At 34.1% G+C, this 57671-nt stretch carries 59 protein-coding genes and 1 pseudogene; 25 read left to right on the top strand and 35 right to left on the bottom strand.

The window, feature by feature from the left end; translation table 11 throughout:
* Window positions 1–43: 43 nt before the first annotated feature.
* The 3 genes from ACJJV4_RS00790 to rsfS form a co-directional block, all read right to left on the bottom strand.
* Window positions 44–652 carry an LUD domain-containing protein gene (locus ACJJV4_RS00790; RefSeq protein WP_405291136.1) on the bottom strand — a complete coding sequence of 203 codons (609 nt, stop codon included), beginning with the start codon at window positions 650–652 and terminating at the stop codon, window positions 44–46.
* A gap of 107 nt (window positions 653–759) precedes the next feature.
* Window positions 760–2709: an ATP-dependent zinc metalloprotease FtsH gene (gene ftsH, locus ACJJV4_RS00785; protein WP_405291134.1), complete on the bottom strand. Its 1950-nt coding sequence runs from the start codon at window positions 2707–2709 to the stop codon at window positions 760–762.
* A 9-nt stretch (window positions 2710–2718) separates the two neighbouring features.
* Window positions 2719–3090 carry a ribosome silencing factor gene (gene rsfS, locus ACJJV4_RS00780; protein ID WP_405291132.1) on the bottom strand — a complete coding sequence of 124 codons (372 nt, stop codon included), beginning with the start codon at window positions 3088–3090 and terminating at the stop codon, window positions 2719–2721.
* Between the two features lie 93 nt (window positions 3091–3183).
* Between rsfS and ACJJV4_RS00775 the strand changes: the two genes are divergently transcribed.
* Complete coding sequence (locus ACJJV4_RS00775) at window positions 3184–3915, top strand: biotin--[acetyl-CoA-carboxylase] ligase (RefSeq protein ID WP_405291130.1); 732 nt, start codon at window positions 3184–3186, stop codon at window positions 3913–3915.
* Here the strand turns inward: ACJJV4_RS00775 and ACJJV4_RS00770 are convergent.
* Both ACJJV4_RS00770 and pyrE read right to left on the bottom strand, forming a co-directional pair.
* Complete coding sequence (locus ACJJV4_RS00770) at window positions 3912–4307, bottom strand: SRPBCC family protein (protein ID WP_405291128.1); 396 nt, start codon at window positions 4305–4307, stop codon at window positions 3912–3914. The genes ACJJV4_RS00775 and ACJJV4_RS00770 overlap by 4 nt on opposite strands.
* Window positions 4308–4389: 82 nt before the next feature.
* Window positions 4390–5034, bottom strand: a complete 645-nt coding sequence (pyrE, locus tag ACJJV4_RS00765; RefSeq protein ID WP_405291126.1) for an orotate phosphoribosyltransferase — start codon at window positions 5032–5034, stop codon at window positions 4390–4392.
* A gap of 128 nt (window positions 5035–5162) precedes the next feature.
* On the opposite strand from pyrE, the gene ACJJV4_RS00760 reads away from it, so the two are divergent.
* The gene (locus tag ACJJV4_RS00760) at window positions 5163–5744 is read left to right on the top strand and encodes an NUDIX hydrolase (protein ID WP_405291268.1); all 582 of its coding nucleotides are present in this window, start codon (window positions 5163–5165) and stop codon (window positions 5742–5744) included.
* Between the two features lie 96 nt (window positions 5745–5840).
* Here ACJJV4_RS00760 and ACJJV4_RS00755 read toward each other — a convergent pair whose 3' ends face one another.
* The 5 genes from ACJJV4_RS00755 to ACJJV4_RS00735 form a co-directional block, all read right to left on the bottom strand.
* The gene (locus ACJJV4_RS00755; RefSeq protein WP_405291124.1) at window positions 5841–6326 is read right to left on the bottom strand and encodes a DUF192 domain-containing protein; all 486 of its coding nucleotides are present in this window, start codon (window positions 6324–6326) and stop codon (window positions 5841–5843) included.
* A gap of 1 nt (window position 6327) precedes the next feature.
* A complete protein-coding gene (lgt, locus tag ACJJV4_RS00750; protein ID WP_405291122.1) occupies window positions 6328–7254 on the bottom strand; it encodes a prolipoprotein diacylglyceryl transferase in 927 nt (308 codons plus the stop codon).
* Window positions 7255–7409: 155 nt separating this feature from the next.
* Entirely contained in the window at window positions 7410–8537 is a 1128-nt protein-coding gene (locus ACJJV4_RS00745) for a peptidylprolyl isomerase (protein WP_405291120.1), read from the bottom strand.
* A gap of 1 nt (window position 8538) precedes the next feature.
* The gene (gene gldI / locus ACJJV4_RS00740; RefSeq protein WP_405291118.1) at window positions 8539–9084 is read right to left on the bottom strand and encodes a gliding motility-associated peptidyl-prolyl isomerase GldI; all 546 of its coding nucleotides are present in this window, start codon (window positions 9082–9084) and stop codon (window positions 8539–8541) included.
* Entirely contained in the window at window positions 9077–10096 is a 1020-nt protein-coding gene (locus ACJJV4_RS00735) for a bifunctional oligoribonuclease/PAP phosphatase NrnA (RefSeq protein ID WP_405291116.1), read from the bottom strand. The genes gldI and ACJJV4_RS00735 overlap by 8 nt, the downstream gene beginning before the upstream one ends.
* Before the next feature lie 79 nt (window positions 10097–10175).
* On the opposite strand from ACJJV4_RS00735, the gene ACJJV4_RS00730 reads away from it, so the two are divergent.
* Together ACJJV4_RS00730 and ACJJV4_RS00725 are read left to right on the top strand one after the other, a co-directional pair.
* Complete coding sequence (locus ACJJV4_RS00730; RefSeq protein WP_405291114.1) at window positions 10176–11213, top strand: alkaline phosphatase D family protein; 1038 nt, start codon at window positions 10176–10178, stop codon at window positions 11211–11213.
* A gap of 52 nt (window positions 11214–11265) precedes the next feature.
* Window positions 11266–11685: a nucleoside-diphosphate kinase gene (locus ACJJV4_RS00725; RefSeq protein WP_405291112.1), complete on the top strand. Its 420-nt coding sequence runs from the start codon at window positions 11266–11268 to the stop codon at window positions 11683–11685.
* 120 nt (window positions 11686–11805) lie between these two features.
* On the opposite strand, the gene ACJJV4_RS00720 is transcribed toward ACJJV4_RS00725, so the two are convergent.
* The 4 genes from ACJJV4_RS00720 to recF all read right to left on the bottom strand — a co-directional run bounded on the left by ACJJV4_RS00720 (window position 11806) and on the right by recF (window position 14185).
* Window positions 11806–11997 (bottom strand): cold-shock protein, encoded by a 192-nt coding sequence (locus ACJJV4_RS00720; RefSeq protein WP_042499758.1) that lies wholly within the window; start codon window positions 11995–11997, stop codon window positions 11806–11808.
* Window positions 11998–12148: 151 nt separating this feature from the next.
* Entirely contained in the window at window positions 12149–12340 is a 192-nt protein-coding gene (locus ACJJV4_RS00715) for a cold-shock protein (RefSeq protein ID WP_034044451.1), read from the bottom strand.
* Window positions 12341–12439: 99 nt separating this feature from the next.
* Window positions 12440–12736, bottom strand: a complete 297-nt coding sequence (locus ACJJV4_RS00710; RefSeq protein WP_405291108.1) for a DUF721 domain-containing protein — start codon at window positions 12734–12736, stop codon at window positions 12440–12442.
* Window positions 12737–13102: 366 nt separating this feature from the next.
* Entirely contained in the window at window positions 13103–14185 is a 1083-nt protein-coding gene (recF, locus tag ACJJV4_RS00705) for a DNA replication/repair protein RecF (RefSeq protein ID WP_405291106.1), read from the bottom strand.
* Window positions 14186–14320: 135 nt separating this feature from the next.
* Here recF and ACJJV4_RS00700 point away from each other — a divergent pair, with 135 nt between their 5' ends.
* The 8 genes from ACJJV4_RS00700 to ACJJV4_RS00665 all read left to right on the top strand — a co-directional run bounded on the left by ACJJV4_RS00700 (window position 14321) and on the right by ACJJV4_RS00665 (window position 21001).
* A complete protein-coding gene (locus tag ACJJV4_RS00700) occupies window positions 14321–15091 on the top strand; it encodes a tetratricopeptide repeat protein (protein WP_405291104.1) in 771 nt (256 codons plus the stop codon).
* Window positions 15092–15105: 14 nt separating this feature from the next.
* A complete protein-coding gene (gene ribH / locus ACJJV4_RS00695) occupies window positions 15106–15591 on the top strand; it encodes a 6,7-dimethyl-8-ribityllumazine synthase (protein WP_405291102.1) in 486 nt (161 codons plus the stop codon).
* A 178-nt stretch (window positions 15592–15769) separates the two neighbouring features.
* Complete coding sequence (locus ACJJV4_RS00690; RefSeq protein ID WP_405291100.1) at window positions 15770–16003, top strand: hypothetical protein; 234 nt, start codon at window positions 15770–15772, stop codon at window positions 16001–16003.
* A 27-nt stretch (window positions 16004–16030) separates the two neighbouring features.
* Window positions 16031–16318, top strand: a complete 288-nt coding sequence (locus tag ACJJV4_RS00685) for a riboflavin synthase subunit beta (protein WP_405291098.1) — start codon at window positions 16031–16033, stop codon at window positions 16316–16318.
* Between the two features lie 4 nt (window positions 16319–16322).
* Entirely contained in the window at window positions 16323–18173 is a 1851-nt protein-coding gene (gene mutL, locus ACJJV4_RS00680; RefSeq protein WP_405291096.1) for a DNA mismatch repair endonuclease MutL, read from the top strand.
* A gap of 3 nt (window positions 18174–18176) precedes the next feature.
* A complete protein-coding gene (locus ACJJV4_RS00675; RefSeq protein WP_405291094.1) occupies window positions 18177–18944 on the top strand; it encodes a rhomboid family intramembrane serine protease in 768 nt (255 codons plus the stop codon).
* Entirely contained in the window at window positions 18944–19789 is an 846-nt protein-coding gene (locus tag ACJJV4_RS00670; RefSeq protein WP_405291092.1) for a rhomboid family intramembrane serine protease, read from the top strand. Before ACJJV4_RS00675 ends, ACJJV4_RS00670 begins: the two co-directional genes overlap by 1 nt.
* 189 nt (window positions 19790–19978) lie before the next feature.
* Window positions 19979–21001 (top strand): endonuclease/exonuclease/phosphatase family protein, encoded by a 1023-nt coding sequence (locus ACJJV4_RS00665; protein ID WP_405291090.1) that lies wholly within the window; start codon window positions 19979–19981, stop codon window positions 20999–21001.
* Window positions 21002–21061: 60 nt separating this feature from the next.
* On the opposite strand, the gene ACJJV4_RS00660 is transcribed toward ACJJV4_RS00665, so the two are convergent.
* From ACJJV4_RS00660 to ACJJV4_RS00565, 20 genes and pseudogenes are all read right to left on the bottom strand, one after another.
* Complete coding sequence (locus ACJJV4_RS00660) at window positions 21062–21370, bottom strand: DUF6122 family protein (protein WP_405291088.1); 309 nt, start codon at window positions 21368–21370, stop codon at window positions 21062–21064.
* Window positions 21370–21993, bottom strand: coding sequence for a WbqC family protein (locus ACJJV4_RS00655; RefSeq protein ID WP_405291086.1), 624 nt, complete (start codon window positions 21991–21993; stop codon window positions 21370–21372). Before ACJJV4_RS00655 ends, ACJJV4_RS00660 begins: the two co-directional genes overlap by 1 nt.
* Window positions 21993–23222, bottom strand: a complete 1230-nt coding sequence (locus tag ACJJV4_RS00650; protein WP_405291084.1) for a tetratricopeptide repeat protein — start codon at window positions 23220–23222, stop codon at window positions 21993–21995. Before ACJJV4_RS00650 ends, ACJJV4_RS00655 begins: the two co-directional genes overlap by 1 nt.
* Window positions 23223–24527: an AAA family ATPase gene (locus ACJJV4_RS00645; RefSeq protein WP_405291082.1), complete on the bottom strand. Its 1305-nt coding sequence runs from the start codon at window positions 24525–24527 to the stop codon at window positions 23223–23225.
* Window positions 24528–24544: 17 nt separating this feature from the next.
* On the bottom strand, window positions 24545–26125 hold the full coding sequence (lepB, locus tag ACJJV4_RS00640; protein WP_405291079.1) for a signal peptidase I: 1581 nt from the start codon (window positions 26123–26125) through the stop codon (window positions 24545–24547).
* A gap of 68 nt (window positions 26126–26193) precedes the next feature.
* The gene (dapB, locus tag ACJJV4_RS00635; protein ID WP_405291077.1) at window positions 26194–26898 is read right to left on the bottom strand and encodes a 4-hydroxy-tetrahydrodipicolinate reductase; all 705 of its coding nucleotides are present in this window, start codon (window positions 26896–26898) and stop codon (window positions 26194–26196) included.
* A 1-nt stretch (window position 26899) separates the two neighbouring features.
* Window positions 26900–27538, bottom strand: coding sequence for a DUF5683 domain-containing protein (locus ACJJV4_RS00630; protein WP_405291266.1), 639 nt, complete (start codon window positions 27536–27538; stop codon window positions 26900–26902).
* Complete coding sequence (locus ACJJV4_RS00625; protein WP_405291076.1) at window positions 27528–28442, bottom strand: ParB/RepB/Spo0J family partition protein; 915 nt, start codon at window positions 28440–28442, stop codon at window positions 27528–27530. The genes ACJJV4_RS00630 and ACJJV4_RS00625 overlap by 11 nt, the downstream gene beginning before the upstream one ends.
* 4 nt (window positions 28443–28446) lie before the next feature.
* A complete protein-coding gene (locus tag ACJJV4_RS00620; RefSeq protein ID WP_405291074.1) occupies window positions 28447–29211 on the bottom strand; it encodes a ParA family protein in 765 nt (254 codons plus the stop codon).
* 132 nt (window positions 29212–29343) lie between these two features.
* Entirely contained in the window at window positions 29344–29661 is a 318-nt protein-coding gene (locus ACJJV4_RS00615) for an EF-hand domain-containing protein (RefSeq protein ID WP_405291072.1), read from the bottom strand.
* 88 nt (window positions 29662–29749) lie between these two features.
* Complete coding sequence (locus ACJJV4_RS00610; RefSeq protein ID WP_405291070.1) at window positions 29750–30208, bottom strand: tRNA (cytidine(34)-2'-O)-methyltransferase; 459 nt, start codon at window positions 30206–30208, stop codon at window positions 29750–29752.
* Window positions 30208–31488: an NAD(P)/FAD-dependent oxidoreductase gene (locus ACJJV4_RS00605; RefSeq protein WP_405291068.1), complete on the bottom strand. Its 1281-nt coding sequence runs from the start codon at window positions 31486–31488 to the stop codon at window positions 30208–30210. Before ACJJV4_RS00605 ends, ACJJV4_RS00610 begins: the two co-directional genes overlap by 1 nt.
* A 1-nt stretch (window position 31489) precedes the next feature.
* Window positions 31490–31720: a hypothetical protein gene (locus ACJJV4_RS00600; protein WP_405291066.1), complete on the bottom strand. Its 231-nt coding sequence runs from the start codon at window positions 31718–31720 to the stop codon at window positions 31490–31492.
* A 1-nt stretch (window position 31721) separates the two neighbouring features.
* Window positions 31722–32486 (bottom strand): tryptophan synthase subunit alpha, encoded by a 765-nt coding sequence (gene trpA / locus ACJJV4_RS00595; protein ID WP_405291064.1) that lies wholly within the window; start codon window positions 32484–32486, stop codon window positions 31722–31724.
* 110 nt (window positions 32487–32596) lie between these two features.
* A complete protein-coding gene (gene trpB, locus ACJJV4_RS00590; RefSeq protein ID WP_405291264.1) occupies window positions 32597–33781 on the bottom strand; it encodes a tryptophan synthase subunit beta in 1185 nt (394 codons plus the stop codon).
* 69 nt (window positions 33782–33850) lie between these two features.
* Window positions 33851–34417 (bottom strand): annotated as a pseudogene (locus ACJJV4_RS00585) (phosphoribosylanthranilate isomerase); the annotation flags it as partial.
* Window positions 34418–34480: 63 nt separating this feature from the next.
* Window positions 34481–35266, bottom strand: coding sequence for an indole-3-glycerol phosphate synthase TrpC (gene trpC / locus ACJJV4_RS00580; RefSeq protein WP_405291062.1), 786 nt, complete (start codon window positions 35264–35266; stop codon window positions 34481–34483).
* Window positions 35267–35343: 77 nt separating this feature from the next.
* Entirely contained in the window at window positions 35344–36336 is a 993-nt protein-coding gene (trpD, locus tag ACJJV4_RS00575) for an anthranilate phosphoribosyltransferase (protein ID WP_405291060.1), read from the bottom strand.
* A gap of 104 nt (window positions 36337–36440) precedes the next feature.
* Window positions 36441–37004 (bottom strand): anthranilate synthase component II, encoded by a 564-nt coding sequence (locus tag ACJJV4_RS00570; protein ID WP_405291058.1) that lies wholly within the window; start codon window positions 37002–37004, stop codon window positions 36441–36443.
* Between the two features lie 199 nt (window positions 37005–37203).
* Complete coding sequence (locus tag ACJJV4_RS00565; protein ID WP_405291056.1) at window positions 37204–38610, bottom strand: anthranilate synthase component I family protein; 1407 nt, start codon at window positions 38608–38610, stop codon at window positions 37204–37206.
* A 653-nt stretch (window positions 38611–39263) separates the two neighbouring features.
* Here ACJJV4_RS00565 and ACJJV4_RS00560 point away from each other — a divergent pair.
* The 8 genes from ACJJV4_RS00560 (at window position 39264) to xylA (ending at window position 45792) form a co-directional block, all read left to right on the top strand.
* Entirely contained in the window at window positions 39264–39809 is a 546-nt protein-coding gene (locus tag ACJJV4_RS00560; protein WP_405291054.1) for a TlpA family protein disulfide reductase, read from the top strand.
* 6 nt (window positions 39810–39815) lie between these two features.
* Window positions 39816–40439 carry a thioredoxin family protein gene (locus tag ACJJV4_RS00555; RefSeq protein ID WP_405291052.1) on the top strand — a complete coding sequence of 208 codons (624 nt, stop codon included), beginning with the start codon at window positions 39816–39818 and terminating at the stop codon, window positions 40437–40439.
* 122 nt (window positions 40440–40561) lie between these two features.
* Window positions 40562–40879: a rhodanese-like domain-containing protein gene (locus tag ACJJV4_RS00550; RefSeq protein WP_405291050.1), complete on the top strand. Its 318-nt coding sequence runs from the start codon at window positions 40562–40564 to the stop codon at window positions 40877–40879.
* A gap of 4 nt (window positions 40880–40883) precedes the next feature.
* On the top strand, window positions 40884–41282 hold the full coding sequence (locus tag ACJJV4_RS00545; RefSeq protein ID WP_405291048.1) for a rhodanese-like domain-containing protein: 399 nt from the start codon (window positions 40884–40886) through the stop codon (window positions 41280–41282).
* Between the two features lie 153 nt (window positions 41283–41435).
* Entirely contained in the window at window positions 41436–41705 is a 270-nt protein-coding gene (locus tag ACJJV4_RS00540) for a hypothetical protein (RefSeq protein WP_405291046.1), read from the top strand.
* A 159-nt stretch (window positions 41706–41864) separates the two neighbouring features.
* On the top strand, window positions 41865–42851 hold the full coding sequence (locus ACJJV4_RS00535; protein ID WP_405291044.1) for a GntR family transcriptional regulator: 987 nt from the start codon (window positions 41865–41867) through the stop codon (window positions 42849–42851).
* Window positions 42851–44338 (top strand): xylulokinase, encoded by a 1488-nt coding sequence (locus ACJJV4_RS00530; RefSeq protein ID WP_405291042.1) that lies wholly within the window; start codon window positions 42851–42853, stop codon window positions 44336–44338. Before ACJJV4_RS00535 ends, ACJJV4_RS00530 begins: the two co-directional genes overlap by 1 nt.
* A 137-nt stretch (window positions 44339–44475) precedes the next feature.
* Window positions 44476–45792 (top strand): xylose isomerase, encoded by a 1317-nt coding sequence (gene xylA, locus ACJJV4_RS00525; RefSeq protein WP_405291040.1) that lies wholly within the window; start codon window positions 44476–44478, stop codon window positions 45790–45792.
* 69 nt (window positions 45793–45861) lie between these two features.
* Here the strand turns inward: xylA and ACJJV4_RS00520 are convergent, their stop codons facing one another.
* Entirely contained in the window at window positions 45862–46221 is a 360-nt protein-coding gene (locus tag ACJJV4_RS00520; protein WP_405291038.1) for a hypothetical protein, read from the bottom strand.
* 133 nt (window positions 46222–46354) lie between these two features.
* On the opposite strand from ACJJV4_RS00520, the gene ACJJV4_RS00515 reads away from it, so the two are divergent.
* The 5 genes from ACJJV4_RS00515 to ACJJV4_RS00495 all read left to right on the top strand — a co-directional run.
* Window positions 46355–48850, top strand: a complete 2496-nt coding sequence (locus ACJJV4_RS00515; RefSeq protein WP_405291036.1) for a hypothetical protein — start codon at window positions 46355–46357, stop codon at window positions 48848–48850.
* Window positions 48851–48946: 96 nt separating this feature from the next.
* The gene (locus tag ACJJV4_RS00510) at window positions 48947–49663 is read left to right on the top strand and encodes a hypothetical protein (RefSeq protein ID WP_405291034.1); all 717 of its coding nucleotides are present in this window, start codon (window positions 48947–48949) and stop codon (window positions 49661–49663) included.
* Between the two features lie 659 nt (window positions 49664–50322).
* The gene (locus ACJJV4_RS00505; RefSeq protein WP_405291032.1) at window positions 50323–51072 is read left to right on the top strand and encodes a sensor histidine kinase; all 750 of its coding nucleotides are present in this window, start codon (window positions 50323–50325) and stop codon (window positions 51070–51072) included.
* Window positions 51069–51710, top strand: coding sequence for a response regulator (locus tag ACJJV4_RS00500; RefSeq protein WP_405291030.1), 642 nt, complete (start codon window positions 51069–51071; stop codon window positions 51708–51710). Before ACJJV4_RS00505 ends, ACJJV4_RS00500 begins: the two co-directional genes overlap by 4 nt.
* A gap of 299 nt (window positions 51711–52009) precedes the next feature.
* Window positions 52010–57671 (top strand): PKD-like domain-containing protein (locus tag ACJJV4_RS00495; protein WP_405291028.1); only part of this gene is annotated, 5662 nt, incomplete at its 3' end.

The raw sequence follows: 57671 nt of genomic DNA, 5'->3' as shown, positions 1-57671 counted from the left end.
TTCGCTTTTGTGCAATTATGGGTTCGATCATAAACAATTAAGTTTATAGATCTTCTAAAAGTAAAAGGTATAGGTTTTTTGCACTGCTACCATAGCTTAAAAAGTCTTTATCGTCTTGAGCTTTAAACTGCTTTATAGTAGTAATATTGGTCGGTATTTTTTGTCGATTTTTAGATTTAATACCTCTTAACCCTTCGCCAATATTCTCCACCATTTGGCTAGTAGTACCAAATACAACAAAATTTAGAGGTAGCTCGTTAAGTTTTTTCTCAAATATTTGGTTTGAAGATATAAGTAGCGATCCATCGTTAGCAATAAGATTTTCACAAGTTGTTAAAAAGTATGTGGATTCGCTTATTACTTTAGTAGATTTTAAGTCGGAATTTTTAAACTTATCTTTTAAGTTGGAATCTAGAAGCAATACTTTTTTTGAGTCCCAATCGTTTTCTTCTATAATATTTTGAAAGTTTTGAAAAACTTCAGATAAATTTTCACAATACAAGAATTTTCCGCCATTAGCTTTAAAGTTTATTGTAAACCTTTCATCTATTGGTAGCTTAACTTCCGGCATATATCTGCCACGGTCTGCGGATTTCAGTTCATCGTCTGATTTATCAGCTTTTAAACCAAAAATTTTTCTGAAAAGACTCATTTAGCTGGGTGCAATTAACTGTTTTTTTTGAGAGATTCCTCAAATATAAAAAATCTTAAATTAACCATACGATTAATTTAAGATTTTTGTTTAAGCTTAACAGTTTTTTAGGAAATAATATCTGGCTTGCTTATTGGTTCTTCTTTAATAAAAGTACGCTCACCAAATATTTTTTCTAAATTATCTTTAAAAATAACTTCTTTTTCAAGCAATACTTCTGCAAGTTCTGTAAGTTTATCTTTGTTTTCTTCTAGTAATGCAATGGCACGTTGATATTGTTTTTCAATAATGGCTGAAATTTCATTATCTATTAATTCTGCCGTTTGCTCACTATAAGGTTTTGTGAAACCATACTCGCTTTGGCCAGAATCATAATACGTTAAGTTTCCTACTTTGTCACTTAAACCATAGATAGTAACCATAGCTCTTGCTTGTTTGGTTACTTTTTCTAAATCACTTAAAGCACCAGTAGAAATTTTATCGAAAATCACTTTTTCTGCAGCACGACCACCAAGAGCAGCACACATTTCGTCTAGCATTTGTTCTGGACGAACAATTAAGCGCTCTTCTGGTAAATACCATGCAGCTCCTAAAGAGCGACCACGAGGTACAATAGTTACCTTAACAAGCGGTGCGGCATGCTCTAGCATCCAACTTACGGTAGCATGACCAGCTTCATGGAATGCTACTGCCCGTTTTTCACTAGGTGTTATTATTTTGTTTTTCTTCTCTAAACCACCAATAATTCTATCTACGGCGTCTAAGAAGTCTTGTTTATCAACAGCTTTTTTTCCATTTCTAGCTGCGATTAAAGCGGCTTCGTTACAAACATTGGCTATGTCAGCTCCAGAAAATCCTGGTGTTTGTTTCGATAAGAAATCTAAATCTAATCCTGGTTCTTTTTTTAAAGGACGTAAGTGCACTTCAAAAATCTCTTTACGTTCACGAACATCTGGTAAATCAACAAAAATTTGTCTATCAAAACGTCCTGCACGCATTAAAGCTTTATCTAAAATATCCGCTCTGTTGGTTGCAGCAATAACAATTACATTTGTATTGGTTCCAAAACCATCCATTTCAGTTAATAACTGGTTTAGCGTGTTTTCACGTTCATCATTACTTCCAGACATAGCATTTTTACCTCTAGCACGGCCAATGGCATCAATTTCATCTATAAAAATAATTGAAGGTGATTTCTCCTTGGCTTGTTTAAATAAATCACGAACACGAGAAGCACCAACACCAACAAACATTTCAACAAAATCGGAACCCGATAATGAGAAAAACGGCACTTTAGCTTCACCTGCAACTGCTTTTGCTAATAAGGTTTTACCTGTTCCTGGAGGGCCTACTAATAAGGCTCCTTTAGGTATTTTACCACCTAAGGTTGTGTATTTTTCAGGAAATTTAAGGAAGTCCACAATTTCTTGTACTTCTTCTTTAGCCCCTTCTAAACCAGCAACATCTTTAAAGGTTGTTTTAACTTCGGTATTTTCGTCAAAAAGTTTTGCTTTAGATTTTCCTATGTTGAAAATTTGTCCGCCTGCTCCGCCACCGGCACCTCCAGACATTCTACGCATTATAAATACCCAAACACCAATAAGTAAAATAAAAGGTAAAATACCCATTAATAAGTTACTCCAATCATTGGTTTCGGTATCAAACTTTACAACAGGTTTAGTCGCTAAACTTTCGGTTGCTGTGTTTAATTCGTTTTCAAAATTCTGTAAATCACCAAATTCAAATTTGTAATTTGGCAGTTTAGTTGCCGATGGTATAAATGTTTGAGGTGTAGAATTTTTGTGAATCTCTTTTTCTTGAGCGTCTTTTGTTAGGTAAACCTTTGCAACGCGTGTGTTTTTTATAATATCAACACGAGCTACATCACCATCTTTTAAGTATTTAAAAAAATCGGATGGCGTAGTAATATTACCTTCTTGATAATTAGCACCACTAAATAACTGAAACCCTAAAAATAGAGCGATTATAATTCCGTAAATCCAATACGGACTGAATTTAGGCTTATTTTCCTTTGCGTTTTTCTTATCTTTTGCCATGTCTTTTTTTTAGTAACTCGTTTCTATAGCTGTCATTTTTGCATCGCCCCAAAGACTTTCAATGTCGTAGTATTCTCTAATTTGTTTTTGAAAAACATGTACTACAACATTAACATAATCCATTAATACCCATTCGGCATTATCTAAGCCTTCGGTGTGCCATGGATGATCTTTAAGTTCTTTGCTTACTTTTTTCTGAACAGAATTAACTATAGCGCTTACTTGTGTATTGGAACTCCCTTCGCAAACTATAAAGTAGTCACAAACCGTATTTTCAATCTCTCGTAAATCTAGTATATTTATTTCTTTTCCTTTAACGTCTTCAATTCCACTGAGTATTACAGATATTAATTGGTCTGAGTTTATATTTTGTTTCGCCATTAATTTTATTTAATTTGTGCAAAGTTATTATTTTTTTAGTTCTTTATGGTTTAAAATAATCATAAGATTTTAGACTTCTGCAATAACTTCCATATGCGAATAATCAAACTTGATGCCACCAATTCCACAAACAGCTATTTACGTGAGCTAATTAGCAAGGGTAATGTGGATGATTTTACTATTGTTTCTACGCAAAAACAAACTAAAGGACGCGGACAAATGGGCACAGTTTGGGAGTCTAAAACGGCAAAAAACCTAACGTTTAGTGTGTTTAAGGATGTTTCTGGTTTGGAAATCGAGCGGGCATTTTACATTAGTGTGGCTACGGCTTTAGGAATTGTAAAAACCTTAAAAGAGTCTGGCATTCCTAGATTAAGCGTAAAATGGCCTAACGACATTTTGTCAGAAAATAAAAAAGTTTGTGGTGTTTTAATAGAAAATGTCATAAAACAAAGTCAGTTAAAAGCTTCAATAATAGGAATTGGGCTTAATGTAAACCAAACAGAATTTGAGAATTTACCCCAAGCATCATCTTTAAAATCTATATCGGGTAAAGTTTTTGTTTTAGATGAAGTATTGGTTGCTCTAGTTTTAAATTTAAAATATTACTTCGGAATTATAGCTACTGGAGGTTTTAACGCTTTGAAAAAAGAATATGAAGCTAATCTATTTCGAAAAAATAAACCTTCAACATTTAAAGATGCTGAAGGTTTTATGTTCTCTGGTTTTATAAAAGGAATTTCTCCTGAAGGCAAGCTAAAAGTGCTGCTAGAAGATGAGATTATAAAAACATTCGATTTAAAAGAAATTTCACTGTTGTACTAAATAGCTTTTGGCATGTTTGTAGCTAGTGTCTCAATAAATTTGGTTATTGGGCCTTTTATCATCATGGCCATCATTGGGTTAAAGTCACCAGCAAATTCTAATTGTACTTCACTGTTGCCATCGGCAGTTTCAACAATATTCCCAATTAAAGAAAAATCGAGTTTTCCGCCTGCGGCTCCTAAAACAATTTTATTTGGAGGGATAACCTCTTTCTTTTTTAAAACAATTTCCGGCATACCTTTTAAAGCAAAAAGAAATTTGTCGTTGTCTAAGACTTCAAATTTGCTAATGTTTTCAGGCATTAGAGTTTTAAAGTTTTTTATATCTTCTAAAAAGTTAAAAACCTCTTGAGGCGATTTACTAACGTTAACTTTTGGGGATTCTAAATTCATTATTATGTAATTTTATTTTCGTTAAGCTATAAAAATGTTTACCTCTAAATAAGTTTCGTTTTTACAGTGTACGTGTTTTATATCAAATAGCGTTCCATTCACTCGGGTTAGAATTCCATTCCGATAAGGTTTTTAATTCTTTTTCAGAAATATAATTAGTGTCTAGCGCTTGCTCTAATAGATTTTCGTAATTACTTAATGTGTTAAGAGTAATTCCTTCTTCTTTAAAGTTTTTTTCAGCCACATCAAAACCGTAAGTAAAAATGGCAACCATACCCTTTACATTTACTTTTGCTTCTTTTAAAGCCTTTACGGCGTTTAAACTGCTTTTTCCAGTGCTTATTAAATCTTCTACTACAACAACACTTTGGCCGCCTTCAATAAAGCCTTCAATTTGATTTTTACGGCCGTGCCCTTTAGCATCTGGTCTTACATAAATGAAAGGAAGTCCTAAATATTCGGCAACTAGCATACCAATACCAATAGCTCCTGTAGCTACTCCTGCAATAGCATCAGGTTTTCCATATTGGTTTTCAATATGTTTAGCCATAGTTTCGCGCACGTAATTACGTATTGGCGGATATGATAAAATAATACGGTTGTCACAATAAATAGGTGATTTCCAGCCAGAAGCCCAAGTAAAAGGTTCTTTAGGACTTAGTTTTATAGCATGTACTTGCAATAAAACTTCGGCAGTTTTTTTAGCGGTGTCTTTGTTGAATATCATGCCGTAAAATTACGCATAAATTTGCTTTTATTTTAAAGTTGTAAATGGAATAAAAATATTTTTTTTCAACAATAAGCAGATTGTGAGTAAAAATGATATTTTTACCATATCATTTAATTGAACCAACCATGCATAAAATTTTTGTAAATAATAAACCAATTACATTAACAACCAACACTGAAAAAGGGGAAGGTTATAAAACGTACAAGCTTAAACGCGTAGGTTTGTATCGTGCTATACGTAAGTTGAACAGAACAAATTTGCAAGAAGTAAGGCTTACGCATAAAACTGAAAGTAAATTGCTTTCTAAGTTTTTAAAGAAGCTGCCAAATGTTATTGCCGGTGGCGGAAAGGTGTATAATGACGAAGGGAAAGTGTTGTTTATTTATAGAAATGATAAATGGGATTTACCAAAGGGAAAGGCTGAAGGCAATGAAACTATTGAGGAAACAGCTATTCGTGAAGTTGAAGAAGAAACAATGGTTGAAGGTTTAGAAATTGTTAAACCGTTAGAAACTACTTATCATATTTTTAAACGAAATGGACGATATAAAATAAAAATAACCTATTGGTTTGAGATGAAAACGAGCTTTACAGGTGAACTTAAACCTCAAAAAAAGGAAGGTATTACCAAAGTAAAATGGTTAAGTGAAAAGAAAATAACGAAAGCTTTAGAGAATTCTTATGCCAATATAAAGCTGTTGTTTTAAGTTGGAAATAGAATTATAATGGCATAGAAAAAGCATAAGATTTTTAATTTTATGCTTTTTTTATGGAGTTTAATATTTTATTTAAGCTGTTTACATTTAAATTTCACTATAATCTATAGAATCACCTACGGAAAGTTTCCAAAGATTTACTAATCCCGCATTCACTTCTAAAACGTATTTTGCAGGAGCATTTGATGGTAATGAGGTTTCATCAAATGGTTTTGCGTTTTTTTGAAAACTCACGATGGTTTTGTTTTCATTAATATAAATTAGATCTAACGGTATTTTTGTGTTCTTCATGTAAAAATACCGCTCGGAAACGTCATCAAAAACAAATAGCATACCTTGTTTTTTTTCCATTGAATTCCGATACATTAAACCTGTTTGAATATCAAAATCGGTATCTGCAATTTCAATGTCCAAAACCACTTTAGAGTCGTCTGCTTTGGTAATAGTTAGCTCTCCTTCTCTTTTAAAAAGTATTTCGGTTTGCTTTATGGGCTTCGTCTCGTCTTTACAATTTGAAAGCGACAGAACTGTAACGCTTATAGCTAAAATGAAACCAAATTGTTTTAAAGTCATTTTATTTTACTGCATTTTTAGGTTTGTACATAAACATAAAGTAAAGTCCTAAAAGTACAAAAGGTACACTTAACCATTGCCCTGTGTTTAATGCCCAAGTAGCGCGCTCATCAACTTGCGCTTCTTTTACAAACTCCACAAAGAATCTCACAGTCCATAATAACACTAAAAACAAGCCGAATAAAAAGCCTGTCTGGTTTCTTTTATCTGTTTTTACGTAGAAATATAAAAGAATTAAAAACACAAAAATGTAACAAAACGATTCGTATAACTGCGCTGGATGTCTGTATGGCACAGCTTCTAATAAGCTACTGAATTTTGGGTTATTGGTTACAGCATTATAAGCAGCTTGAACATCGTTTATGCCTGTACGTTGCATAATTTCATTTTTGTAATATTCGTCTTGAATAAAACGAACACCAAAACTAGAATCGGTAACTTTCCCTATAATTTCAGAATTTATAAAATTTCCAATTCTAATAAAAATAGCACCAGAAGCGACAGGGATTACAATGCGATCTAAAATCCATAAAATCGATTTGTAATTATATTTTCGTCTATATAAATACATACCAATTATAATTCCGATAGCCGCACCATGACTAGCTAAACCTTGGAAGCCAGTAAACTCAAAGCCACCTTTAAATTTTACGGGAAGAAAAATACTTAGGAAATCTTGAGATATTAATTCCGATTGGTAAAAAATAACGTGCCCTAAGCGTGCGCCAATCATAGTCGATAGTACCGTGTAAATAAACAATGGATCTAAATAATCTAAAGATATTTTCTCTTTAGTAAAAATCCGTTTCATTATGTACCAACCAATAACGAAGGCGGTAACCCACATAAGGCTGTAAAAATGGATTTTAAAATTCCCAATAATATCAATTCCTGTAATGGGGTTCCAATCAAATTTTAATAGTTGCATAGGCTTTGTTTTTCAGTGCGAAATTAAGTGTTTCAGACTGGTTTTATGTTATGTTTTATTTAAAAAAGAATTAACGAGCTTTTTGGTTATCCTTTTCTTTGTCGTTGTACTTCTTACTAAAACTTAGAATAATAGATTTATTCACGATTTTAATTTTATTTTAAAAGTTCTAGAACTTCAACTTCAAATATAATATTCGATTTACCTGGTATCCCTCGGTTTCCCGATTCGCCATAAGCTAAGTGATAAGGTATAAAAAGAGTAGCCTTATCGCCAACACTTAGTTGTTGTAAGCCTTCTTTAAAACCGGCAATCATTCTGGCATCTGGACCAATTTCAGCAGTAATAGGTTGGTAGCCGTTTTGAGCTTTGCGGCGTTCGTTTACAATATCTAAAGCTTCAGCAATTTCCAATTTGCTTGTTTCTAGTATTTTGCCATCTTCAAAATAAACAGCGTAATGTGCTAATAGCTCTGCTGTTTCAGGTAGTTTTTCTCCATTACCTTTTTCTGTAATGATATACTTTAAACCCGAAGGGAGCGTGATTGCTTTTTCTTTTAAGGTTTTAAATTTATCCTGAGTTGCTTTTAAAATTGCTGCGGCTTTTGCTTCTTTTTCCTTTTCTAAGCGTTCTGCTTCAGCAAAATGATTTACAAAAATATCTGGCGCGTCGAATTTTTTGGCAGCTCTACCTTTTCTGATGATATTTAATTTTTGAATAACTACATCTTCTAAAGGTTTATTTTTTCTGTCTACTTCTACATTGGAAATGCTATCTTGGATATCTAAGCCAATAACCAATTCGCCAAAAACACTGTGTTTATTATCTAAATGTGGTTTTGGAATTTCTGTTATGAAAAACTGCGATCCGTTGGTGTCTGGTCCAGAGTTAGCCATGGATAAAATACCAGGCTTGTCGTGTTTTAAATCTGGAGAAAACTCATCCATAAATTTATAACCAGCATCGCCAGAACCCGTGCCTGTAGGATCTCCTCCTTGTATCATAAAACCATCCATAACTCTATGAAAAATAAGACCATTGTAGAATTTTTTCTTTTTGAATTTTTTATCTACCATTGTGTTTTCGCCTTCTGCTAGAGAAACAAAGTTGGCAACGGTTATTGGTGTTTTTTCATAGCTTAATTTAGCAACCATTACACCTTTAGTTGTAATAAATTCAGCATACATACCATCTTCTAAATCGGGGTATTGAGCTTTGCAAGATGTTAGATTCAGTATTAATGTAAGCAGTGCTAATTTTACAGTAATTTTTAATAAATACATGTTAGTTGGTTTGATTTTGGGTAATAGAATTTACAGTAACATCACAAATTAATGGTGTGTTTGGACCAATTTTATTTTCGTCTCCGTAATAGCCATAAGCGCGATCTGATGGGAAAATAAAAGTTACGGTTTCTCCTGGTTTCATTAATTTTAGGCCATAGCGTAAGCCAGCAAAAAGCTCTTGTTTATCCATTGCATAATTTTGTGTTTTTAAATCTGCTTTAGAATATATTTCGCCTCCATCTAGAGTTTTAACATCGTAATCAAAATTGATAATATCTCCAAAACCCGGAGTTTTTAAGCTGTCGCTTTCTATCTTTGTTTGGTATTTATACCAAAAACCAGTGTCTGATGCTAAAAAGTTACCACCATCGGCTTCCATTATTTTTTCAATAGCGGCTTTTTCTTTGGCAAAACGTTTTTTATTAAGCGCAATAGAGGCGTCGATATACGATCCCGATTTTGTAGAAATCGGTCGTCGAGCTTCGGGGCTTTTACAACTAAAAACAAGTAGAAAAAGTAGGGTTGTGGTAATTAGTTTATTCATTATTTAAGGCATCGTTATAACTGGGTAATATACTTGTAAATTTTTCAATGGTTTCGGCAAGGGAGAGGTCGCTTTTTCCTCCGGCTGCATTAGTATGACCACCACCATGGAAGTGGGCGCGAGACATTTCGTTTACAGAAAAACTTCCTTTAGAGCGTAAAGATATTTTAATAATACCCTCCTGTTTGTCTTCAATAAAAATGGCTGCAAGTATAACGCCATCTAATGATAAAGCATAATTCACAACACCTTCTGTGTCTCCTTTTTTATAATTGAAACGATTAAGTTCTTCTTGAGATAGCGTAATATAGGCTGTTCTCGATTCTGGAACTATTTTTAAGTTACTTAGTGCGCAACCTAATAATTGTAACCGTTCGAAACTGTTTGTATCGTAAATATTATTGTGTATTGCTGTATTATCAGCACCTTTTTCAATAAGTTTAGCTATAATTTGATGTGTTTTATTTGTGGTAGACCGGAATCTAAACGAGCCTGTGTCTGTCATGATTCCAACATAGATACATGTTGCAATATCGGCATCAATTAAATTTTCATCGCCTAGCATGTCAATAAAATTATAGACCATTTCGCAAGTAGAGCTCATGTTTACATCGCTATACATATATGTAGCATAGTTGTCTGGTGCTTGGTGATGATCAATCATAACTTTTAAAGCCTTACTTTCAGAAAGGGGCATTTCCATGTTTCCGGTTCTGTGGAAGGCATTAAAATCTAGAGTAAAAATAATATCGGCAGATTCAATTAAATTATTACACGTTTTAGTTTGGTAATCGTAAACAGAAATACTTTCATTTCCGGGAATCCATTTTAAAAAAGTAGGATAATCGTTTGGTACAATAACTGTCGCTTTATGGTTCCCTTTTAAAAGGTAATGGTAAAGTGCCAAAGTAGAGCCAATAGCATCTCCATCGGGGTTTTTATGTGGAACAATAACTATTTTTTTAGGACTAGATAATAGCTGTTTTATGTTGGTAATATCTTCTTTTTTCATAGGAAACGAAGATACAATTTAATAATATAGACTTAAAATAGAATCTTGTACTTTTATAGAAAAATTAACGGTGAAGGATATGAAAATAAGATTAATAGTAAGTGCTTTTGTCTTAGCGACTTTTGTGCACGGCTGCAAAACACCAAAAGTAGAAATTGTAAAACAAGCTAAAATACAGTATGATACTACTATTGCTTTCGGCTCATGTAATAAACAAAATATTGAAAATAAGCTTTGGGTTGAAGTTGTAAAGCATAAGCCTGATTTATGGATTTGGGGAGGCGATAATGTCTATGCCGATACTGACAATATGAAAAAATTAGAGGCTGATTATAATAAGCTATTGGCTAATGAAGATTATAAAAGGCTAAGGGAAACAACAAAAATTACAGGTACTTGGGATGATCATGATTATGGCTTAAACGATGGAGGTGTCGAGTTTGTAGCTAAAAAGGGGAGTCAGCAATTGTTCTTGGATTTTTTGAAAGTACCTAATGATAGTGAAAGACGATATCGCGAAGGTGTTTATAGTTCTCAAATTGTAAAGTCATTAAATGGTAGTGTAAAAGTTATTGTTTTAGATACTCGTTATTTTCGAACAGCATTAACGGATGACAAAAAAAATAAAAAAAGATATCAACCTGGTGTTTACGGAGAAGGCACTATTTTAGGTGAGAAACAATGGCAATGGCTGGAGGCAGAATTAAATGGGTCGGATGCTGATTTTAATATAATTGTAAGTAGCATTCAGGTATTATCTGCAGAACATGGTTTTGAAAAATGGGCAAATTTTCCGCATGAAGTAGATAAATTAAAGCAATTAATAAAAAAATCTAAAGCGCAGGGTGTAATACTGCTTTCGGGAGATAGACATATTTCTGAGTTTTCTAAAACCAAAATAGAAGGCGTTAGTTTCCCTCTGGTTGATTTTACCTCGAGCGGATTAACGCATGTATATAGTAGTTTCACTGCAGAGCCTAATAAACATAGAGTATTAGAAGTTGTTCCAGAGTTGAGTTTTGGTGTTCTAAAATTTAATTTTGAAACAAAAGCTGTGCTTATGGAAATGCGGGGTGTAGGGAATGTATTGCAACAAAAACTTTTACAAACCTATTAAGGGTTAACCAAATATAAAAATGTACTTTTGCAGAAATTTAAAAAAAATAAAAATGGCAACAAATAGAACATTTACAATGCTTAAGCCAGATGCTGTTGAAAACGGACACATTGGTGCAATATTAGAAAAAATTACAGCTTCAGGATTTAGAATTGTAGCTATGAAATTAACACAAATGACAAAAGCTGACGCTGAAGCATTTTATGCTGTACATAATGAGCGTCCATTTTTTGGGGAATTGGTTGAGTTTATGACTAGAGGCCCAATTGTAGCTGCAATTTTAGAAAAAGAAAATGCAGTAAACGATTTTAGAACCTTAATTGGTGCTACAAATCCTGCTGATGCAGCTGAAGGTACTATTCGTAAAATGTATGCTACATCTATGGGTGAAAACGCAGTACATGGTAGTGATAGTGATGAGAATGCAGCTATTGAAGGTGAATTTCATTTCGCTGGAAGAGAGCAATTTTAATTAAAACTACGCAATTAAGGCTATGCTATGCCTCAAAAGTGTATTAAAAATAGTAAAATATAAAAAATCCCGCAACCTATGTTGCGGGATTTTTGTTTTAAAAAAGTTTACTAGTATATACTAAATTACTTTTACGTTTACGGCGTTTAATCCTTTTCTGCCTTCCTGTAAATCGAATTCTACTAAATCGCCTTCACGAATTTCATCGATTAATCCAGAAATGTGAACAAAATGCTCACTGTTTGAACCTTCTTCTGTTATAAATCCGAATCCTTTAGAATCGTTGAAGAATTTTACTGTTCCTTTACTCATTGTATAAAAATATTAAATTATTAATATCTGTAATACAAAAGTGATGCCATAAATTTATGGAGTAATCAGGATGGCTAAAATAATAAACACAAAAAAGTCTGTCAATTTGAATTGACAGACTTTTAAAGTTGTAATTGTTAAAGTATAAATCTTAGATTACTTTTACGTTTACGGCGTTTAATCCTTTTCTACCTTCTTGTAGATCGAATTCAACTGCATCACCTTCACGAATTTCATCGATAAGTCCTGAAATGTGTACGAAATGTTCTTTGTTGTTGTCATCTTCTGTGATAAATCCAAAACCTTTAGAATCGTTGAAGAATTTTACGGTACCTTTACTCATTGTAATTTGTATTATAAATAATTAAGTGCCAAAGATAATGTAAAAAACAATAGGTAACTAAAATATCTTGAAAATTTTAATATAATTCTTTTGGTCTAATTATCTTAAAACCAGTTTTTTAATAATATCCTTACCTAACTCTTCGTTTAGCATGTCTATAATTTTTTGTTTACCGTAGCTTAATTCTTCTCTTAAAACACTTGAGGTTAGTTGTATGTAAAGCGTTTCTCGCTCTAAAGTTACCGAACTTGTATAGTTGTGTACACCATTACCCATAAGTTTTGCCCAAGCATCTGCAACATTAACTTTATCTAAACCTTTTTCTAGTCTGTTAGTTTCTACAAATTCTTTTAATGCGTCGGAAATACTGATGTTGTCGTTGTTGCGTTTTGCCATGAGGTTAAAATGTGAAAGGTTTGTAGCGTATGTATTTTAAATGAAACAAGATTTAAATTGCTCTTATTTATGGGGACAATGGATGAAAGCTTATCAATAGCTTTCATTTTTAAAGGTACCAAAATTATATATTTAAAACGATTCTGTGGGTGTCAAAAACTTTAATTTTTATTAAAATTTGGGGTTTTGCTAATGTTTATAGCTAGTGTTTACTTTTGTATTATTGGTTTCACTTACTTGGAGGAAGAACTCAACCGATTAATTTCTAATTGTCTCAAAGTGTGAATTAGGAGGTGATTCTTCAAAAAAAACAATTAGTTTTTTATTCTTCCGAAGAAATATTGATGTCGAAATCGAAAGGTGTTGCTATTCTAACTTGAAAATTTCATAAGATTGATGTACTTGCTTTACTGCATTTTCAGTCCGTTCTGCATGTGTATCGCTTATAAATAGTTGTCCGAAGTTTTCATCGTCTACCAATTTAATTATTTGAGACACACGTTGTTCATCTAGTTTGTCAAAAATATCATCTAACAGTAAAATAGGGTTTACGCCACTTTGAGCTTTTATAAAATCGAATTGCGCTAGTTTTAAGGCTATTAAAAACGATTTTTGCTGGCCTTGGCTTCCAAATTTCTTTATTGGGTGTCCCGAAATATTAAAGTGTAAGTCATCTTTATGGATGCCAACACTTGTGTATTGGAGTGCTTTGTCTTTGTTAATGGCTTTATTCAAAAGGGTATTTAAGTCATTTTCAAACAAGTCACTGTGGTAGTTTAAATCAACATCTTCGTTACCGTTGCTTATGGCTTCGTATCGAGATTTAAAAATGGGAATAAATTCTTGTAAAAAGGCATCGCGCTTTTCAAAAATTTTAGTTCCAAAATCGGTTAATTGGCTGTTGTAAACATCTAATGTGTCTTTATTAAAGGTGTGGTTTAGTGCAAAGTACTTTAGTAGCGCGTTACGTTGAGCTAAAATTTTATTATAATTTATTAAAGCACTCAAATAACTGTTGTCACTTTGTGAAATTACGCTATCAATAAATTTTCTGCGTGTTGTACTACCTTCAATAATTAAATCTCTATCTGCAGGCGAAATAATAACAAGAGGTAAAAAACCTATATGCTCACTGAATTTATCATAAGCTTTACCATTACGTTTTATAATTTTTTTCTGTCCACGTTTTAAGCTTACAATTACCTTTTCTGGTTTGTCTTCTTTTGTGTAATCTCCATTAATTACAAAAAACTCTTCGTCGTGTTTAATATTTTGAGTCGCAACGGGATTAAAATAACTTTTCCCAAAGGATAAATGGTAAATAGCATCGAGGACATTAGTTTTTCCAATGCCGTTATTTCCGACAATGCAATTAATTTTTTCATTGAAAGCAAACGTTTTGCTATCAAAATTTTTATAATTAAGTAATGAAAGTGATTTTAAAATCATATAAATAGCAACTTAAAGCGCGTAAAGAGGGTAAAGTCTTAAAAAGAAGTGCAAATTATTGAAAAATATCAAATAAATACCCTTTTAGTTCTGAAGAAAAATTATATTTTTGCGCCACATTAATAGAAACAGAAAATGGCAACATATAATAAGAGAGGTTATAAACCGAAAACGAAAGTTGAGAAGGAACAAGATATTGAAGAAGGATCAACAACGGCTGAAGTTTTTAACACCCTTGATGAAACAGCTTCTAAAACAGAAGATTTTGTAGCGAAAAACCAAAAGTATATTTTTATTATTATTGCTGTTGTGGCTGTAATTGTTTTAGGTTCTTTAGCATACAAAGAGTTTGTTTCTAGCCCGAAGCAAGAAAACGCTATGAACGATATGTTTCAAGCTCAAAAATATTTTGACGAAGCCGTAACTGGTGTTGCTCAAGATTCACTTTACAACCTAGCTTTAAGCGGTGGTGAAGGTAAATTTGGTATGCTGGACATTATTGAAGAGTATAGTGGTACAGAAGCTGCTAACTTAGCAAACTATTATGCTGGAACTGCATACTTAAGATTAAAAGATTATAAAAATGCCGTTGAGTATTTAAGTGCTTTTGATAGTGAAGATGAGGTTTTAGCGCCTTTAGCAAAAGGTAATATTGGTGATGCTTTTGTTCAATTAAACCAAAAAGAAGATGCTTTAGAGTATTACGAAAAAGCAGCGAACATGAGAGACAACGAGTATACTACGCCAATGTATTTATACAAAGCGGGTGCTATTGCTTTAGATTTAGGAAAAGCAGATAAGGCATTAACTTACTTTACTCAAATCAAAGAAAAATATCCAAACGCAACCGAAGCTTCTACTGTAGATGTGTTTATAGGAAAAGCGCAGGTGTTGGCTAACAAATAATAGCTTTACCACATATGGCAACAGTAAATAAAAACTTATCGGTTTACGATAAAACAACAATCCCAAATGCGAAAGACTTTCGATTTGGGATTGTTGTTTCAGAATGGAATGATACTATTACAGAAGGTTTATTTCAAGGCGCTTACAATGCCTTGATTGAAAATGGTGTAGAACCCGAAAATATTGTGCGTTGGGATGTGCCAGGTAGTTTCGAGCTTATTTATGGATGTAAAAAAATGCAAGAACAAATGGTTAATGCCGTTGTGGCTATTGGTTGCGTGATACAAGGCGAAACCAAACATTTCGATTTTGTATGCGAAGGTGTAACACAAGGTATTAAAGATTTAAATGTACAGAAAGAAACGCCAGTTATTTTCTGTGTGCTTACCGATAATACCATGCAGCAATCTATAGATCGCTCTGGCGGTAAACACGGTAATAAAGGTACAGAAGCTGCTATTGCTGCTATAAAAATGGCAGAATTGCGCAGAAATAGTTAAACTTTTTTATAAAAATTTAATAAATTCCAAAGGTGTTTTATTTGATACCTTTGGAATTTGATATTTTATTTCGGAAAGATTTACCAATTTTGCACTCTAATTTTTAGATATTTTTAGCATTTCTAAGCCCTATTTCTGCCTATTTTTAAGTACTTTTGAAAGATAACACCACTAGATTTTGTTTAAACAACGCAAACATAAAACCTTTGATTATCAATCTCGTTTTTCTGCAGAAAGGAAAACAGATTCTAGTTTAAGCAAAGACGCTAACACCAAAGACTATATTTCTAAATGGAAAGAAAATAGAGCGGTTAAGCGAAAGGTTCGCGGTGCAATGCCCGTAAAAACCTTAGCTTTATTTTTGGTACTATTATTGATTTGTATGTATTTATTAGAAAAAAAATACATGTAAAACAAATCACTTAAAAACTCTAGAATTATGGGAATCTTAAAGGCAAGAAAAAATAAAAAATTCAGTTACACACCTCGTTTTTTTGACGATAAAGGTGAAGGTAATCCTTTTGAAATTAAACATAAGTTCGACGAATACAGAACAACTGTTGGTCCAAACAAGGGGTTTAAAACAAAACTAAACAATGCTTTAAACGAATTAAAGCATAACAGAGATCATGAAGCTAATAGACGCATTTTAATTATTGTAGGTGTGTTAGTATTAGTGTTTTTATTTATCATCGATTTCGATTTATCTATATTCTTTTCTAAATAATTATATGGCAGACATTATACAGCTTTTACCCGACCATGTCGCAAACCAAATTGCTGCTGGAGAAGTTGTTCAACGTCCAGCATCTGTTGTTAAAGAATTGCTTGAAAATGCAATTGATGCAGGTGCGGACTCTATTAAACTTATAATAAAAGACGCTGGTAAAACACTGGTTCAAGTTATCGATAATGGTAAAGGCATGAGTACTACCGATGCTCGATTAAGTTTTGAGCGTCATGCAACATCCAAAATTCGAAGTGCGGAAGATTTATTTCAACTGCATACAAAAGGATTTCGTGGTGAAGCTTTAGCTAGTATTGCTGCTATTGCGCATGTTGAGTTAAAAACCAAACAACCGCAGGACGATGTAGGTAATACCATTATTATCGAAGGAAGTAAAGTTACCGATCAAGATGTTGTGGTAACACCGCAAGGCACATCGGTTTCTGTTAAAAATTTGTTTTTTAATATTCCAGCAAGGCGTAACTTTTTAAAATCAGATAATGTAGAATTACGCCATATCATTGACGAATTTCATCGTGTTGCTTTGGCACACCCAAGTATAGGCTTCGTGTTTTATAACAATGGTACGGAAGCTTTTAATTTGCCAATTAGTAATTACAGACAACGTATTGTAAATATCTTCGGAACAAAAACTAACGAGAAATTGGTTCCTGTAGAAGAAGAAACCGAAGTGCTTAAAATATCTGGATTTGTTGGTAAACCTGAATTTGCTAAAAAAACCAGAGGTGAACAATACTTTTTTGTAAATGATAGATTTATAAAAAGTGCCTATTTAAATCATGCCATAGCATCGGCTTATGATGGATTACTTAAAAACGGAACGCACGCCAGTTATTTTTTAAATCTAACGGTAGATCCGCAAACAATTGATATTAATATTCATCCCACAAAAACTGAAATTAAATTTGATGATGAGCATACACTCTATGCCATTCTTCGTTCTGCAGTAAAGCACAGTTTAGGGCAGTTTAATATTGCACCAGTTTTAGATTTTGAACGAGACGCAAATTTAGATACGCCTTACGAGCTTAAAAAAGAAACGGTAAGGGCGAGCACACCAACTATTGAAGTGGATAGAAGTTTTAATCCGTTTCAAGACGAGGCGCCTGTTCAACAAAGAGCTGTTTCCTATAAAAAGGAACCAACCGAAAGTTGGGAGAGCCTATATGTTGGTTTAGAATCTAAGGGTACAAAATCGCAGCAAGATTTTAGTGAAGTACATTTCGAAACCGAGGAAGCTACAGTGTCTATGTTCGATAAAGATATCGAGAAAACGCATACTACATACCAATTGCACAATAAATACATTGTGAGCACTATAAAATCGGGTATGCTAGTAATCGATCAGCATCGCGCGCATCAACGTATCTTATACGAAGATTACCTTCAGCACCTCACCATAAAAGGAGCTTTAAGTCAGCAATTATTATTTCCTTTAGATTTACATTTTTCAAATCAGGAAATAGCTGTTATTATTCAATTAAAAGAAGATTTAGAGCATACCGGTTTTGTATTTTCAAATGTTCAAGAAGAGTCTATTGAAATTACAGGTGTTCCTGTAGGTGTTCCAGAAAGCGAAGTGTCTATTATTTTAGAACAGCTTATAAGCGATGTAGAAAACGAAGTGCCTGATAGTAATTTTTCAGCTACCGATTTACTAGCAAAATCTATGGCAAAAAGTTTAGCCATAAAAACGGGGCAGTCTTTGCAAAAAGACGAGCAAGAACATTTAGTTAATAAGCTATTTGCTTGTAAAGAACCTAATGTTTCGCCTACTAATAGAACAACATTTGTAACTATGAGTGTTGACGAATTAGACAAAAAATTTATATAAATTATGATGCGAATTTCAGAAACCGTTAAACATCTAATAATCATTAACGTGATTATGTTTATCGGTACCTTATTTATAGGTAATGGTGGTTTTTATCAATGGTTCGCAATGTATTTTCCTCAAAACGAATTATTTAAACCATGGCAATTAATAACCCACATGTTTATGCATGGTGGTGGTTATTTACACAATTTAAGTATAACACACTTACTCTTTAATATGTTTGCTTTATGGATGTTTGGTACACCCGTTGAACAAACTTTGGGAGCAAAACGATTTTTATTTATTTATATTTCTGCGGGTTTAGGCGCTGTATTACTTCAAATAGGTTTTTACTATTTTCAGTTTTTACCAGATTATAATGCCTTGTTAGAATCTGGTTTATCTTCCGAAAGTATCAAAGCCATGCTAACCAATAACGAGACCGTTGCTGGAGTTTCACAATCTCAAATAACGTTACTAAAAGAAATTTATCCTGCATTTAATGCGAGTATGGTAGGGGCCTCTGGATGTATAATGGGTGTTATGGCAGCTTTTGCGATGATGAATCCTAATGCTGAATTAATGATGATTTTTTTACCAATACCAATAAAAGCGAAGTATTTTATTCCAGGAATTATTATTTTAGATTTAATTTCAGGTGTTACAGGTCAGTCGTTTTTCAGTCCAAGTAATACGGCATATATGGCCCACGTTGGAGGAGCAATTACAGGGTTTTTAATCATGTATTATTGGAAAAAAACACAGTTTAATAATAACCGTTGGAACTAATGAGTTTAACTACCGATATAAAATATAAGTTAGCACGTCTTAATATATTAGAGAAAATAATAGCGGTAAACGTAGTTGTTTTTCTAATAGGTCTAATTTTTTCATCAGTCTTAAGTTGGTTCGAGTTATCTAGTAAAGCCTTTACAGCTCTGGTGAATCCATGGACAATAGTGAGTTATGCCTTTGTGCATTACGATTTTTTGCACTTACTATTCAATATGCTTTGGCTTTACGTAATTGCCCGCATGTTTCTAAACTTGTTTAGCCCAAAAACGGCATTAAATATTTATTTTCTTGGAGCAATTAGCGGTGGTGCCATGTTTCTTTTAGGATACGCTTTATTACCGAGCTTTTTTGGAGGAAATTCTAGTTTAGTTGGGGCTTCTGCGGCCGTTCGTGCTTTATTGATTTTCTTGTGTGCATATATGCCTAATCAAGATATTCGTGTTTTTATGTTTAATCTTAAGCTTTGGTACATTGGTGTAGCCATTGTTGCTCTAGACGTCGTAGGTTTATTTGGACTAAATGCAGGAGGTAATTTGGCTCACATTGGAGGCGCAATATTAGGTTATATTTACGCCACCCAATTAGTAAAGGGAAATGATATAGGTAAAGGTTTCGAGCGTTTTGCAGACGCCATTACCAATATGTTTAAGCCGTCAAAAAAAGGACCGTTAAAAACAGTTCATAAAAATAAAAGTAAAGTAGGCGGTTATAAAAAATCGGACTTCAGCGAGTTCAATAATCAGAAAAAAATTGATGTTATTTTAGATAAAATCAGTAAAAGTGGGTATGATAGTTTGACGGCCGAAGAAAAGGAATTACTCTTTCGAGCAGGTAAATAATCTATTGAAATTTTAAAAGTAAGGGCGTTACCCGAAAAGGGTCGGGCTTTCACTACTCAATCTTTTTGCTTTTTCATAAAAGCAAAAAGGATTTCAAACAAGCCGTTCAATCCCTAACGCAAAACAACCTGCTAAGGGGCAAGTAAACCTCGTGAAATATAGCATATTTGCGAAGTCAAAAAAAACAAAATGAAAAACTTAAGTTTCATTAATAAAATAATATATATCGTCAATAGTATTGTGGCGATGCTATTGTTGCTTGCAATGATTTTTCCGTATTTGCCACCTAAAACATTTTCATTCTTATCGGTAATAAATCTAGGCGTATCTTTTTTAATTATTATCAATGCGCTTTTTGTGGTGTATTGGTTGGTGCGTTTAAAAAAACAAATGCTAACCTCTCTTTTGGTATTGCTTTTTGCTTACTTGGTATTTGGGTCATTATACAAGTTTTCGCCATCTAAAAGTATCGAATCTGAGCAAAATTTTAAAGTCATGAACTATAATGTTCGTTTGTTTAATCTTTATAAATGGATACCTGAAGAGCAGGTAGAAGTAAATATTGCCAACTTTATTAAAAGCGAAGCTCCGGATATCTTGAGCATCCAAGAATATCATCCTCACGAGAATATTAACCTGTCTAGTTTTAAGTATAAATTCGAAAAACTATCGGGAAAAAAAATGAAATATGGTCAAGCCATTTTTTCTAAGTTTCCAATTGTAAATTCAGGGTCGGTAGAGTTTCCAAAAACAGCAAACAATGCCATATTTGTTGATGTCGTTAAAGGTAAGGATACCATTAGAGTGTATAACATTCATTTAGAATCTTTGCGCATCGATACTAAAATAGAGAGCTTAAAAAAAGAAAATTCAGAGCGACTTTTACAACGCATAGGTTCTGCTTTTAAAAGGCAGCAAAATCAAGCAGAGTTATTTTTAGAACATAAAAAAAACTGTAAGTATAAAATGATTGTTTGTGGCGATTTTAATAATACCGCCTTTTCTTATGTGTATAGAAAGATAAAAGGAGATCTTAACGATACATTTAAAGAAGCTGGTAATGGGTTTGGGCGTACACATGAGTTTAAATTTATACCTATGCGTATAGATTTTATTTTAACCGATGATGCCTTTGCTGTTAATGGCTTTAAAAGTTATAGCGAGCACTTTTCCGATCATTATCCAATAAGTACGACACTTAGTTTAGAATAAGTGGAGTGAGCTTCTTAGTTATTAAATTTGATTGTAAAAGTTTTTGTGATTTGATGAATTTTACATAAAGGAACAATCTACTACATCGGCAATAATATGGATCACTAATCCTAAACCAATTAATCGTGTTTTCTTAAAAAATAGTAAAGCAATATAAACTGCTAAAGCGTAATACGTATGTAATGGGTGGAAGTTAATACTGCATCTATTTGGGTCAAAAATAGGATTGGCCAATAAGTGGTCTAAATCAATCGACATACCCGCAATCATTATTAAATAAGCCATTTTCCAATTCGGTTTAAACCAGATAAGCGCCACGGCCAAAGGCAATAGAAAATGACAACCGTAATGTGCGATAGATTGTAACATTAAGGTGTAATAATGGTTTGAGATTCTAAATAATTTAGTGCATTTGGGCCTTCATTAAAAAGTAAATCGAGAATACTTAAATTAGGTATAAAGCCGTGCTTGTTGCTAAAAACTTGAGTGTAAGTTTCAAAATTTTGTGGCTGTTCTTTTTTTGCATGTACTAAAAATCTAAAATCATTAGTATCTGCAGTAGCCTCTTTGTAGGTTTCTGTTTTAGATGTATTGACGTCTAATTGTAAACACTCGGTAATGGTTTCAAAACACTTCAAATTAAAATCTAAAATAAAATCAGTTTTTTTTTCAAATAAAGGCTGAAGTTCATCTTCATAATACTCAAAAAACGGAGATGTTCTGTAAGCTGAAAGTAAAGATTTCCAATGTAAGCTTTGCCATTTTTCTTCATTAAATATTTTAACATCACGATACTTCTGCCTATTTTTTTGTGAGTGTATCACGGGTATATTTAAAGTAAGTTTACCATTGGCGCCATATACGTAAGTGCGGTTTCTATAGGTTTGCTTTAAGAAATTATCATCGGTTTCAAATACCAATTCATCTGTATTTGCAATAGCTACAAAATGCGCAATACTCGGGAAATATGTGGGATGAATTAGAGTTTTCATTATTTAGTGAAAAAATTGCTAAGCCAAGTATAGGCGATAAACATAATACCAACAGTAATACCAATATGCGAAATAGAACCACCAATAAGCGATAGTACAATAGCTATCAATAGCATTGTACAACCATAGGCGATATTTATTAATTGAGATTTTTTGGTATTTGCCAATACACCACGAGTTAGCGGTAAAATAGCTGCTAAGCATGTTAAACTTAACATGGTGAAATAGTCGTTTTTGGTTAAAATATTACCTATAAACATAAGCAATGCTCCAATAATTAAAGCAAAAAATATTTGACCACTCAGTTTTTCTTTTTGGTCCAATAAATACTTGCCGTATTTGTCGAGAATAAGAAGCATGTTAGAAAGTGGTTCCATAATCCAACTGCCTAGAGCAAATAGAAGATAAGCAACAATTAACGGAATTAATAAAAAAGTGTAACCAGAAGCTGTAATTAATTTTGCCGAAAATTTATAGGCTATATAAATCCCTATAATAAAAATCCATTGGTTTTTCCCTGATTGTTTATTCATCCAAAATGAATAACGTAAATAGAGATTGTATACCTTGTTTTTAGATTTTATAGCTGTAACCATACCTGATCTCGCATAATCTAAATTTGGGTTTAACGATAGGGCTTCTTTAAAATGAGTTAACGCTTTTTTTGTATCGTTGTGCTCCAAGTAACTCCAACCCACGTTAGCGTGCGAGTGTGCATCTTCAGGGTCATCTTCTAATAAGTTTTCTATTGATGATTTTGCTTCTTCTTTTCTGTTTAATTTGGTTAATGCCGTAGTTCGTGCATTTTGGCAAAAATTACTTTTCGGGTTAATTTTTAAACCTTCGTTGGCAAAGTGTAAAGCAGCGTCAAATTTCTTTTTTGTAATTTCAATGTATGCTTTTTGTCCAAAAGCAGTATCGTCGTATGGATCTAATTCTAGAGATTTGTCGATGTTGATTTCTGCTTCTTTTATATCATCTTGATGTAAATATATTTGAGATAGCAAAAAATAAACATTCGCCCAATTTGGTAGTTCGGTACGAAGATCTAATGCAAGATTAAGTGATTTTTCCAAATCTTTAGTTAGAAATAGGCATTGTGCCAAATAATATTTGGCGTTGCTGCTTTGGGCATCTTCGGTTAAAGCGGTTTGAAAATAGGGGATAGCGTCTTGATATCTACCTATTTCAAAAAGTTGAATACCGCGTTCTAGATTTGGACTATCCATTTATTTTTTAATTTTTAGGTAGACTAAAATATCATCATATAAACCAGAATCGTTTGAGTATAACGCGTAGTTTTTTGCCGAATTAAACCATTCTCTAGTAGAGGCTTTCATTTTACCCAAAGCTTTTAAAATATCTTTGGTAGTTAATGGCTTAGGTATACCATCTTTAAAAGATTCTAGTAGTTTATGCTCTATGGCAATATCTACACTTGCTTTTATATCTGCTCCCGAAAATTCTTTACTTTTTTTAGCTAAATCTTGAAACTTAATATTGTCTGTAGGTTTCTCTTTTAGTTCAATTTTAAATATTTCTTCTCTAGCAATATCATCTGGTGGTGCTACAAAAATAATTCTATCAAAGCGTCCTGGTCTCCTAAATGCAGGATCTATATACCAAGGTGCATTTGTTGCTCCCAAAACTAATATACCTTCGTTATCAGAATCAATACCGTCAAGTTCTGATAAAAATTGATTAATAACGGTTCTTCCGGCTGTTTTATTGATATCATTTCTATTGGCACCCAAGGCATCAATTTCATCTATAAAAATAACGCAAGGTGTGTTGGCCCTAGCGGTTTCGAATATTTCATGCAGATTCTTTTCAGAACTTCCCATCCACATATCTAAAATGTCGTTAATACCAATATTTATAAAGTTGGCATTAATTTCTCCTGCCGTAGCACGTGCAATATGGGTTTTACCACATCCTGGAGGTCCATAAAGTAAAATACCTCCACCAATTTTTTTACCGTAAGCTTTGTATAAATCTTTATGTAAAAGTGGCTTAATAATTTTTAAATCAATTTCCTCTTTTACTTTTTCCATACCACCAACATTTTTGAAATTAATGTCTGGTTTTCTTAAAAAAGAAATGGCATCTTCATCTATAAAATCATCATCAAAATCTTCAACTGGAATTCTAAATAAATTTTCAAATTCATCATTCCTGAACGTTTTATCAATTTCTAAAATGCGCTGGTATGTAGCAAGAGCATCTTCCGTTTGTCCTTGATCTATATAGCAAAAGCATTGAAGCTCAAGGTAAGCCGGAGTCTCGTTGTTTTCTATTAGTTCTTCGAGAATAACCTCAGTTAAGTTATATTTTTTTTGCTTAAAATAACATTCAGCTAATAGAAATTTATGAGCATCAGTAGGCTGTTTATCTAAAATAAATAATAGATGCTTTTCTGCTTCAGCATAGTTTAAAGCATCAGAATATAACTTTGCAATTTGAAATCGCAACTCTATGTTTTCTGGCGAAAACTCTAAGGCTTTAAGTAGGCTTTCTAATAGTGTGTTATCCATAAAATGTAAGTCAATAATTAGCTATTGGCCGCTTTTCTTTCTTTCCATTTTTTGAATCCAAAATAGCCTGCTAATAGAATTAAAAAGGGAATTAAAAACGATGTTGCTTTTCCAGAACCGCTAACGGTTGTAAAGAAACGCTCCCAACGTGGGCTAGATCCATCCCAGCTCATCCAAATAAATACAGGTTTACCAACAACGTGATCAAACGGTACAAAACCCCATGCTCGTGCATCGATAGAGTTGTGGCGGTTATCACCCATCATCCAATAATAATTTTGTTTAAAAGTGTATGTTGTAGCAACTTCACCGTTTATTAAAATTTGGTTACCTCTTACTTTTACATCATTACCTTCATACTCACTAATAACACGTTTGTAAAGTGGTAAAACATCTAGGTTAATATCGATTGTTTTACCTTCTTCAGGAATGTATAATGGTCCGAAGAAATCTACATTCCAATTATAATTTGGATCGTGAGGAAAAATGTTAGCATCACGAACACCTTTTTCCTTCTTGTTAGGCGTTATGCTTCCAACGTTTGGATGGTTTTTAAACTGCGATAAAGCTTCATCGGAAATTGCCGAAAAATAGTATGTATTGTTGTTATTAATAATACCAAAACCGTCGGTAATATCGTAACGTTCTTTTAAATATGCAGGATTAAATTGATTAGTTTTTGGTTGAACTAAATAGCTGAATTGCAAATGTGCACGATCTGGCAATTCGTTTTTCTTTCCGTTAATATAAACGAAACCATCGCGAACTTCTAAGCTATCTCCAGCAATACCAACGCAGCGTTTTACAAGGTTGGTCTTTTTGTCTATTGGTTTGTAATAGTTTCTGTCCGGTTGAAAATCATTCATATCCAGCAATGTGTCTGCTGGTTGATTGAATACAACAATCTCATTACGTTCTATGTTTTCGAAACCAGGAAATCGTAAGTAAGGAAGTTGTAGTTTGTTAATTAAAGATGTTTTGCGTTCTTCAAAATTATCGTTGAATAAATACGATTTCTTTTTTAAACCAGGAATAGTATCATGTACCATTGGAGCACCAACAGTCGTCATTGGTATTCTGGCGCCGTAATGAAACTTACTTACAAACAGAAAATCACCTACTAATAAAGATTTTTCTAAAGAAGAAGACGGAATAGTAAATGGTTGAATAAAATAAGTATGTACAATAGTTGCAGCAACGATGGCAAATAAAATAGAACTTACCCAATCTCCAGAAGCCGATTTTGGTTGTAAGCTGCGGTTATCAATATAAGTAACATCGGCAACATAATTAAGGTAATAGTTGTAAAAACCTAATGTAACAACGGCTAAAACAGTATCTATTGTGGTGTTTTTTCCAAAACTTCTAGCGGTTTCTACCCAAACTACAGGAAACATAATCATGTTTACTATGGGAAGAAAAAGAAGGATTACCCACCAAACTGGGCGGTTAATTATTTTCATTAAAACGACGCCGTTGTAAACAGGAATAAAAGCTTCCCAGGCTTGGCGACCGGCTTTAATATATAATTTCCAGGTGCCTAATCCATGAATAACCTGAATTATTAAAATGAATATAAACCATTGCATTAACGTCATAATCCTAAATATTTTATTTATTGATGTAAGTAGCTAAATGAGATGTAGCGTTACATTAATTTATTTTTTTAACCAATGTTTAACACATCGTTCATTGTGAAAACACCTGATTTTCCAACAATCCATTCGGCAGCAATTACGGCGCCTAAAGCAAATCCTTGTCTATTATGTGCCACATGGTCTATAGTAATAGTGTCTACTTCACTTTGGTAAGTTACGGTATGTGTGCCCGGAACATCTTCGATACGTTTAGCAACTATTGGAAGTTTTTTATCAGCTTTAGCATCTAGCATCCAACCATCATAATGAGGAGTGTTTGCTATAATACCTTCGGCTAATGTAATGGCAGTTCCACTTGGTGCATCTAGCTTTTTGGTGTGATGAATTTCTTCCATAGAAACATTGTATTGCTCTAAGGTGCTCATCATTTTAGCTAGCGTTTTATTTAATTCGAAAAAAATATTTACGCCTAAGCTAAAGTTTGAAGCATAAATAAAAGCGCCTTTTTTTTCTTTACATAAAGCTACAGCATTATCATAATTTTCTAACCAACCCGTTGTTCCAGAAATAACAGGAACGTTGTTGTTTAAGCAATTTGAAATATTGTTGAAAGCTACGTTTGGAATACTGAAATCTATGGCTACATCGGCTTTAGTAATGTCGTAATCTGTATCATCTTTGTCAACCTTTAAAACAATATTGTGGCCACGTTTAATAGCTATTTGTTCTATGGTTTGTCCCATTCTCCCGTATCCGAGTAAAGCAATGTTCATATTAAAATTTAAAATTTAAAGTTAGTCCAAGGTTGCTAGTTGCGTCAACCTCATTAAATTGGTAGTGCGGTGCCAAAGATAAATTCTCATCTACGTTATATTGAAGTAAATGGGCATCTACATTAGCTTCAATTATATTTAAAGCATACAGGCCAATAGTTACAAGAAGCGAAATTTCTTTGTTTTTTCTATAAAATTCCTGGGCTGTTTCCAATCGGTCTGTGCTTACACGCGGATCGTCTAATTTTGCACCTGTAGAATCAAAATAAAACTCATCAGTTTCAAAACCAGCTAAACGGCTTTTATAGGCATCGCGATATCTATCATATTCTTTACTGTTGGTTACGTAAAAATAAACACCAGTACCTAAAGCAGCATAAACAATAGGGATTTTCCAATATTTTTTATTGTAAGCTTGCCCCAAACCAGGTAAAATTGCTGAATAAAAAGCAGCTTTTGCAGGTCTTAAAGGGTCGTAAGCTTCACTTATTTGAAGAACAGAGTCTACTACAAATTCTTTGGGAAGTGCTTTTGTTTTTTCCTTTGGAACTGTCTCTTCTAATGGTGCTTTATCTTGAGAAAATAAAGAAAAGCAACATAAAAAAGTACATAAACTTGTTATTAGAAATTTATTTTGAATCACCTTCGACTAATTTTTTAATACGGTTAAAATCTTCTTCGGAATGAAATGGAATTGTAATTTTTCCTTTTCCGTTTTTAGAGACTTTAACGTCAATTTTATGTCCAAAGTATTCTGAAAACGAGCTTATTCCAGTTTTAACAAAATTTGGCATAGTTGTATCTGCTTCCTTTTTTACTGGTGCAGCCACAGTTTCATCATTGTTATAATTACGAACTAATACTTCAGTATCTCGCACCGATAATTTATTCGATAATATTTTTTCGTAAATATCTAACTGAATGGATTGGTCTTCAACAGTAATTAAGGCACGGCCATGTCCCATAGAAATAAAGCCATCGCGCATTCCTGTCTGAATAATGGGATCTAGTTTTAATAAACGTAAATAATTAGCAATGGTAGAACGTTTTTTTCCAACACGCTCGCTCATTTGCTCTTGTGTTAGGTTTATTTCGTCTATTAATCGTTGGTATGAAAGTGCTATTTCAATAGGGTCTAAATCTTGACGCTGAATATTTTCAACCAATGCCATTTCGAGCGATTCTTGGTCGTTTGCTATTCTAACGTAGGCCGTAATAGTTTCTAAACCTAATAATTTAGATGCTCTATAACGACGCTCTCCTGAAACGAGTTGATATTTATTAAGCCCTAATTTTCTAACGGTTATAGGTTGGATAATACCTAATTCTTTTATAGAAGATGCTAATTCTCGTAAGCTTTCTTCACTAAAATTAGTTCGGGGTTGAAATGGGTTTACTTCAATAAAATCGATATCTAAATCAACAATATTTCCAATAACTTTATCTGCATTTTTATCTTCAGCCGATTGGATATCGTTACTTGGGTCGTTTAAAAGTGCCGATAAGCCTCTTCCTAAAGCTTGTTTTTTTGTTGCCTTCGCCATATAATTAAGCGTTTTTAGTGATAACTTCTCTTGCTAAACTCAGGTAATTGGTTGCGCCTTTGCTACTTGCATCATAATTAATAATGCTTTCGCCATAACTTGGCGCTTCGCTTAAACGAACATTACGCTGTATAATGGTTTTAAAAACCATATCATTAAAATGTTTCTGCACCTCTTCAACCACTTGGTTTGATAGGCGTAAACGCGAATCGTACATGGTAAGCAATAAGCCTTCAATGTCTAATTCTGGGTTGTGTATTTTCTGAACACTTTTTATCGTGTTTAATAATTTTCCTAAACCTTCTAATGCAAAATACTCACATTGAATTGGGATGATTACGGAATCGGCAGCCGTTAAAGCGTTCAAGGTTAGTAAACCTAGCGATGGCGCGCAATCTATTAATATGTAATCGTAGTCGTCTTTAATTTCACTTAGCGATTTTTTAAGCATGTACTCACGAGCTTCTTTATCAACTAGTTCAATTTCAATAGCGACCAAGTCGATGTGGGCTGGTATAATATCAAGATTTGGCGAATCTGTTTTCATGATAGCCTCTCTTGCTGTGTTAGAATGTTCTAAAAGCTGGTATGTTCCAATTTCTATAGTTTCTACATCTATACCTATTCCAGAGCTTGCATTTGCTTGAGGGTCAGCATCTATAAGTAATACTTTTTTTTCTAATACGCCTAAGGATGCTGCTAGATTTACCGATGTGGTTGTTTTTCCAACACCTCCTTTTTGGTTAGCAATTGCGATGATTTTACCCATTAATGATTTGGTTTTATTAGCTGTAAAAATACGATTATTTATTAGTAATAAAAATGTAGGATGTTATAATTAATTCACAAAAAAAAAGACAGCCTAATTGGCTGTCTTTTAACTGTAAAATGTAAACTAATATTAGTTAGCTTGTTTCTTTTTCTTATTATTTCCTTGGCCTTTTCCTTTCGCCATTCCTGCTTTAAATTCTTCTAAAGTTACAGAACCATTGCTGTCTGCGTCCATTTTAGCAAAACGTTTTTCTAAAACTTCAGCTTCCATTTCTTTTTTACGCTTTTTTGCTTTAAACTCATCTAGTGTAATAAGTTTATCTTCATTAGTATCATATGAAGCAAACATTTTTTCTGGATCTGGTTTCTTTTTGTCTTGTGCATTAGTAATAGAAACAGCACATAATGCCACGATAACTAGGCCGAATTTTAATTTTTTTGATGTCATAATTATATTAGTTTTTAGTTAAACTTCATATTTAGACATTTTTTTTACAAAATAGTTTAATGAAAAATAAAATATTTTTACTCTGGCTTTATTTAAGTCTTAATTGGCTTAATCCTTCATAAACAGTAATGCTAACAGCGTTAGCTAAATTCAAACTACGAATATGTTGGCTGTACAGCGGAATTTTATAAAGTTTATTTGCGTAGGTTTCATTAATCCATTTTGGAAGCCCAACGGATTCTTTACCGAAAACTAAAAATAAGTTGTCTTCAAAAGGAATATCCCAATGTTTTTTTTCACCATGGCTAGAAAGAAAAGCCATCTTCTTATCATGGTTTATTTTAAAGAATTCCTCAATATTATCGTAATATGTAATAGAAAGGTGTTTCCAATAATCTAGCCCAGCACGTTTTAATCGCGCATCCGAAATCTCAAAGCCAAAAGGTTTTACGAGGTGTAAATGTGAGCCAGAACCTAAAGCTAAGCGGCCTATATTGCCTGTGTTATTCGGTATTTCGGGTTCAACTAAAACTATGTTTAAAGGCATTATTCTTTTCTGGTTTTAACTTTGGTTGCAACAGGTTTCATTATAATTCTTAACGTACTATCGTTATTAAAATAGCTAATCATCCAATTCATAAAAATGAGTAATTTGTTTTTTATGCTTAAAATAAGCATTAAGTGGATAAACATCCAGGTGAACCAAGCTAATCGCCCTTGAAAACTGAACTTAGGTAAATCTACAACAGCTTTACGCTTACCTATAGTAGCCATAGAACCTTTGTCGGTATATTCGTAATCCTTTAGGGGTTTGTTTTTAACTTTTCTACTTAGGTTGTCAGCCAAAAGTGAAGCTTGTTGCAAGGCTACACTCGCTACTTGTGCATGTCCTTTAGGGAAAATTGGTGTTTCCATATATGCAATATCCCCCAAAGCATACACATGTTTTAAACCGATTACTTCATTCTGCCTATCAACAACAAGTCGGTTACCACGAGTTATGGAGGTTTCAGGAAAACCTTTAATAACATTACCAGTAACACCTGCCGCCCAAATTACGTTTTTAGAGTTTATTGTTTTTCCGGTATTAAGCGTAACAGTGGTACCGTCGTAATCTTTAACAAAAGTATTTGTAACTACCGAAACTCCAAGCTCTTCTAGATATTTTTGAGACATTTTTTGTGAGCCTTCACTCATTGGACTCAAAGTATTTGGACTGCCTTCTAATAAATATATTTTAAGTTTAGAGAAATCTTTATCAGGATAATCTTTGGGTAAAATATGCTGTTTCATTTCTGCTAAAGCTCCAGCTAATTCAACTCCAGTAGGGCCTCCACCAACAATTACAAAATTTAATAAGGTTTGTAAGTCATCTGGATCAGTTGTGTTTAAAGCGTTTTCAAAAGTTTGCAGAATTCTATTTCTAAGCTGTATCGCTTCAGGAATAGTTTTCATTGGGTAAGCAAAATCTTGTAAATTTTTATTTCCAAAATAGTTTGTTGTACAACCAATAGCAATTACTAAATGGTCGTAATTAAAATTACCGATTGGGGTAGCAACGAATTGGTCGTCAAAATTAATTTCAGAAACTTCTGTAATTCTAATACGTACATTTTTTGCCTTCTGAAACACTTTTCGTAGTGGAAATGAAATGCTTGCAGGTTCAAGTCTAGCTGTTGCTACCTGATACATTAAGGGCTGAAATTGATGATAATTCTGTTTGTCAATTAAGTAAACCTCGTAGTTTGGGTGGTTTATTAAATCTTGAGCCAGTCTCAACCCAGCAAAACCAGCACCAACAATTACAACTTTTTCCGTTTCAGCCATGTTATTTTATTTTTTTACCAACTTTAAATAGATTAAGCAGTAGAATTCTTATTAAAAGCACAAAAGGAAACCCATGTAAAAAAACATCAAACCAATCCATAAATTGCATTCCAGTTGCTCCGCCTAATATCCATTTTAATTTACCTAGAATATGTGGTTCTGGCAAAAAAGGAGCGAGGCCAAGTGTTAAGCACAATAGTAAAATTAGTTTCCAATCGTTAAGAGATTTCATTTTAGCTAAGTATAGATTTTACAAAAGCGTCTGTTTTGTTTATGCCTTTTTCTGTAATATGCTTTATAAAAGCACTACCAATAATAGCGCCTTTAGCGTATTGAGTAGCTTGTGTAAACGTTTCATTGTCCGATATTCCAAAACCAATAATCTGTGGGTTTTTTATTTCCATTTTGGCAATACGTTCAAAATAACTCATTTGTTCGTTGCCAAACCCAGAGCTACTTCCTGTAACGCTAGCGCTACTCACCATATAAATAAAACCATTCGAGATAGAATCGATGAAATTAATACGTTCCACAGAGGTTTGTGGCGTAATTAAAAACACGTTTATCAGGCCGTATTTTTCAAAAGTCGCTTTGTACTCATCGTTATAAACATCTACAGGTAAATCTGGAATTATTAAGCCATCGATACCAATGTCCTGACATTTTTTACAAAACGCCTCCACACCATATTGCAACATTGGATTAAAATAGCCCATAATTATTAACGGAATAGATACCGTTTTTCTAATATCTTTTAACTGATCGAAAAGCACCTCGGTAGTCATACCATTTTTCAATGCTTGCGTAGAACTAGCCTGTATCGTTGGTCCATCGGCCAAAGGATCACTAAAAGGGAGTCCTATTTCTATCATGTCTACCCCGTTTTTTTCCAAACCTTCAATAATACCAACAGTATCGTCAATGCTTGGATATCCTGCCGTGAAGTATATAGACAGTAGTTTTTTATTTTCTTTGAGTTTAGTTTGAATACGATTCATTTTATTTTTATTTGGGCGTTACCCACAAGGGGGCGGGCTTTCACGAGTCGCTCTCTACGAGGAGCTCCAACAATCGCTCAATCCCTAACGCATTAGTAACGTCTGCTTGTTTATATTTTAAAATATTCAATATAATTCTGTAAATCCTTATCACCACGTCCTGAAAGACTCACAACAACCACGTCGTCTGGTTTAAAGGTTTTTTCTTCAAAAATAGCCAGCGCATGCGAACTCTCAATAGCCGGAATAATACCTTCTAGTTTACATAAATCCAAACCAGCCGTCATAGCTTGATCATCGGTAATCGACATAAATTCAGCACGTCCCGTTTTGCATAAATGTGCGTGCATTGGGCCAACACCAGGGTAGTCTAAACCAGCCGAAATAGAGTAAGGCTCTGTAATCTGTCCATCTTTAGTTTGCATTAACAAAGTTTTACAACCATGTATAACTCCTTCGTGACCTAAAACAGATGTGGCAGCACTCTCTCCAGAGTTAACACCTAAACCAGCCGCTTCAACAGCAATAATTTTTACATCAAGTTCGTGTAAATAATGGTAGTATGTTCCAGCAGCATTACTTCCGCCACCAATACAGGCCACAACATAATCAGGGTTTTCTCTCCCGATTTGTTCTTTTAATTGCCATTTTATTTCTTCGGAAATTATCGATTGAAATCTAGTAACCATATCTGGGTATGGGTGCGGTCCAATAGCCGACCCAATGATATAGTGAGTATCCACAGGGTTGTTAATCCAATCGCGAATGGCTTCGTTTGTAGCATCTTTTAAAGTTCTACTTCCAGAAAGTGCAGGTACAACGGTAGCGCCTAACATTTTCATTCTGGCTACGTTTGGTGCTTGACGGGCAATATCAATTTCGCCCATGTAAACAATACATTCTAATCCCATTAAAGCACAAACAGTGGCAGTGGCAACACCGTGTTGTCCGGCTCCAGTTTCGGCAATAATTCTAGTTTTACCTAAACGTTTGGCCATTAAAATTTGTCCAACCGTATTGTTTATTTTGTGTGCACCAGTATGGTTTAAATCTTCACGCTTTAAATAAATTTTAGTGTTGTATTTTTCAGAAAGACGTTTAGCAAAATATAAAGGAGATGGGCGACCAACATAATCTTTTAAAAGTTGATTAAACTCTTTTTGAAAATCAGGTTCTGCCATTACTTTTAAATAGTTTTGGCGTAATTCTTCCACATTCGGGTAAAGCATTTCCGGAATAAATGCACCACCAAATTCGCCGTAATAGCCTTTTTCGTTTACGTTATAATTTTCCATATGTTCATTTAAATTTGAGTCTGTTCCATGGTTTGTATGGAAAAACAAATTTGTTTTAAAGTCTTTTAATAATTCTATATTTTTTAATCCCGGCTCTATTTCAAACTTACTATTTACATCTAAAGCATAACAGTATTTTGAAGCCGTACTTTGTTGAAACTTTTTAACAGCTTCAATTTCATTAAAACCAATACCTCCACTTAAAAAGAAGGGTTTAGTAGAAGGGTAGTTGCTTAATACATTCCAATCGAAAGTATAACCATTTCCGCCTGGGTGTTTTCCTTTGGTATCAAATAAAAAGTAATCGCAAACAGATTCGTAAGGTTTTAAAACCTCGAAATTGAATTCGTTTTTTATAGAGAATACTTTAATAATTTCTGATACTTTTGCTTTTAAGCTGGCACAATATTCTGGCGATTCTTCACCGTGTAATTGAACAGCTTGTAAGTTGAATGTTTTTATTTTTTCAATAACAACTTCTAAATCTTCATTAACAAAAACACCAGTTTTTTTTACAGAACTTGATATTTCTGGAATCGATTTATCAAAATTTCTAGACGATTTATCGTAGAATATAAAGCCTAAATAGTCGGGCTGTAAAGCAGCGACTTCAGTTATATTCTCTTGATATTTCATTCCGCAAATTTTCAGTTTCATGATGTTCAATTTGTGTTGTTCTAAAATAAATTCAGTAAAATTTTATTTATTCAATTGGTTTATAAAGTCTGTAGCACTTGCCCCAGGATTGTCTGTTTTCATAAAGTTTTCACCTATTAAAAATCCTTGATATCCAAATGGCTGAAGTTCTTTAATGGCTTCAACGCTACTTATGCCACTTTCTGATACTTTTACAAAATCGTTTGGTATCTGTGTGCTTAATAATTTACTAGTTTCTAAACTGACTTCAAAGGTTTTTAAATTTCTGTTATTTACACCAAGCATATCTAAACTTGGCATAATAGATTTATGTAATTCCTCTTCGTTATGTACTTCTAAAAGCACATCTAGATTTAAGCTTTTTGCAAACTCAGAGAATTGTTTTATTTCGTCTCGAGAAAGAATAGCTGCAATAAGCAAAATAACATCGGCGCCATAAGCTTTGGCTTCTAGCATTTGGTACTCATCAATTATAAATTCTTTTCTGAGTAATGGTAGGTTGCAACTTGCTCGTGCTGTTAATAAATCGTCTAGAGAGCCTCCAAAGTATTTTCCATCGGTTAGAACAGACATACCACAAACGCCAGCATCTTGATAGCCTTTTGCTACATCTTGAACGTTTAATCCGTTATTAATTACAGATTTTGATGGCGATCTGCGTTTATGTTCGGCTATAATTCCAGATTTACTGTTGCGTAAATTATTAGCAAGTGAAACGGTTTGTCTTCCAAATAAAACAGATTGTTCTAATTGAGAAACTGGGATTAAACTTTTACGAAGTTCAACTTCCTTACGTTTATCTAATGTTATTTTGTCTAAAATATTCATGTTCTAGTCTTGAAGCCTGAGTCTTAAGTTTTGAGTGAGCAAACTGCCAACCGAATACTATTAACTGCGGACTTTTTTTATTTACTTAACTCAATTAATTTATCTAAACTCGTTTTTGCTTTTCCTGAAAATAACGACTCTTTTGCTAGTTCAAAACCTTCTTGATGCGAAATTTGTTTTGATGTGGCAATGGCTAAACCGGCGTTAGCACAAACCACGTTGTTTTGTGCTTCTGTTCCCTTTCCGTTAACGATGTCCACAAAGATATTGGCAGCATCTTTTATGGTATCGCCACCAAAAATATCACTTTGTCTTATTACTGAAATGCCTAAATCTTCTGGTGAAAAAAGTTTTTCTGTATGATTAGAAATAATTTTTGCTTTTCCTGTTAATGAAATTTCATCGTAACCATCTAAAGCATAAACGATGTTATAATTATGTCCTGTGTTTTGAAACAGGAAACTATAAAGTCTTAAAACTTCTAAATTAAAAACACCTAAAACATGATTTTTTGGAAACGACGGATTAACTAAAGGCCCGAGCATGTTAAAAAAAGTTTTAACACCGAGTTCTTTACGAATAGGCGCTACGTTTTTCATTGCTGGGTGAAATAACGGTGCATGTAAAATACATATACCTGCTTGGTCTAAAGCGCGTTTTAAAAAATCTTCATTATTAGAAAATTTCACACCTAAATGCTCCATAACATTTGAAGATCCCGATGTTGACGATACACCGTAGTTACCGTGTTTAGAAACATGAACACCTGCTCCCGCCGTAATAAAAGCCGATAGGGTAGAGATGTTGAATGTGTTTTTGCCATCGCCACCAGTGCCTACAATATCGATAGCATTAAAATCGCTAAGATTCACTGGCAAACAAAGCTCTAGAAGTGCATCTCTAAAACCTTTTAGTTCTTCGAGAGTAATACTTCTCATCATGAAAACTGATAAAAAACATGCTATTTGGCTCGGGTTATACATATCGTTGGATATGTTGACTATAACTTGTTTAGCTTCTTCGGTAGAAAGGGTTTCGTGATTTATTAATCTATTTAGTAAATGTTTCATTTCTGTAAAAGAGATAATTGTTACTGGTTAATGGTTGTTTGCTAATTATGTTTTTTCATCCGAGTAAGTACTACTTAACTACCACTGAAAACTGCGACTATTTTTTAATTTTCCACCCAGTTTTTTAATATTGCTTTTCCGTTAGGTGTTAAAACCGATTCTGGATGATATTGTACACCACGAACATCGTAAATTTTATGGCGTAAAGACATAATTTGTCCGTTAGCATCTACCGATGTTGCTTCTAAACTTTCTGGTAAATTTGGGTTAACTACCCACGAGTGGTAACGCCCAACTTCTATATTTTTATCTAAACCTTTAAACAAGATTTCGTCGTCTACGGTTATAGTAACATTTGTTGCTACACCGTGATAAACGTCTTCTAGGTTTATAAGCGAACCTCCAAAAACTTCACCTATTGCTTGTTGACCAAGGCAAACACCTAAAATGCTTTTGGTTGGTGCGTAAGTTTCTATAATGGCTTTTAGTAAACCAGCTTCGTCTGGAATTCCTGGGCCTGGAGATAGTACGATTTTATGGAACGGTTTAACATCGTCTAGAGTGAGTTTGTCGTTACGTACTACGGTAACATCGCAGTTTAAATCTTCTAGGTAATGAACTAGGTTGTATGTGAAACTGTCGTAATTGTCTATGACTAGTACTTTCATATGTTTATTTTTTTTCAGATGACTCTGAATTTTATTCTTCTTTTTTTAGCTGAGTAAACACTGTTTACTGGAACTGTTCACTTTTCCTTAGGGCTACTCCCGCGTTAGGGATTGAGGCTTTGTTGAAGCTCTTTTTTGTTTTTCTCAAAAAAAGCGACTGCCGAAAGCCCGACCCTTTTCGGGTAACGCCCAAATTATTTTATATGTCTTCGGCTACTTTTATGGCTTTCGTTAATGCACCGAGTTTGTTAAATACTTCTTGCAGCTCACTTTCGGCATTGGATTTTGATACCATTCCGGCGCCTGCTTGCCAGTTTAATTTATAGTCTTTACTTAAAAAAGTACGGATCATGATGGCGTGGTTAAAATTGCCGTCGAAATCCATAAAACCTATTGCGCCGCCGTAATAGCCTCGACTTGTTTTTTCGTATTGTTCTATAAGTTGCATAGCGCGGTGTTTTGGTGCGCCACTCAAGGTTCCTGCTGGAAACGTATCGGCCACAACTTGCATGGTTGAGGTACTTTTGTGTTTTTTGCCAACAACTTTACTAACCAGGTGAATAACGTGCGAGAAAAACTGAACTTCGCGGTAGGTAACTACTTTTACTTCGCTGCCGTGACGACTTAAATCGTTTCGAGCAAGATCTACAAGCATGACGTGTTCGGCGTTTTCTTTGTCGTCTTTTTTAAGTTTTTCTGCCAATATTTCGTCTTTGTCCTCATCGCCTGTCCGTTTAAAAGTTCCGGCGATAGGATGGATTTCTGCCATACCATCGGAAACAATAAGTTGAGCTTCGGGCGAACTACCAAATATTTTAAAATCGCCATAATCGAAATAAAACAAGTACGGTGATGGGTTTATGCTACGAAGGGCGCGATAGATATTGAAATCGTCGCCAGTAAATTCTTGTGAAAAACGACGTGATAATACGAGTTGAAAAACATCGCCTCGTGCACAGTGTTTACGTGCTAACTCAACTTGGTTTTTAAATTCGTCGTCGGTTAAATTAGATTGTATATCGCCTTTAGACTTGAAATTATAAGATGCAAAGTTTTGCACGTTTATAAGTTTATCAATGGCATCGATATTATTTTCGGCATCATCATAACAATGCGCGAAAATATAAGCTTCGTTTTTGTAATGGTTTATGGCAATGATGTTTTTGTAAACCGCATAATAGATATCTGGGATAACTACCGAATTATCTTTTTTGCTAATTTGTACATCTTCAAAATAACGAACTGCATCGTAGGCTGTGTAACCAAAGATTCCATTATTTATAAACTTAAAATCTTCATCCGTTTGTGGTTTAAAACGTTTGGTGAAATCATGAATTTCATCGGCTACATTTATTTCGCTTGTAATATTAAGTGAAGTTGAACTGCCATCTGGAAAAGTTTGCGATATCACTTCATTTTCTACTTTTATAGAGGCGATGGGATTAAAGCATATATACGAAAAGTTTTTGTGGCTTCTGTGGTAGTCACCACTTTCCAGTAGAATACTATTCGGGTATTTATCGCGTATTTTATAGTAAACAGAAACCGGTGTAATAGTATCTGTTAATATTTTTTTGTGGTGTGTGTATAAATTAAATTTTTCCATTTATTGTTTTTTGTATTTCGACAAATAGCCAAAAAGTGAACGATTTTAAAATAAAAAAAAGGCTTGTCGTGAATGACAAGCCTTTTGGATATTTTTAAGTTTTAAATATACTCGGGTTTCTTCACGAATTTTAGTTTCGAAAGCTCCACCACCAAGAATTATTTAAAAATATGTTCATTGTTATTTTTTTATTGGTTCAAATATAAAGATTGAAAAAGTATTAAACAAAACTTTGTGCTGTTTTTACGAAAAAAGGAAAAATAGCTTTAAATTGTTAGAGATTCCGCTTTAAAAAAGACTGCTATAACATGTACAGCAGTCTTGGTTGGTTACTAAGGGTTTAGGGAAACCTACGTTGCTATTAACCTTAATTTTCAAAAAAGCAAACCTAATTTAGCTTTTTTGGTGGTGGTTAGGCCAGCCACTAATACTTTTTCTGTTTTTATATTATATATCCGGTTTAATAAATCGGTTTTACGTTTAAATTAATTGTTTTACACTTTTTTTAGCATCTGAGTTTTCATATTAGCCTTATGTGTTTAATAACTGTCTTACTCACAAAAGTATGTAAAATTTAGAGTAATTTTCTGTTTTTGTATAAAAGTTTGTTAAACAGTAAGAAAAGTAAAACGGGATTAATTAAATTTATAGTTATGAAACAATATCTCCTTATAATAACCATCCTACTTGCTGTTAGTTGTGGTAATAACAACAAACAAAAAAAAGGCTTAAAAGATGATGCTGCACTAAATGAAGTATCTAACTTGGATGAAAATGAGTTGGAACTTGAAGTATATGATTTTGATGGTTTAAAACCTTTCTTAAATAAGCAGGATAATAACGTTCATGTTATTAATTTTTGGGCAACTTGGTGCGGGCCATGCGTTAAAGAATTACCATATTTTGAAAAGTTAAAGTCTGAATACCAAAATAAAAACGTAGATGTTGTGTTGGTAAGTTTAGATTTTCCGCATTTATATGAATCTAAATTGAAACCTTTTATTAGAAGAGAGCAATTAAAATCGAAAGTCATCGCTTTAGATGACGTTGATAGCAATTCTTGGATTCCGCAAGTCGATGAAACGTGGTCTGGTGCAATACCTGCAACTATTATTTATACAAATGGTAAGCGGAAGTTTTTTGAAAAGTCTTTTACTTACGAAGAGTTAGAGCATGAATTAAACCAATTTTTAAATTAAAAAATTATGAGAAAAACAATTAAAATAATGTCGGTAATTCTAGTGGTGCTATGTGCAAGTGCGTTTACGTTAAAAACGTCGAATAGTATGGATAGCGGTTATGCTATTGGTGATATTGCAGAAGATTTTTCTTTGAAGAATATTGATGGAAACATGGTTTCGCTTTCCGATTACAAAGATGCTAAAGGATTTATAGTAACATTTACTTGCAATACTTGCCCTTACGCGGTAATGTATGAAGACCGAATAGTTGCGCTTGATAAAAAATATGCTGAGTTAGGATACCCTGTAATTGCAATTATGCCTAATAATACAAATGTTAAACCAGACGACAATCTAGAGGCTATGAAAGTACGTGCTGCAGAAAAAGGTTTTACGTTTCCTTATTTAATAGATAAAAAACAAGAGGTTTACCCAAAGTTTGGAGCAACAAAAACGCCTCATGTTTTTGTTTTACAGAAAACAAAGCAAGGGAATGAAGTGAAATATATTGGAGCAATCGACGATAATTATAAAGATGCTCGTGCGGTAACTACTAAATATGTTGAAAATGCTGTAGACGCTTTACTTAACGGAAAAGACATTAAAGAAACCGAAACAAGAGCAATAGGTTGTGGTATAAAAGTATAATTCAATAGTTTTAAAAGAACCGAAAAAAAGCTGAAGTGTAATACTTCGGTTTTTTTTCGTCTATTATGGTATAAATATTAAATTTGTTTTTATATAATGAAACAAAAAACAACAAAATAATAATGGAAGATTTAACACAAGAAGAGTGGACTGAGCAATTAGCTAAAGATGATAATGCGGTAATTTTAGATGTAAGAACAGATGCTGAGGTGGCTGATGGTATTATTGAGGGGGCTTTACATATTGACATATATAAAGGACAAGAGTTTGTTAGCGAGATAGAAGCACTAGATAAAAGTAAAAATTATTATGTGTATTGCCGTTCTGGTAACCGCAGTGGGCAAGCTTGTGCTATTATGGATCAGTTAGGTTTTGAAAACGCTTATAATCTAGAAGGTGGTATGCTAGAATGGACTGGTGATGTTGTAGATTTAAAGTAAGTTTATGAAACAAATTTCAATAGTTATATCCATCTTTTTTTGTGCCTTAATGTTTAATTGTAAAGCGCAAAATGATGATGTGTTTACAGCAGTAACTCCAGAAGAGTTAGGCGTGCTTTTACAAGAACAAAAGGAGATTAAATTAATTGATGTTAGAACACCTGCAGAGTTTAATGCTGGGCATATTTCTGGGGCCGAAAACATTAATTTTTTGTCCGATAATTTTTCTAAATCTTTAGAGGGATTAGATAAGAATGAACCGCTTATAATTTATTGTAAGTCAGGTCGCAGAAGTGGTAAAAGTAGAGCTGTTTTTAAAGAGTTAGGCTTTCTAAAAGTGTATGATTTAGAAGGCGGAATTTTAAAATGGAAATCTCAAAATTTCGAGGTAAAAACAAATTAATATTTATTTTTTACGTTTATCTGTTTTTTGTAACTGCTTGTCTTTTTTATTCTTGTTTAGTAACTGTTTTTACTAACTTTAAAGTGATTTCAAAAATAAGCGTGAACTGCTTATTTTTAACATTTGATTCTAATTAATCCCTCGATAGAATTTATGGAAAACGGTTATGTCATTATTGGTATAATAGCTTTGCTATTTTTAAGTATGTACGGCTATTCATATTGGTCTGTTTTTAAAGAAAAAGTAAGACAAAAAGAAGAAAATTTAAAACAAACAGAAGCGCAAGAAATAAGGCGCAAAGCGCGAATCGAAAAACAAGAAGCTTTACTAGAGCGTGTTCGTGTTTTTAATGAGCGAAAAAAAGAAATGCGACAAAAGTCTCCATTGCTAGATAAGTTAAAAAAACAGCAAAAAGTGAGTTGATTTTCTTGTTAAATAATTTTTTTTAAAGCCATGTACATTTTTTAAATGTACATGGCTTTTTTTATGCCCAAAATAAACTTTTAAAAAAAATAATCGTCTAATAATATTTAATTTTTATATTTGCATACCAGACCAGACCAGAACAGTATGGTTTTAAATATGGATTTTGAAATTGATATAAATAGCGAAACACCTAAGTATCAGCAATTAGTAAATGCTATCAATAACGAGCTTGCAAACAATAGATTGGTAAGTGGAGATGCACTTCCTTCTGTTAATGCCGTTTGCAAAGCGTTGCAGCTTTCGCGAGATACTGTTTTTAAAGCTTATTCTATTTTAAAGGAACATGGTGTAATCGAGTCTGTGCCAAACAAAGGCTACTACGTGGCCAATGAAACACGTAAAGTATTATTGCTTTTAGATACATTTAAGGCTTATAAGGAAGTGTTATACCATTCATTTGTTAATAATTTACCCGAAAATGTAATCACAGATATTCAGTTTCATCATTATAACATTGATAATTTTAAAACCATAATTAATAATAGCAAAGGCAAGTATTATAAATATGTGGTAATGACTTTCGATAATAAAGAAGTTTCCGAAGTATTGTCTGATATTAACGATAGTAAATTACTTTTAATAGACTGGAATGTACATGCTAAAAAGAACAATAATTTTGTTTTTCAAGACTTTGGGAAATCGTTTTTTACTGCCCTAAATGAAGCTACTGCAGCTTTTCAGAAATATAAAAAAATAGTACTCGTTTATCCAACATTTACACACCACCCTATAGAAACAGTTCATTATTTTAAAACCTATTGTAACGAAGCGGGTTTTAGTTTTGGGGTTATTACCGACGCAAAAGATTTTATTATTAAAAAAAACGAAGCTTATATCAGTGTTAGCGATCGTATTTTAGGTTTTTTCTTAGAGCAATGCCGTACTAACAATTTCGAGCCAGGAACAGATGTTGGCTTTTTATCATATAACGAAACGCCTATGAAACAATTTATCTACAAAGGCATTTCCGTTATATCCACAGATTTTAAAGAGCTAGGTGCTAAAGCTGCAGGTTTTGTTAGTGAAGACATAGCTATTCAAGAATACATACCAACCAAACTAATTTTAAGAGACTCATTATAATGAATTACAATTTAGGAATCGACATAGGTAGCTCGTCAATAAAAGTTGCGCTAGTAGAAACAGAAACAGGCAAAAGTTTAGGAGTTGTGCAAGAACCCAAAGAGGAAATGGGTATGTACGCTCAAAAAAACGGTTGGGCAGAACAAGACCCGAACGATTGGTGGTTGCATATTTGTAATGCCATTAAAGAATTAAAAAAAGAATACAGTCTTAATAGGTCTCAAATTGTAGGTATTGGTATTTCTTATCAAATGCACGGTTTAGTTCTGGTAGACAAAAGCGGCGAGCCATTGCGCAAAAGTATTATTTGGTGCGATAGTCGCGCTGTAGAAATAGGGCATAACGCTTTCGCTGAAATAGGAGAGGCTAAATGTGCCGAGCATTTACTTAACTCTCCGGCAAATTTTACAGCCTCAAAGTTAAAATGGGTAAAAGATAACGAACCTGATCTTTACAGTAAAATTTATAAGTTTATGTTGCCGGGCGATTACATAGCATATAAGTTTTCGAACAAAATGAATACTACTATATCAGGACTTTCCGAAGGTATATTCTGGGATTTTAAAAACGATAGTATTGCCGATTTTCTATTAGAGTATTACGGTATAAGTGCAAATTTAGTACCGGATATTGTAGATACTTTTTGTCACCAATCTCAAGTCGATGAGCGTGGAGAGCAAGATAGTGGTCTTGCCGAGGGAACTCCAATTTATTATAGAGCCGGAGACCAACCCAATAACGCGCTTTCTCTTAATGTTTTTAACCCTGGAGAAGTTGCTGCAACAGGAGGGACCTCAGGAGTAGTTTATGCTGTAACCAACAGTCTTTCTGGAAAAGAAAGTACACGAGTAAACAATTTTGCACACGTAAATTATACTAAAGACAATAAGAACATTGGGAAATTATTAAACATTAATGGAGCAGGAATACAATACCGTTGGTTGTTAAATAACCTCGATGTTAGCTCTTACGAAGAAATGAATAATATAGCATCTAATATTCCAATTGGTTCAGATGGTGTGTGCGTATTGCCCTTTGGTAACGGTGCCGAACGTATGCTAAACAACAAAAGTATTGGCACGCGCATGGTAAACGTAAACCTTAACAATCATAACAAAGCACATTTATGTCGTGCTGCACTAGAGGGCATTGCATTTTCGTTTTTATACGGAATGGAAATACTAAAATCCGATGGTATTAAAGCCAGCGTAATTCGTGCAGGAAACGATAATTTATTCCGTTCAGAAATTTTTGCAAACACCGTAGCGACTCTAATTGGGCAAGAAATTGAAATTTACAATACCACCGGAGCTATTGGTGCTGCGCGTGCTGCAAACTTACATAAGGGCGATTTTGCAGCCTTCGGAAAAACCATTATGAATAACGATCACGTTATGACGTTTATGCCTTTCAAAGACAAAACACCATACATAGAAGCATATAATAACTGGAAAAAAGAGCTAGAACTTGTATTAAATAAAAATTAGGGCGTTACCGCAAGGGTCGGGCTTTCGCTACTCGCTCCCTCCCGAAAAAGGTCGGGGAGCTCAAACATACCGCTCAATCCCTAACGCAAACAAACATCATAAAATAAAAAATAATATCAACTAATAAAAAATAAATTATGGCTACTAAAGAGTATTTTAAAGGCATTGGCAACATTAAGTTTGAAGGTAAAGAATCTGATAATCCATTAGCATTTAAATACTACAACCCAGACCAGGTTGTAGCAGGGAAAACCATGAAAGAATGGTTTAAGTTTTCAATCGCTTATTGGCATACATTCTGTGGGCAAGGATCAGATCCATTTGGTCCAGGAACTCAAAGTTTCGAGTGGGACAAAGCTTCAGATCCAATTCAGGCAGCTAAAGATAAAGCCGATGCGGCTTTCGAATTCATTGGTAAAATGGGCTTCGATTATTTCTGTTTTCACGATTTCGATTTAATACAAGAAGGCGCAACATTTGCAGAATCGGAGAGTAGATTAGAAACCATTACAGATTACATAAAAGGTAAACAGGCCGAAAGTGGTGTAAAATTGCTTTGGGGAACAGCAAATTGTTTTTCTAATCCGCGTTACATGAACGGAGCTGCTACAAATCCAGATTTTGATGTGGTGGCTAGAGCAGGCGGGCAAGTAAAATTAGCTTTAGATGCTACTATTAAATTAGGTGGTGAGAACTACGTGTTCTGGGGAGGTCGTGAAGGTTACATGTCTTTATTGAATACCGATATGGGGCGTGAACTAGACCACATGGGACAGTTTTTAACTATGGCTAGAGATTATGCCAGAGCTCAAGGTTTTAAAGGGAATTTCTTTATAGAGCCTAAGCCAATGGAGCCATCTAAACATCAATATGATTTCGATTCAGCCACAGCTATTGGTTTCTTAAGAGAATACGGTTTAGATAAAGACTTCAAAATAAATATAGAAGTAAATCATGCTACATTAGCACAGCATACTTTCCAACACGAAATTGAAACAGCAGCAAAAGCAGGTATGCTAGGTAGTTTAGATGCTAACCGTGGTGATTACCAAAATGGTTGGGATACCGATCAATTCCCGAACAATATACAAGAAACAACAGAAGCTATGTTGGTTTTCATGAAAGCTGGTGGTTTACAAGGTGGTGGTGTTAATTTCGATGCTAAAATTAGAAGAAATTCAACCGATTTAGACGATGTATTCCATGCGCATATTGGTGGTGCCGATACTTTTGCTAGAGCTTTATTAACAGCCGATAAAATTATTACAGATTCAGCTTACGATAAATTGCGTACAGAGCGTTACAGTTCTTTTGATTCAGGAAAAGGTAAAGATTTTGAAGCTGGGAAATTAAACATGCAAGATTTGTATAAAATTGCTCAAGATAACGGAGAATTATCTTTAAAAAGTGGCAAACAAGAATTGTTTGAGAACATCATCAATCAGTACATCTAGATTCAGGAAAAAAGAAAATAGAATTTGTTTTAAAAGAGCTCGAAAATTATTAGGTTTTCGGGCTCTTTTTTAATTCAAAAGCTGGCTTTTTTCTGTTATTTTAAAACAGCGTTCTTCTCCTAAATATAATGGGTTTCCGTGCTTTTCAGACCAAAAACCTTCGAGAAAATCGGGTGTTAGGCATTTGTAAACCACAACGCCTTTGTAAATTTTTAGATCTTCACCTTCATAATTGAAATTAATAACGAGTATGTTGTTTTTGAAAAATCCGACTCCGCTTTGTGCCTGTGAGTTTCCAATAAACCATTGCGCCTTAATTCTTTGATTTGTATCAAGAGATACAGTTAGATAGCCTTGGTAAGGTGTTTTTTCTTCATCTTGATTAATGCCTTCAAGAGTATATTTCCCGATGATGTCGTTTACAGTCATATTGGGCAAAGTTATTGATTTTAAGTAACGAATTCCTTAGAAAGTTTGGATAACTATTCTAGAAATGTTTAAATTGGAGTATTATTGCATAACTGAATTCTTACGAGAATTAGTTTCATTTAAAAATAAAATTTTGATTAAATACGTTTGTTTTTTATTGTTTTCTGTGGGTTTGTTTGCTCAAGATATTAGTATTCCTACTAAATTTCTAGAAGATGGTAATCTATATAAAAATTTAGATAAGAGTTCAAATCAATTGTCAAACCCTGTTGTTGCATTTAGTATGGGCGATAAGTGCGTTGTTATTGGCTTTTTAGGAAGAGATAATTACAAGGTTCGTTTCAAAGAGTGGGAAGGTATTGTTAAGGATATTGATTTGTTGGTTAACGAAAAAATGTCCGATTTGTATTTTGATTTTCAAGAAAAGGAAAGTCTAAAAGCTATAGAATTAGAAAAAAAGCGGAAGCAAGGTATGCGCGAGCTTGTTAAGTATGGCGAAGTCCTTTCTGATGAAAAAAGACAACAAATAATAAACGATTCTATAGCTAAAAGAAAGGCTGAAAACTTAGAAAAGTTAAGAATTGCAGACTCCATGTCAAGAGCAAAAGTGGCTGAGCAAAAACAGCTAGAGCAAATGCGTGCAGAAGCTGCGAAAAAAGCAGAATTATTAGAAGCAAAACGAATTGCAGATTCAATAGCTGAAGCTAAAGAAGTTGAGCGTCTACGATTAGAAAAAATAAAAGCTCGAGAGCTGGCATTTGCTGCAGAACGAGAAGCGCAACGTGTAAAAGATTCCATTGCAAAGGCCCAAGAAGAAGAAAAAGAACGTTTGGAAAAGGCAGAAGCTTTAGTGTTAAAGCAAAAAGCAGAACAAGAAATTAAGCGTGTAAAAGATTCTATCTCTCAAGCTAAAAACGCCGAAAAAGAACGCTTAGCCATGGAGAGGGAGCGAGCAAAAGCTTTGAAAAAGGCCGAGGAATTGGAGGTAAGGCGTCTTGCAGATTCTGTCGCTAAAGCAGAATTAGCTGAAAAGGAAAGGTTGGCATTTGAAAAAGAAAAAGAAGCTGTGAGAAAACGTGCCGCGGAGATAGAAATAAAACGTATTAACGACTCAATAGCTGTTGCAGAAGCTGTGAGAAAGGAGCGTTTAGAAAATGAAAGAGTAGCGGCTTTAAAACAAGCTGCAGCTTTGGAAGCGGAACGTGTTAAAGACTCTATTGTAAAAGCGAAAATAGAAGAAGATAAGCGATTGGAACTAGAAAAAACTAGAGCTTTAGCCTTAAAACAAGCTGAAGAATTAGAAGCTAAGCGCATTAGCGATTCTGTAGCTAAAGTAAAAAAGGAGGAGGAAGTACGCCTTAAATACGAAAGAGACGAAGCTCTGAAACGTGCAGAAGCGATAGCCTTAAAGAAAGCAGCAGACTTAAAGTTAAAACAGGTTAAAGATTCGATAGCTCAAGCAAATCAAGTAAGAAAACAACGCTTAGAGCAAGAACGTTTGGTCGCTTTAAGGCAAAAGGCCGAATTAGAAAAAATACGATTAAAAGATTCTGTTATTCAAGCAAAGGCAGCCGAAAACAAACGCTTAGAACAAGAGCGATTACAGGCATTGGCATTAAAGCAAGCTGCGGAGTTTGAAGTTAAACGCGTTAGTGACTCCATTGTAAAAGCAGAAGAGGAAGAAAAAAAGCGCTTAATTTTTGAAAGAGAAAAAGCTAAAGCGCAAGAACGTGCAGCGAAATTAGAGTCTGAGCGTATAAAAGATTCTCTAGATTTGGCTCAGGTAGCCGAGAACAAACGTTTAGAAATTGAAAGAGAAAATGCCAAAGCTCAAAAACAAGCGGCAGAATTAGAGGCGAACCGATTAAAGCAAGCCTTAGCAAAAGCAGAAGAGGAGGCTTTAAAAAAAGAACGTTTGGCATTCGAGCAAAACGTGGCCGTTAAACGCCTGGCAGAGTTAGAAGCTGCTAGAATAAGCGATTCTATAAGTAAGGCGAATGCAGCGCACATAAAACGTTTGGAGACCGAGCATGCTTTGGCTTTAAAAGAAAGTGAGAAACAAAAGGCTTTTGATAACCAAGCAGAGGCCATAAAGCAAGCTGTAGAGATAGAAGCTAATAGAATTAGAGATTCAATAGCTCAGGTTAACGCACTAAAAGAACAAAATACTAAGCAAATTGCAGAAAATGAAAATTCAGAAAGAATGCAATTTCGTAATAGTTGTCATTATTTGCTAGATGAATATGATGATTTTACGAAAAAAACAACCATAAAAACCGATGCTTATACCGTAAGCGATAATGTAAATATAGAACTTTTCAAATATGGAAAAAAGATTTCGGTATTTATCAATTCGTCTATAGATTTAGGTTGTGTTAGCTACCTTTCAAATAGTCGTTCTACTGTGGTTGTAGAATTGGAAAACAACCAATATGTAACATTGTATCACTCATGGAATATGGAGTGTGGTGAGTTTTTGTTTAAAGCAGATTTAACCAAGACCCAAATTATAAATCTAGAAAAAGCGCCTATAAAGTCGCTTAAGCTAAGAGGTACAAAGGGGGTTAGAGAAATTTATAATATAAGCTACAAAGAGTTTTTTATGGACAAGCTTAAATGTGTTGAATAAATCCATTCATTGGTTATTATTTAAAAAAGGGTGTTTTTCCTCTTATGCAATAATTTTATAGTTGTTAACTTTGAGATAACACAAAACCAATGTAATATGAAAACTTTTAATCCATTTTTAATTATTCCCTTATTGTTGTTTGCTTACATTTTTTCTAGCGGTGCGCTAAAAGATGAAAATAGTATTGAAAAGATTAAACCTCAAGATGATATATTAAAAAAACATCTTATATCCTCGGCACAAGGTAAAGAAATGTTTGCCGAATTTGATAAAAATAGAGCGCAGGTCATCGATTCTAATCTTCAAGATTTATATAAAGATCGCAACTTTGAGGATACTAAATTTATTTGGTATTCATTAGATGAAATAAAAGCATATTTAAAGTATGTTGAAGCCATCCAAAAAGCAAATCCAAAACAGGATGTTTCTGGTCTACGAATATATTTTGCCGCGTATCCTAATTCTAAAAGATTTAAAAGCGGAAACGCAATTAAACATCCAAAACAGCAAACCGTTTTTATGGTGCCTACTGTTGCTGTAAAAGGCGGAGATAAGGAATACAACAATTTAAATCATTTACCATTTGTTATACAATCTAGCTCTCCTAATAAATTAGAAGGTCAGTTCGAAATTGTGGAAGAACTCATGGATGGGCATAACAAAAAAGATAGACTCGAATTGTTTCGTAAACAAACTAAGAGGTTTCAAAAAGCTGGCGTAAATTTTAGTGCGAGTTTGTTTCCTGCTCGAGCTTCCGAAACTAGTACTATTTATAACGAAGGCGAGATGACGCCTCCACCGTACAAAGATTAATTAACTAACTAACCCATAGGATAAAATATGTTTTTAGAGGTCTCGTTTATTACCATAAGAAGTTGTATTAAGTATGTAGAACTTCTTGCTGCTCTTGTTGGGACCTTTTATTTTTATAAGTACAAGCGGGATTTTTTAAAGTATTTTTTAATCATATTATGGTACACAGCTATTAATGAGTTTTTAGGATTTACCTTAACTAAAATGGGTGTTGCCGTAAATATTATTATTTATAATATTTTTCATTTTATAAACTTTTCGTTTCTATTTTTATTGTTCAATAAATGTTTAAAAATAGAACGACATAAGAAATTTACGAAGTTGTTTTTGGCAATATACGTGCTTAGTTTTTTTGTAAATATGTGGTTTCAAAATTATATATTTCAAATACAAACTATTCCATATTTAATAGCGTCTGTTTTGTTAATAACGAGTATAGTTTTTTATTTTTCAGAAATATTAAATACGAATGAAGTCCTTTTTATAAAAACAAACATTATGTTTTGGATTAGTGTTGGATATTTGCTGTATTTAGCTGGGAATATACCAATTCGAGTGATTAGAAATTATCTTTTCGAGTTAGTCGACTTAAAGGATATTCTGGAAATAAGTAGTGTTTTAAGCATAATCATGAATATTTGTTTTATTTTAGGGTTTATATGGGGAGAGAAGGACAAGCGATATTAGTTGCCGTTTTTACATTAGTATTTTTATGCTTAATACTTGTAGCTTTATTTGTAGTTTTTCATAGAAGAAAAAACCATTTATTATTAAAGCAGAAGGAAATAGAGAAACAGTTCGAGCAAGAAATAGCTAAAACTCAAATAGAAATTCGTGAAGAAACTTTTAGAAACATAAGTTGGGAATTGCATGATAATATTGGGCAGTTATTAACACTAGCTAAAATACAAATTCAGGACCCGAAAAATATTGAAGATGTAAAAATAACACTAAACAAAGGGTTGACAGAGTTGAGGTCGTTATCTAAAATGATTAATCCTGAAGCCTTAAAGTTAATGCGTTTTTCCGAGGCTGTTACTCAGGAAATAGAACGGTTTAATAGACTTAATTTTATAAAAGCGTCTATAGAAGTTTTAGGGGAAGAAAGGTTAATAAATGAAAAAACAGAAATAGTATTGTTTAGGATTTTGCAAGAATCTTTCTCTAATACCATGAAACATGCCAAAGCAAGACATTTGGATGTAACGTTGCATTATAAAACAGACGAGTTATTAATAATGGCTAAAGATGATGGCAAAGGTTTCGACTCAGAACAATCTAATAATTTTTCTGGAATAGGGTTGTCTAATATAAAAAGCAGGGCACAATTGGTAAATGCCGGTGTTAGTATTTTTTCTAAACCAAACCAAGGTACGCAATTAACAATAACATATAATTATAAATCATGAATCCATATAAGGTAGTCATTGTTGAAGATCATATTTTGTTGTCTCAGGCAATTGCAGGGTTGGTTAATGCTTTTAGTAAATTTGAAGTGCCATACCAATGTAATAATGGTCAGGAGTTGTTAGATAAATTGAAACTTCCAGGAAATATTCCAGATGTGGTTTTAATGGATGTTAATATGCCTATTTTAAATGGTATAGAAACAACCGAAATTATTAAACAGGAGTATCCGCAGATAAAAGTAATAGCCCTTTCGGTAGAAGGCGCAGAGGGAACCATTATAAAAATGCTTAAAGCAGGAGCAAAGGGGTATTTGCTAAAAGATGTTGAAAAAGAGATTTTAGAAACGGCTTTAAAAGAAGTGATTTCTACAGGGTATTATCACACTAAAGAGGTCTCTAGTATTTTGGTTAATTCTTTAAATGATGAGCATAGTGCGTTTTATCAGTTGAAAGATCGTGAACTAGAATTTATAAAACTGGTTTGCTCCGAATTAACCTATAAAGAAATCGCTGAAAAAATGTTTTTAAGTCCTAAAACAATCGATGGTTATCGTGATGCCTTATTTCAGAAACTTCATGTAAAAAATAAAATAGGTTTAGTGCTTTATGCTATTAAAAACAAAATAGTGCATTTGTAAAACCGCATCAAATCTTCATTTTAAACTATTTTATGGTACTTTTTTAGCTTATTTAAGTGTTTTTTTTACATGTGCTTAGAGAGTTTAGTCGTTTTATTTTTTATAAAACATGCTTCTTTTCTTTTAAAAGCGGTATCTTTTCTTCAACTAGACCTTTTTTTGTCGGGTTTGTGCTACATTTCAAGGTTATTTAGCTCTATTTTTGTTACAATAGGTTATTTTTATAATAATCCTTGTGTTATTGATTAATTTACAGCGCCCCAAAATTTGCAAAATGCTGTTTTACAAAATTTACTTGCATGAAAAGAATTTTACTCTTTATATCCATATTCCTTATTTTTATTTCAAATAGTTTCGCTCAGTTAGATAGTGCGCATTATCTACCACCATTGAAACAAGGTACCAATAATCAATCAATTATTCAGCAGGCTATTTATATTTCAACCCCTGCGACAGAAGGCACATTTAATGTTGAGGTTTACAGAGGTGTTAATGCGGTACCATCTTTAACGTTTTCTTTGTCTAATGGATCGCCCTATATTATAGATTCTTCTACAACAGGATTAAGTTTAGGTAATGGAGATAATGGTATTACTTTAATAAACAATGCAAGTACAGGTACGGCTCTTTCAACAGCAGGACTTAGGTTTATAGCCCCTGGAGGTCAAAAGTTTTATGTTAATTATAGAGGGCGTTCAGGTGCACAAGCAGGCTCGTTAACATCAAAAGGAAAGGCTGCATTAGGAACAGATTTTAGATGGGGTGGTATTGCTAATAAAGCTAATAACGGTACGTTATCTACAAGTTTAGGTATTATGGCTACAGACCCCGGGACTACAACGGTTACTGTTTTTGGGTACGACCCGGGTTGTATTTTTAGAGAACCAACAGGTATTCCTGCTTCATCTCCAGATTTTTTAACAATAACACTTCAACAATACGAAACTTATGTAATAGAAGCTCCAAAAAATTCAACTACCGCAAATATTGATGGTTGGTTGGGAGCCACGCTTACTTCTGATAAAAAAATAGCAATAAGTTTAGGAGGGTTAAATGTTGGGGTTAGAACAGGGTCTGGGTCTCGTGATGTTGGTATAGATCAGCCAGTACCAACAAATGTTTTGGGACGTGAGTATGTTTTTGTTAGAGGAAATGGAGCGTCAAATAATGAAACAGAATTTGCTATAATAGTAGCAACTCAAAATGCAACCGATGTTTTTGCAGGTGGTGTTTATCAGGGTACTATTAATAATGGAGAGTATTTAGAAGTTGCCAATTGGTCTGCGAATTTGGCTGGTGGAAACATGTATATTCAAACCTCAAAGGAAGCCTATGCATATCAATGTTTAGCAGGTTTATCTGGAAGGCAAACTTTAGGAATGAATTTTATAGCACCTGTAAATTGTTTGTTGCCAAATATTTTAGATGAAGTTTCAAGTATACATCGTATTGCTGGCGTTAATTCAAATGAATCCGCTTTAACAATTTTGGCATCGACTACAACTCCCGACGGAAATATAACCGTAACCGATGGGAATGGGCCTGTTGCGCTTTCGGCTTCTACTGCTGTAGCTGGAACAGGAGATTGGAAAACTTTTTTTATAAATGGTTTAACGGGTGAAGTAGATGTAACATCTACAGGCCCAATAGCCGTTGGTACATTTATGTCTTTTGGCAGCAATGCTGGACTTGCAGGTTATTTTTCTGGTTTTGATACCGTGCCAACTGTAGAACTAGATATTACCGGTGGAGGTTGTTTACCAGGAGCAGATGTTGTAGAAGTTACCGGTGGTTTCGATGCTTATCAATGGTTTGAAAATGGTGTCGAAATTTTAGGGGAAAATACTAATATATATACGCCTTCGGAACCAGGAGATTTTTTTGTTAGAGTAACAAGAGGTACTTGTACCTACGATTCTGCTGTTATATCTGTATATAATTGCGATCCAGAACTAAGGCTTACAAAGGTTGTTGATTCCTCGCCTGTTTTGGAAGGAGATACTGTAACTTTTACGGCAACGGTTGAACATCTGGGGGTTAATCAGGTAACAGATTTAGTCATAAACGACCTTTTACCTTCAGAACTAACATTTGTTAGCGGGACACCAACTTATGGTTCTTGGACTGCTCCCGATTGGACGATAGGGAATATGTTTAGTGGAGAATTACATACAATCGAAATTGTTGCAACAGTAAATGAAGTTACAGCCTCTACAACAGTTACAAATCTTATTTCTAATACCCAAAATGAAGTAGAGGGTGATGTTTTAGTTGATGATGATACGGAAGATGTAACTATTATAAATAGCGAAATAGAAGTAACTAAGGTCGATAGAGCCGCCGTAGATGGTAGTTATGATACCTTAGGGGAAATGATTACTTACGATTTTGTTGTTACAAATACAGGTGACACCGCATTAACGAATATTACAATTACCGACCCTAATATAGATTCAGGAAGTTTAACACCTAGTTCTGTTGCAAATTTGGCAATAGGCGCATCGGCTAATTTTACAGCAACGCATACTATTACCCAGGCAGATATTGAAGCGGGGCAAGTTGTTAATTCCGCTACAGCGAATGCTACATTAGCGAATGATTATGTTATTTCGGATGTGTCTGATGATCCAGATGATACAAATAATGCAATAGACGATCCAACTATAACACCAATTGAACAATTAGGAAGTTTAGAAGTTGAAAAAATAGCGCAACCAGCATTAGATGGTTTATACGATGCTTTAGGAGAAGTAATCGCTTATGAAATAACGGTAATTAATAAGGGTAATGTAAGTTTAGATAATGTAACGGTAACAGATGCAAATGCCGATGTTGGAAGTATTTCTCCTGCTACTTTATCTAATTTGCCAGCAGGAACTTCGTTTGTTTTTACAGCCCAACATACTATTGTGCAAGCCGATTTTGATAATGGAAACGTTACTAATATGGCTACAGCTATCGGAACAGAGCCTGTGGAAGGTACTACAGTTTCAGATGATTCTGATGACCCAACAACTGCTGCTCCTGATGATGCTACATTAGTGTCAATTCCTCAATTTGGACAATTACAAGTAACAAAAGTAGATATGTCGGCTGCAGATGGAACTTTTGATACCGTTGGAGAAGCTATTGTTTATACCATTATAGCAACAAGTGTCGGTAATGTAACTCTAACCGATATTAATATCGTGGATCCAAATGCCGATGTCATTGTTTTATCCAGTACTACCGGAACAGATGCTGATAATTCTGATGGTATTGTTGATAGTATGGAGCCTACGGAAACGGCGACATTTACAGTAACTCACTTTATTACACAAGAAGATTTAGATAATGGAGAAGTTGTAAATACTGCAACAGTGGGAAGTCTTGATCCAAACAATGGAAGTGTTACAGATTTGTCGGATGATCCAGATGATAACACAACAACTGATGATTTTAGCAACGGAATTACAGCTGCAGATCCTACTGTTACACCTTTAATTTCAGTGCCTTCTTTATCTGTTTCGAAAGTTGTAGATGATTATTTTAACGTCACGGAAGGGCAAACCATAACATATACCTATTTGGTTACTAATGATAATAATGTAACTATTGATAATGTAAGTATTGCTGATGTTCATATCGCCGCTGGAACAATAACGACTCCTGCTCTGCAAAGTACAACAGGAACAGATGCTGATAATTCAGATAATGAAATAGATACTTTAGCGCCTGGAGAAACGGGAACATGGACAGCTACTTATCAAGTGACGGCTGCAGATATTTCAAATCAAGCAGATATAACAAATACTGTAACAGCAACAGGTAATGCAAAAACGGGTAGTTTTGTTGATCCAACGGCCGATGTTACTGTAACCGTACATCCAATAGATACAATTTGTAGTGATGAAACATTAAATCATGATTTAACAAATGATAACAATTTTGTAGGAGAAACATATAGTTGGTCTGCTACAGATAATCCAAATGTTACTGGGGAGACTTTGTCAATATCATCAGGAACTTTAATAACGGATACTTTAGTTAATATATCGGGTGTAGATCAAATTGTTGAGTATGCAGTTTCAGTAAATGTTGATGGAGATATTGATGATGTTTATGTCTATCAGGTAACGGTGCATTCTCAATTAGTAGTTCCGGAAGATGAATCTGATGTTGCTGATTGCCTTTCTGATGCAGTGCAACCCGATGCTCCTGTTGTGAATGATTCTAATGGATCATCCATTACTCCTGTAATAACTTCTAATACTGATCCCGTATGTGAAGGAGATAAGATATACACATTTACTTATACCGATCCAGTTTGTACTGGTAATGTGGCTGTTTATACGTTTACCTATACCATCGATATGCCTGATGGTATGACCATTCCTACTAATGAAAGTAGCACAGTAGAATGTATTGCAGATGCGACCAATCCTGGCGCACCAGCAACCATTCAAGATAACTGTGGCAATGATGTGATACCAACCTTACTGACCACTCCAACAGCCGTAGCCTGTGAAGGTGCTATGGTTTGGGAATATGAGTACAGAGATTGTGCCGATAATGTACAGGTTTGGCAATACACCTATACGATTGATGTGTCAACATTACCCGTAGTTCCAGCGAATGCAACCAGCACAGTAGAATGTATTGCAGATGCGGTTCAACCAGCCACACCAACAGTAACGGATGTTTGCGGTAATAACATTATTCCAGTAATCACAGAAAACACGGATCCCGTATGCGAAGGCGATAAGATTTACACCTTCACTTATACGGATTGTGCTAATAACGTCTCCGTTTATACCTACACCTATACGATTGATGTGTCGACATTACCCGTAGTTCCAGCGAATGCAACCAGCACAGTAGAATGTATTGCAGATGCGGTTCAACCAGCCACACCAACAGTAACGGATGTTTGCGGAAATAGCATTATTCCTGTAATAACAGAGAACACCGATCCAACTTGCGAAGGCGATAAGATTTACACTTTCACTTATACGGACTGTGCTAATAACGTCTCCGTTTACACCTACACCTATACGATTGATGTGTCGACATTACCCGTAGTTCCAGCAAATGCAACCAGCACTGTAGAATGTATAGCAGATGCGGTTCAACCAGCCACACCAACAGTAACGGATGTTTGCGGAAATAACATTATTCCAGTGATCACAGAGAACACCGATCCAACTTGCGAAGGCGATAAGATTTACACCTTCACTTATACAGACTGTGCTAATAACGTCTCCGTTTATACCTACACCTATACGATTGATGTGTCGACATTACCCGTAGTTCCAGCGAATGCAAGCAGCACAGTAGAATGTATTGCAGATGCGGTTCAACCAGCCACACCAACAGTAACGGATGTTTGCGGAAATAGCATTATTCCTGTAATAACAGAGAACACCGATCCAACTTGCGAAGGCGATAAGATTTACACTTTCACTTATACGGACTGTGCTAATAACGTCTCCGTTTACACCTACACCTATACGATTGATGTGTCGACATTACCCGTAGTTCCAGCAAATGCAACCAGCACTGTAGAATGTATAGCAGATGCGGTTCAACCAGCCACACCAACAGTAACGGATGTTTGCGGAAATAGCATTATTCCTGTAATAACAGAGAACACCGATCCAACTTGCGAAGGCGATAAGATTTACACTTTCACTTATACGGACTGTGCTAATAACGTCTCCGTTTACACCTACACCTATACGATTGATGTGTCGACATTACCCGTAGTTCCAGCAAATGCAACCAGCACTGTAGAATGTATAGCAGATGCGGTTCAACCAGCCACACCAACAGTAACGGATGTTTGCGGAAATAATATTATTCCAGTGATCACAGAGAACACCGATCCAACTTGCGAAGGCGATAAGATTTACACCTTCACTTATACAGACTGTGCTAATAACGTCTCCGTTTATACCTACACCTATACGATTGATGTGTCGA

The organism is Algibacter sp. Ld11 (genome assembly GCF_045066735.1).
GTDB lineage: Bacteria > Bacteroidota > Bacteroidia > Flavobacteriales > Flavobacteriaceae > Algibacter.
The sequence above is the reverse complement of the archived record's forward strand: the minus strand, read 5'-3'. Positions and strand labels throughout refer to the sequence as shown.

What these genes read in the sequence shown, in the direction of transcription:
- ACJJV4_RS00790 (WP_405291136.1), bottom strand. Translation starts at nt 652, where the DNA reads ATGAGTCTTTTCAGAAAAATTTTTGGTTTAAAAGCTGATAAATCAGAC.
- ftsH (WP_405291134.1), bottom strand. Translation starts at nt 2,709, where the DNA reads ATGGCAAAAGATAAGAAAAACGCAAAGGAAAATAAGCCTAAATTCAGT.
- rsfS (WP_405291132.1), bottom strand. Translation starts at nt 3,090, where the DNA reads ATGGCGAAACAAAATATAAACTCAGACCAATTAATATCTGTAATACTC.
- ACJJV4_RS00775 (WP_405291130.1), top strand. Translation starts at nt 3,184, where the DNA reads ATGCGAATAATCAAACTTGATGCCACCAATTCCACAAACAGCTATTTA.
- ACJJV4_RS00770 (WP_405291128.1), bottom strand. Translation starts at nt 4,307, where the DNA reads ATGAATTTAGAATCCCCAAAAGTTAACGTTAGTAAATCGCCTCAAGAG.
- pyrE (WP_405291126.1), bottom strand. Translation starts at nt 5,034, where the DNA reads ATGATATTCAACAAAGACACCGCTAAAAAAACTGCCGAAGTTTTATTG.
- ACJJV4_RS00760 (WP_405291268.1), top strand. Translation starts at nt 5,163, where the DNA reads ATGCATAAAATTTTTGTAAATAATAAACCAATTACATTAACAACCAAC.
- ACJJV4_RS00755 (WP_405291124.1), bottom strand. Translation starts at nt 6,326, where the DNA reads ATGACTTTAAAACAATTTGGTTTCATTTTAGCTATAAGCGTTACAGTT.
- lgt (WP_405291122.1), bottom strand. Translation starts at nt 7,254, where the DNA reads ATGCAACTATTAAAATTTGATTGGAACCCCATTACAGGAATTGATATT.
- ACJJV4_RS00745 (WP_405291120.1), bottom strand. Translation starts at nt 8,537, where the DNA reads ATGTATTTATTAAAAATTACTGTAAAATTAGCACTGCTTACATTAATA.
- gldI (WP_405291118.1), bottom strand. Translation starts at nt 9,084, where the DNA reads ATGAATAAACTAATTACCACAACCCTACTTTTTCTACTTGTTTTTAGT.
- ACJJV4_RS00735 (WP_405291116.1), bottom strand. Translation starts at nt 10,096, where the DNA reads ATGAAAAAAGAAGATATTACCAACATAAAACAGCTATTATCTAGTCCT.
- ACJJV4_RS00730 (WP_405291114.1), top strand. Translation starts at nt 10,176, where the DNA reads ATGAAAATAAGATTAATAGTAAGTGCTTTTGTCTTAGCGACTTTTGTG.
- ACJJV4_RS00725 (WP_405291112.1), top strand. Translation starts at nt 11,266, where the DNA reads ATGGCAACAAATAGAACATTTACAATGCTTAAGCCAGATGCTGTTGAA.
- ACJJV4_RS00720 (WP_042499758.1), bottom strand. Translation starts at nt 11,997, where the DNA reads ATGAGTAAAGGAACAGTAAAATTCTTCAACGATTCTAAAGGATTCGGA.
- ACJJV4_RS00715 (WP_034044451.1), bottom strand. Translation starts at nt 12,340, where the DNA reads ATGAGTAAAGGTACCGTAAAATTCTTCAACGATTCTAAAGGTTTTGGA.
- ACJJV4_RS00710 (WP_405291108.1), bottom strand. Translation starts at nt 12,736, where the DNA reads ATGGCAAAACGCAACAACGACAACATCAGTATTTCCGACGCATTAAAA.
- recF (WP_405291106.1), bottom strand. Translation starts at nt 14,185, where the DNA reads ATGATTTTAAAATCACTTTCATTACTTAATTATAAAAATTTTGATAGC.
- ACJJV4_RS00700 (WP_405291104.1), top strand. Translation starts at nt 14,321, where the DNA reads ATGGCAACATATAATAAGAGAGGTTATAAACCGAAAACGAAAGTTGAG.
- ribH (WP_405291102.1), top strand. Translation starts at nt 15,106, where the DNA reads ATGGCAACAGTAAATAAAAACTTATCGGTTTACGATAAAACAACAATC.
- ACJJV4_RS00685 (WP_405291098.1), top strand. Translation starts at nt 16,031, where the DNA reads ATGGGAATCTTAAAGGCAAGAAAAAATAAAAAATTCAGTTACACACCT.
- mutL (WP_405291096.1), top strand. Translation starts at nt 16,323, where the DNA reads ATGGCAGACATTATACAGCTTTTACCCGACCATGTCGCAAACCAAATT.
- ACJJV4_RS00675 (WP_405291094.1), top strand. Translation starts at nt 18,177, where the DNA reads ATGATGCGAATTTCAGAAACCGTTAAACATCTAATAATCATTAACGTG.
- ACJJV4_RS00670 (WP_405291092.1), top strand. Translation starts at nt 18,944, where the DNA reads ATGAGTTTAACTACCGATATAAAATATAAGTTAGCACGTCTTAATATA.
- ACJJV4_RS00665 (WP_405291090.1), top strand. Translation starts at nt 19,979, where the DNA reads ATGAAAAACTTAAGTTTCATTAATAAAATAATATATATCGTCAATAGT.
- ACJJV4_RS00660 (WP_405291088.1), bottom strand. Translation starts at nt 21,370, where the DNA reads ATGTTACAATCTATCGCACATTACGGTTGTCATTTTCTATTGCCTTTG.
- ACJJV4_RS00655 (WP_405291086.1), bottom strand. Translation starts at nt 21,993, where the DNA reads ATGAAAACTCTAATTCATCCCACATATTTCCCGAGTATTGCGCATTTT.
- ACJJV4_RS00650 (WP_405291084.1), bottom strand. Translation starts at nt 23,222, where the DNA reads ATGGATAGTCCAAATCTAGAACGCGGTATTCAACTTTTTGAAATAGGT.
- ACJJV4_RS00645 (WP_405291082.1), bottom strand. Translation starts at nt 24,527, where the DNA reads ATGGATAACACACTATTAGAAAGCCTACTTAAAGCCTTAGAGTTTTCG.
- lepB (WP_405291079.1), bottom strand. Translation starts at nt 26,125, where the DNA reads ATGACGTTAATGCAATGGTTTATATTCATTTTAATAATTCAGGTTATT.
- dapB (WP_405291077.1), bottom strand. Translation starts at nt 26,898, where the DNA reads ATGAACATTGCTTTACTCGGATACGGGAGAATGGGACAAACCATAGAA.
- ACJJV4_RS00625 (WP_405291076.1), bottom strand. Translation starts at nt 28,442, where the DNA reads ATGGCGAAGGCAACAAAAAAACAAGCTTTAGGAAGAGGCTTATCGGCA.
- ACJJV4_RS00620 (WP_405291074.1), bottom strand. Translation starts at nt 29,211, where the DNA reads ATGGGTAAAATCATCGCAATTGCTAACCAAAAAGGAGGTGTTGGAAAA.
- ACJJV4_RS00615 (WP_405291072.1), bottom strand. Translation starts at nt 29,661, where the DNA reads ATGACATCAAAAAAATTAAAATTCGGCCTAGTTATCGTGGCATTATGT.
- ACJJV4_RS00610 (WP_405291070.1), bottom strand. Translation starts at nt 30,208, where the DNA reads ATGCCTTTAAACATAGTTTTAGTTGAACCCGAAATACCGAATAACACA.
- ACJJV4_RS00605 (WP_405291068.1), bottom strand. Translation starts at nt 31,488, where the DNA reads ATGGCTGAAACGGAAAAAGTTGTAATTGTTGGTGCTGGTTTTGCTGGG.
- ACJJV4_RS00600 (WP_405291066.1), bottom strand. Translation starts at nt 31,720, where the DNA reads ATGAAATCTCTTAACGATTGGAAACTAATTTTACTATTGTGCTTAACA.
- trpA (WP_405291064.1), bottom strand. Translation starts at nt 32,486, where the DNA reads ATGAATCGTATTCAAACTAAACTCAAAGAAAATAAAAAACTACTGTCT.
- trpB (WP_405291264.1), bottom strand. Translation starts at nt 33,781, where the DNA reads ATGGAAAATTATAACGTAAACGAAAAAGGCTATTACGGCGAATTTGGT.
- trpC (WP_405291062.1), bottom strand. Translation starts at nt 35,266, where the DNA reads ATGAATATTTTAGACAAAATAACATTAGATAAACGTAAGGAAGTTGAA.
- trpD (WP_405291060.1), bottom strand. Translation starts at nt 36,336, where the DNA reads ATGAAACATTTACTAAATAGATTAATAAATCACGAAACCCTTTCTACC.
- ACJJV4_RS00570 (WP_405291058.1), bottom strand. Translation starts at nt 37,004, where the DNA reads ATGAAAGTACTAGTCATAGACAATTACGACAGTTTCACATACAACCTA.
- ACJJV4_RS00565 (WP_405291056.1), bottom strand. Translation starts at nt 38,610, where the DNA reads ATGGAAAAATTTAATTTATACACACACCACAAAAAAATATTAACAGAT.
- ACJJV4_RS00560 (WP_405291054.1), top strand. Translation starts at nt 39,264, where the DNA reads ATGAAACAATATCTCCTTATAATAACCATCCTACTTGCTGTTAGTTGT.
- ACJJV4_RS00555 (WP_405291052.1), top strand. Translation starts at nt 39,816, where the DNA reads ATGAGAAAAACAATTAAAATAATGTCGGTAATTCTAGTGGTGCTATGT.
- ACJJV4_RS00550 (WP_405291050.1), top strand. Translation starts at nt 40,562, where the DNA reads ATGGAAGATTTAACACAAGAAGAGTGGACTGAGCAATTAGCTAAAGAT.
- ACJJV4_RS00545 (WP_405291048.1), top strand. Translation starts at nt 40,884, where the DNA reads ATGAAACAAATTTCAATAGTTATATCCATCTTTTTTTGTGCCTTAATG.
- ACJJV4_RS00540 (WP_405291046.1), top strand. Translation starts at nt 41,436, where the DNA reads ATGGAAAACGGTTATGTCATTATTGGTATAATAGCTTTGCTATTTTTA.
- ACJJV4_RS00535 (WP_405291044.1), top strand. Translation starts at nt 41,865, where the DNA reads ATGGATTTTGAAATTGATATAAATAGCGAAACACCTAAGTATCAGCAA.
- ACJJV4_RS00530 (WP_405291042.1), top strand. Translation starts at nt 42,851, where the DNA reads ATGAATTACAATTTAGGAATCGACATAGGTAGCTCGTCAATAAAAGTT.
- xylA (WP_405291040.1), top strand. Translation starts at nt 44,476, where the DNA reads ATGGCTACTAAAGAGTATTTTAAAGGCATTGGCAACATTAAGTTTGAA.
- ACJJV4_RS00520 (WP_405291038.1), bottom strand. Translation starts at nt 46,221, where the DNA reads ATGACTGTAAACGACATCATCGGGAAATATACTCTTGAAGGCATTAAT.
- ACJJV4_RS00510 (WP_405291034.1), top strand. Translation starts at nt 48,947, where the DNA reads ATGAAAACTTTTAATCCATTTTTAATTATTCCCTTATTGTTGTTTGCT.
- ACJJV4_RS00505 (WP_405291032.1), top strand. Translation starts at nt 50,323, where the DNA reads ATGGGGAGAGAAGGACAAGCGATATTAGTTGCCGTTTTTACATTAGTA.
- ACJJV4_RS00500 (WP_405291030.1), top strand. Translation starts at nt 51,069, where the DNA reads ATGAATCCATATAAGGTAGTCATTGTTGAAGATCATATTTTGTTGTCT.